The organism is Streptomyces sp. NPDC091682, assembly GCF_044756625.1.
Classification (GTDB): domain Bacteria; phylum Actinomycetota; class Actinomycetes; order Streptomycetales; family Streptomycetaceae; genus Streptomyces.
In genome coordinates, this window is the sequence record NZ_JBIVTH010000007.1 from 338,999 (window position 1) to 391,467 (window position 52,469).

The following is a 52,469-nucleotide window of genomic DNA, read 5'->3' on the forward strand; positions in this document are numbered from 1 at the left end:
CGTTCGAAGTCGTCCTTCACCGACACCAGCACCGGCTGCCACTCCGCCGTACCGAACTCCGCGTTGATCTCCGCCGCCAGATCCCGCACCGACTGCGTGTAGTCCCGGTACACCCTCAGGTCCTGCCGCGACGGGTACGCCGACGCCAGGTGGACCACTCGGCCCCGCCATTCGGGGAAGTGGGTCAGGAGCTCCCGGTAGGCCAGCAGGCCGCGCAGGATGTTCTTCGACAGTTCCGTGCGGTCCACGCGGACGATCGTCTTCAGGTCTCCGACCTCGGCCCGCAGCTGCGCCAGTTTGTCGTCGACCCCGGGCCGGTGCGCCAGTTCCCGCAGCTCGGCGTCGTCCACTCCGAGGGGATACCTGGACACCCGCGTGAACCGTTTCTCGGCGCCGCTCTTCTTGTGCCTCACACCGGCCGGCTTCTCGCCCCTCGCGATGCCGCTCGCGTCGTCGATGTCCGCGCCGTCGATGAAGCCGTTCGCCCACTTCGAGGTGTGGAAGCCCAGCAGGTCCGCCCCCAGCATCCCCCACACCAGCTCCTTGCGGACGGTGTCCGGGAGCATGTCCATGAAGGGCGCCGACGCCCACGGCGTGTGCGTGAAGTGCGCGATCTTCAGATCCGGCCGCAGCTCGCGCAACTGCCCCGGAACCAGCGCCAGGTGGTAGTCCTGCACCAGAACGCGGGCGCCCTCCGCCGCCTCGTCCGCGAGGGCTTGCGCGAAGGCCCGGTTGTAGCGCCGGTACGACCCCCACCGCCGGTGGAACTCGGCGTCGAAGACCGGTTCGCGCGGGATGTCGTAGAGGTGGTGATGTGTGAACCACAGCACAGAATTGGCGATTCCGTTGTATGCGTCGTCATACATCGTGGGATCGATATCCAACATCCGGACGCCCGGCTCGGACGCGCCCCGGCGGACCGCTTCCCGGTCCGCGTCCGACAGCGCCGCGCAGATCCACAGCGCCTCCGGCTGCTCGGCGAGGGCCGTGGAGAGTCCGGAGACGAGACCGCCCCCGCCGCGCCGGGCGCTGAGCGTCCCGTCCTCGGCGAGCGCGTAGGAGAGGGGGCCGCGGTTCGCGGCGACGAGCACCTGGGAAGCCATGCCGCCAACCTAGCCCGGCCCGCACCCGCTCAAACCGTACGTTCGCTCACGCCACGCGACGCAGTGCGTACTCCTCGATGCCCGCCATCGGCGGTCGCTCCTCCGTGTCCACCGGGTACGTCCGCGGCCGGAAGCCCTCCGGCCCGCGCTCGAACTGCGTGAGTTCCGGTCGTACGAGGTGCCCGCGCGAGAGCCGGACCTGGGCGGTGCGGTAGATCGCCGCGGCCATCCGGCCCAGCGCCTGCCCGTCCTGGTGGCGGTGGAGCCGTACGCCCACGTCCACCTGGGCCAGCGCGTCCAGCCCGACCGTGTGCAGCGCGTCGACCAGCAGGCCCAGCTCGACGCCGTAGCCGACGGGGAACGGCAGCTGCTCCAGCAGGGAGCGGCGTACGGCGTACTCGCCGCCCAGCGGCTGCACGAAGCCGGCCAGCTGCGGCCAGTGGAGGTTGAGGAGCGGGCGGGCGACCAGCTCGGTGACCCGGCCGCCCTGGCCCGGGGTGTCCCCCAGCGGCCGGTCGTACATCGCCTTGACGAACTGCACGTCGGGGTCGGTCAGCAGCGGGCCGACGATGCCGGAGACGAAGGCGGCGGAGAAGTCCCGCAGGTCGGCGTCGACGAAGCAGACGACGTCCCCGTCGGTGGCCAGCAGCGAGCGCCACAGCACCTCGCCCTTCCCGGGCAGTGCCGGCACGCGGGGCAGGATCTCGTCGCGGTGCACCACCCGGGCCCCAGCCTTCGCCGCGACCTCCGCGGTCCGGTCGGCGGAGCCCGAGTCGATGACGACCAGCTCGTCCACCAGGGGGAACGGGAGTCCCTCGATCAGCTCACGCCGGATGACCTCGACGATCGCGCCGACCGTCGCCTCTTCGTCCAGCGCGGGCAGCACCACGCTGACCGTGGTCCCGGCCGCCCGTTTCCGGTCGAGCAGCTGGTCGAGCGGTCGGTCGGCGGCGGACCAGGAGCGGTCGGCCAGCCATCGCTCCACCTCTTCCAGCACCCTCAGCACTCCCTGCGTGTCGGCGATATTCGCCCTTATGTGATCCATCTCGCGGTTCGGACGCCTGTCTCAGTCGCGCGAGCCTTCGGTTACAGTCTTGAACAACGCGAAGGACCACCGCATGCCGGGGGTCCCGCGCACAAACGCACCGGCGCGCCATAGAGCGCGTGTGCCGGTGCCATACCGCTCATCCAGAGGGGCAGAGGGACACGGCCCGTTGAAGCCCCGGCAACCCTCCAGTCGGTTCTCGCGATCGCGCGTCAGCGCTCGTCAGCGAGGTCCCCGGCTAGGGAAGGTGCCAATTCCGTCTCATGGCGAAGTGCGCCATGGGGAAGATGAGGAGAAAGGGCCTCGCCATCATGGCTGCACAGACTGTCGCCACCTCTGTTGATCTCGGACCCGCCACCGGCCTTTCCTGTCGCGAGTGCGGTACCCGTTTCGAGCTCGGCCCCATCTTCGCGTGCGCCGAATGCTTCGGACCGCTGGAAGTCGCCTACGACCTGCCGACCGGCGACCCCGAGGCCCTGCGCGCCGCGATCGAGGCCGGTCCCAACAACATCTGGCGCTACGCGCCGCTGCTGCCCGTCCCCGCGGACGTGGCGTCCAAGCCCAGCCTGAACCCCGGCTTCACCAAGCTCGTGGACGCGGCCAACCTGGCCAAGGAGCTGGGCATCACCGGCAAGCTCTACGTCAAGGACGACTCCGGCAACCCGACGCACTCCTTCAAGGACCGCGTCGTGGCCATCGCCGTCGAGGCCGCCCGCGCCTTCGGCTTCACCACCCTGTCCTGCTCCTCGACCGGCAACCTGGCCGGCGCCGTCGGCGCCGCGGCCGCCCGGGCCGGCTTCCGCTCCTGCGTGTTCATCCCGCACGACCTGGAGCAGGGCAAGGTCGTCATGGCCGGTGTGTACGGCGGTGACCTGGTCGGCATCGAGGGCAACTACGACGACGTCAACCGCTTCTGCTCCGAGCTCATCGGCGATCCGCTGGGCGAGGGCTGGGGCTTCGTCAACGTCAACCTGCGTCCGTACTACGGCGAGGGCTCCAAGACCCTCGCCTACGAGATCTGCGAGCAGCTCGGCTGGCAGCTGCCCGACCAGATCGTGATCCCGATCGCGTCCGGCTCGCAGCTGACGAAGATCGACAAGGGTCTGCAGGAGCTCATCAAGCTCGGCCTCGTCGAGGACAAGCCGTACAAGATCTTCGGCGCCCAGGCCGAGGGCTGCTCCCCGGTGTCCACCGCCTTCAAGGCCGGTCACGACGTGGTCCGCCCGCAGAAGCCGAACACCATCGCGAAGTCCCTCGCGATCGGCAACCCGGCGGACGGCCCGTACGTCCTGGACATCGCCCGCCGCACCGGCGGTTTCGTCGAGGACGTCAACGACGAGCAGGTCGTCGAGGCCATCAAGCTCCTCGCGCAGACCGAGGGCATCTTCGCCGAGACCGCGGGCGGCGTGACCGTCGGCGTGACGAAGAAGCTCATCGAGGGCGGGCAGCTCGACCCGACGCTCACCACCGTCGTCCTCAACACCGGTGACGGCCTCAAGACCCTGGAGGCGGTGGCCGCGGACAGCGGGCAGACCGCCACCATCCGCCCGAGCCTGGACGCGTTCCGCGCCGCCGGCCTCGCCTGATCCTCTTCCTCCTGCACCCGGAAAGGCAGTAGCGCCATGAGCGTCAACGTCCGCATCCCCACCATCCTGCGCACCTACACCGGCGGCGTCTCCGAGGTCCCGGCCGAGGGCGCGACCCTCGCCGAGGTCATCGAGTCCCTGGAGAAGAACCACCCGGGCATCGCCGCGCGGGTCCTGGACGACCAGGGCAAGCTGCGCCGCTTCGTGAACGTCTACGTCAACGACGACGACGTGCGCTTCGAGGGCGGGCTGCAGGCGGCGACGCCGGACGGCGCCGGCGTCTCGATCATTCCGGCCGTCGCCGGCGGTTGCTGATTCCCCGGATCCCCACCGGATCCCCCCGGTCACCGCTCCGGTGACACGCGCAAAACGAAATTGCCCCCTCCGCTAAAGCGGAGGGGGCAATTCTGCTTGATTGGGCACGGTAGGGTTGGGGAAGTCCCCTCCGCTGTTCTTGCCCCCTGCATATGAACGGGCCGCGCAAGGGTCGACATCGAGCCAACATGCGAGTGCGGTATGGGGCTTTGGCGAGATATGTCAGGCCCGAGTTGCCCGGGAGTATGGCAAATTTTCACTCTATTTCAATGTTTCTCGGTGTCTAGATTTCTCATCGGATTGACCTGTTGCAGACAGCATCCGCGCAGATACATTCAGCCTCGGTCGACGCGTTCCGACGCAAGTTCTGACCCGGGATCGTGAAGTGCGTTCCTGCGCAAGGGCCAGTAATAGGGGAGTTAGGCATGGCTCAGGGCACCGTCAAGTGGTTCAACGCGGAGAAGGGCTACGGCTTCATCGCGGTCGACGGTGGTGCGGATGTGTTCGTCCACTACAGCGCCATCCAGATGGACGGGTACCGCACCCTTGAAGAGGGTCAGCGGGTCGAGTTCGAGATCTCGCAGGGCCAGAAGGGTCCGCAGGCGGACATGGTCAAGCTCGCACTCGGCTAGTCCTGGAGCGATCGACCACCGACGCACGGTCTTCAGTGAAGACCTGGAACACACACGAGGGGCCCACATCCTGGACACGGGATGGGGGCCCCTCGTGGTGTGCCCGGTAGTGGCCCGGTAACAGCGCAAGCCGCTTGCACTCGGAGGGGTCGAGTGCTAATCATTGGCGTTAGCACTCTCCGGTTGAGAGTGCTACTGAACGAGGACCGGGTCGGTGAGGCCCGCAGGGTCCGGCGGGAAGGAACCGTCGGGCACGCAGGCCGTCCGTCGCGGGCGCGGGCGCGGTCCAGGAGCAATCCACCGCTGTCCGGGAGGACCACTTCAGATGGCCAAGATCATTGCGTTCGACGAGGAGGCCCGCCGCGGCCTCGAGCGTGGGATGAACCAGCTCGCCGACGCCGTCAAGGTCACCCTTGGCCCCAAGGGTCGCAACGTCGTCCTTGAGAAGAAGTGGGGCGCCCCCACGATCACCAACGATGGTGTTTCCATCGCCAAGGAGATCGAGCTCGAGGACCCGTACGAGAAGATCGGCGCCGAGCTGGTCAAGGAAGTCGCCAAGAAGACGGACGACGTCGCCGGCGACGGTACGACCACCGCCACCGTTCTCGCCCAGGCGCTCGTCCGCGAGGGCCTGCGCAACGTGGCCGCGGGTGCGAACCCGATGGCCCTCAAGCGCGGTATCGAGAAGGCCGTCGAGGCCGTCTCCGCCGCCCTGCTCGCCCAGGCGAAGGATGTCGAGACCAAGGAGCAGATCGCTTCTACGGCCTCCATCTCCGCCGCCGACACCCAGATCGGCGAGCTCATCGCCGAGGCCATGGACAAGGTCGGCAAGGAAGGCGTCATCACCGTCGAGGAGTCCCAGACCTTCGGTCTGGAGCTGGAGCTCACCGAGGGCATGCGCTTCGACAAGGGCTACATCTCGGCGTACTTCGCCACCGACATGGAGCGCATGGAGTCGTCCCTCGACGACCCGTACATCCTGATCGTCAACTCCAAGATCGGCTCGGTCAAGGACCTGCTGCCGCTCCTGGAGAAGGTCATGCAGTCCGGCAAGCCGCTGCTGATCATCGCCGAGGACGTCGAGGGCGAGGCGCTCTCCACCCTCGTCGTCAACAAGATCCGCGGCACCTTCAAGTCCGTCGCCGTCAAGGCCCCGGGCTTCGGTGACCGTCGCAAGGCCATGCTCGGTGACATCGCCATCCTCACGGGCGGCACGGTCATCTCCGAGGAGGTCGGCCTCAAGCTGGAGAACGCCGGTCTCGACCTGCTCGGCCGCGCCCGCAAGGTCGTCATCACCAAGGACGAGACCACCATCGTCGACGGTGCCGGTGACAGCGACCAGGTCCAGGGCCGCGTGAACCAGATCCGCGCCGAGATCGAGAACTCCGACTCGGACTACGACCGCGAGAAGCTCCAGGAGCGCCTCGCGAAGCTGGCCGGCGGCGTGGCCGTCATCAAGGCCGGTGCCGCGACCGAGGTCGAGCTCAAGGAGCGCAAGCACCGCATCGAGGACGCCGTTCGCAACGCGAAGGCGGCCGTCGAGGAGGGCATCGTCGCCGGTGGTGGCGTGGCCCTGCTGCAGGCCTCCGCGGTCTTCGAGAAGCTGGAGCTCGAGGGTGACGAGGCGACCGGCGCCAACGCCGTGAAGCTCGCCCTGGAGGCCCCGCTCAAGCAGATCGCCGTCAACGGTGGTCTCGAGGGTGGCGTCGTCGTCGAGAAGGTGCGCAACCTGCCGATCGGTCACGGCCTGAACGCCGCGTCCGGCGAGTACGTCGACATGATCGCCGAGGGCATCATCGACCCGGCGAAGGTCACGCGCTCCGCGCTGCAGAACGCCGCGTCGATCGCCGCGCTGTTCCTGACGACCGAGGCCGTCATCGCCGACAAGCCCGAGAAGGCCGGTGCCCCCGCGGGCGGCGGCATGCCGGGCGGTGACATGGACTTCTGATCGACCCCGGCTCCGGCCACTGGTTGATCGGCTGTTCTCGAACGAGGGCGGCACCCCCACGGGGGTGCCGCCCTCGGGCGTTTCCCGGACGGGGTCTCAGGCGGCGGGGTGTGCGATGAAGGTGACCTCTTCGCGGTCTTCGTCGAGGGCGATGGTCAGACCCGCGTCCAAGGCGTGAGCGAGGCGGCGCAGTAGCGGCAGCGTGGGCACCGCGTCGGCGCCCTCCACCCGGGAGACCTTCGCCTGCGTGAGCCCGGCCCGCTCGGCCAACTGGGCCTGGGACAGGCCCAGCGCCTTGCGCCGCTCGTAGACGGCCTTGGCGAACGCCATGGCCAGCCGGATCTCAGCTCGCTCGGCCCGCACCTCGGCCGACTCGACGTACCCCTGTGCGGCCGTCTTCTCGCGGGTCAGCTTCCAGCGGGTGTGGTTCATGACGGGCCCCTTTCGTCCGGGATCCGGCGTTCCGGCCGGTCAGAAGCCGGTGGTGTCGATCGCGAAGTCGAACGGTTCCGGGACGTGCAGGGGCTCGCCGAAGGACACCGTCGTACGGGAGCGGTACCCGTGCGGGGAGGGGTCCCAGAAGCAGGTGATCTCCGAGTCCTGCATGTCGACGACCAGGTAGACCGGTACGAGGCGTCCGTAGACGTCGAGCTTCTCGTTCCAGTCGGCGTCCTTGGTCGACAGGGAGGTGAACTCGGCGACCAGCGACAAGGCCGCCCCGTCCGCGTGGCGGCCCTCTTCGCCGAAAGAGGCCTCGTCCGCGACGAAGAGGTCGGGGCCGTAGGCGCGCTCCGCTGTCGGGAAGCTGAAGAGGAAGGGCGACGTCTCCGCGAAGTGCCCCTTGGGCGCGTGCGCCTCGATCTGCTTGCGAAGCGCGCGCATGGGACGCAGGTAGCGCAGCGCGGAAAACGGCGACACGACGATCTTCCCCCGGATGAGCTCGGCCTTGAAGCCGTCTGGCGTGTCCATCTCCTCGACGGTGCGCAGGAGTGTTTCGAACGTTGGCGGCGACAGAGTCCCTATGGGTGTGGCCCGTTCGATCATGGTCGTCACCGTCGTCCTCCGGGGCGTGCCGTGCCGTGGGTGTGTGCCTCGTCCCAGGCTAGCGACGGCGGGGCCGCCGTGCCCGGCCTATGGGACGTGCCACCCGTGGGTGCGGCGGGTTTGGTTGACTGGTCGCATGAGCGATCTCTTCGTCAAGATCTGCGGACTCAAGACCGCGCACGACGTCGACGTGGCCGTGGCCGCCGGGGCGGACGCCGTCGGGTTCGTCTTCGCGCCCGGGAGCCCGCGGACCGTGGACGCCGCCACCGCGCGGGAGCTCGCCGCACGGGTGCCCGCCGGGGTGCTCACCGTGGGCGTCTTCCGGGGGCAGTCGGTGGCGGAAGTGCGGCGGTTCGCCGAGGAGAGCGGTGTGCGGGGCGTGCAGCTGCACGGCGAGGAGGGGCCCGAGGACTTCGCGGCGCTGCGGGCCGAGGGCCGGACCCTGCTGCGGGCCACCGCCGAGCGCGTGGAGTGCTGCGGTGAGTACGGCGAGGACCTGCTGTTGCTGGACGCGCCCGACCCGGGCTCCGGCAAGCCGTGGAACTGGGGTGCGGCGGACTTCGCCGCGCCCGAGGGGCGCTGGCTGCTCGCCGGCGGGCTGAACCCGGGCAACGTGGGGGAGGCGCTCGCGGCCACCGGGGCGTGGGGCGTGGACGTGTCCAGCGGGGTGGAGCGCGAGCGCGGCGTGAAGGACCCCGACCTGATCCGCGCCTTCATCGCGGCGGCCCGCGCCTAGTTTTCCGTATCGATCGTTACGGAAATCGTGCCCTCCGGGCGGGGCTCGGCAGCCCCGGCTCCGCCGCCGCGCGCCGGGTGACCGGGCGCGTGGTCGACGCCACCGGGGGCTCCGCGCTCTGACCGCCTACCCGGCACCGGGTCGGCGTCACCGGGCGAACTCCTTGAGGGGTTCGGTGTCGAGGGTGATGTCCACCGGGGCGGGGACCGTGACGGAGGCCCCGTCCGGGAGGGAGGGGCTGTCGCGGTACGAGCCGTCTTCGGGATCGCTGTGGACCGTCAGCGTGCAGCTTTCCCGGTCGATGAGCAGGTGGACCGGGATCCCGGCCGCCGCGTACCCGTCCCGCTTCTCCTTCCGGTCCCGCCGGTCGGTGTCCGCGTCGTGGGAGGTCACCTCCAGGACCATCAGCACGCCCTTCGGGTCGGCCCACTCGCCTCCGTCCGGTACGAACGGGGCACAGGCTAGGGGCATATGCGCGCCCTGACGTCGTCTTTGGGGAGGCTTCCCCCGATCGGATGGGGCCCGGTCGGGAACGGCGGCGGCCGGTCGATAGGGTCCCACTCGGGGGGATCATGGAAATGGAACGACCGCGACCGGTGCGGCTCTTGGGACACCTCGCATGTGCTGCCGCCGCAGCGTTCGCGGCGGTGGCGGCCCTGTACCTGGTCCTCCTGGCGAAGCTGGTGCTCGCCGACGCCCCCGTCCGCGTGTGCGGGATCGACAGCTGCCCGCGCGGCACGGGCGTCCTCGCGCTCCTCGCCCCGCTGTGCGCCGCCGCCGCGTGGCTGCTGTGGCGCACACCGAGGAAGCGCGGCCACGGCCGCCCCCCGGTGTACGTCCGCGTGATCGCAGGCTGCGTGGCGCTGGCCGCGCTGGGGCCCGGCTGGTCGGGCTTCGAGCAGGTGCGCGGCCCGCAGCTGGACCTGTCCGGGTGGCAGCAGCCGGTGCATCCGGCGGCGGCCCCGGTCGGCGTCTGGGCGCTCGCGCCCGGAAGGCTCGTACGGGCCCGCACGGACGGGCTCGTCGCCTACAACGGGGAGGGCCGCAGGGGTTGGCGGCTGCCCGCCCCGGAGCGCACGCCGCTCTGCGCGCTCAGCCGGACGATCTCGTCGGGCACCGGCCTCCTCGCGTACGGGGAGAGCGTGGGCACGTGCGGCTCGCAGGTCGTCGCCGTGGACCTGGTCGAGGGCCGGGTCCGCTGGACCCGGGACACCGGCCGGGCCCTGGTGGCCGCGGCGGGCCCGAGCGCCGTCGTAGCGGACCGGGACACGGTGACCGGCCTCGACCTGCGCGGCGGCCAGGAGCTCTGGCGGGTCCCGGTCCCGGCCGACTGCACGGTGAAGGCCGTCGACGGCTCGGACCAACGCGCCCTCTACGTGGAGGAGTGCGGCGACGCCGCCCGGATCACGGCCGTCGACGCCCGTACGGGGACCCGCGTCTGGCAGAGCGCGCTGCCGACGGCGAGCCGGCTGCGCGAGGTGCGGGTGTTGTCCGCCGTCCCGCCGGTCCTGCGCGTCACGGAGACCGCCGAGAAGGGCATGGACGGGGTGCTGCTGCTCGACGACACGGGCCGTGTGCGGGGCTCGATACCCGCCTCGGGTCCGGACGGGGACCTGCTGTCCGAGCCGTCGCCGGTGCTGACCGGAGACCTGCTGGTCACCGCGGTGAAGCAGGGGGAGGGGAACGGCGTGTCCGCCTACTCCCTCACCGACGGCCGGCTGCTGTGGCACGCGGGCGTCGGCGACGACGAGGTCCACGGGCTGGCCCCGACCGGCCCGGGCGAGGTCGGCGTGGTGACCTCGGACCGCTGGTGGACGTACCTCACCCACCGCGGCCTGGGCGACGGCGGGCGCAGGGCGGTCCCCACGGTCCTGCGCGACCTGCCCCTGGGCGAGCGGTTCGCGTTCTATCCCGGGCCGCCCGGCTCGTACGTCTTCGTCAACCTGGACCGCAAGGGCCTGCTGCCGCCCCTCTTCGACATCGACCCGGTCTTCGGCTGGTGACGGTCGGCGCGTACCGAGCGCGGCGCGGCCGTACGCGCACGACCCGCCCCCCGGTCACGCGTCCGAGAGCCCCCACCTCCCGTACTGGCCGTTGCCGAAGGCGCCGTCCCCGGTGGCCCGGCCGTCCGCCTCGACGTACTCGACGTCGGGCATCTCGCGCAGGGCCTCGACCTGTTCGGGGCTGAGCCGGGCGGAGAAGCCGTGCAGGACGGCGCGGTAGATGTGCATCGGGGTGGCGCCGACCCGGTCCGCCACCTCGGCCGGGTCGCTGTCTTCCCGCACGGTGACGATGTACGTGGCGTGGTCGGCGGCGGGGGCCGTGTGCGGTACGGGTTCCCGCACCTCGGCGGTGGCCGCGGCGACGGGCAGGGCGGCGACGGCGGCCAGTACGGCGACGGCCACGGGCAGGGCTCGGCTCAGGCGGATGCGCATGGCCCGAGGCCATCACGGGCGGCGGGACCGGTCAACGACGCCCGCGGGTGTGGCGGGGGCACGGGCGGCGCACCGGCCGTGCGCTCCCTGGTCCGGGGGCGGGCCGTACGGGTGATCTGGCCGCGTCGACGCGCCCACCCGACGGACAACCAGGTGAGCCGGTGATTCAACCCGCCGAGAGGTGGCACCGATGGAGCTGGGGGCCGCCCTCGCAGGAGCACCCGGTGCCGTCCGTGAGGGCGGCGGCTCCCCCGTGCCTTCCCGCCACCCGTCAGGGAGTTCCTTCCATGCGCCTGCTCGCCCGCCTGGCCGCCGCCGCCCTCCTCACCGTCCCCCCGGTCGCCGCTGGTACGGCCTCCGCCGCGGCCCCGGAGCCGACCCCGGCGCCGCTGAAGACCGCCGCCAACCCGGTGCCTGGCGAGTACATCGTGACGTTGGAGAAGGGGGTGGACGCGGCCGGGGCCGCGCAGGAGCTGGGCCTGGAGCCCTCGTTCGTCTACACCTCGGCGCTCAACGGCTTCGCCGTCCCGCTGACCCCGCTCCAGCTGACGACCGTCCGCAACAGCCCGGGGGTGGCCTCGGTGGAGGAGGACGCGACGGTCCGGCCCGTCCCGCGGCCGAGCACCGTGACCGGCACCCGGGTCCCGGCGAACTCGTGGGGCCTGGACCGGATCGACCAGGAGAAGCTGCCGCTGGACAACGACTTCACCGTCGCGGGCGACGGCGCCGGCGTGACCGCCTACATCCTCGACACCGGCATCGACTACCAGCACAGCGAGTTCGGCGGGCCGGCCGGCACCCGTGCCGCCTTCGGCTTCGACGCCGTCGACGGCGGGCGCGACGGCCAGGACTGCAACGGCCACGGCACGCACGTCGCGGGCACGGTCGCCGGACAGACGTACGGAGTGGCGCGCCGGGCCAACGTGGTCAGCGTCCGCGTTCTCAGCTGCGACGGCACGGGCACCTTCTCCGGGATCATCGCGGGCCTGGACTGGGTGGCCAGGAACGCCCGGCAGCCGGCGGTCCTGAACGTCTCCTTGGGCGGGGACAGGTCCGAAGCGGTGAACAACTCCGCCAACGCGGTCACCGACGCGGGTGTGCTGCCGATCGTGGCGGCGGGCAACTCCGCGAAGGACGCCTGCCTGGTCTCCCCGGCCTCCGCGCCGAAGGCCTTCACGGTGGCGGCGAGCGACCGGTCCGACGAGGAGAGCTCCTTCTCCAACCACGGCGAGTGCGTCTCCCTCTACGCGCCGGGCGAGGACATCGTCTCCGCCCAGCTCGACGGCGGCAGCATCTCCCACAGCGGCACCTCGATGGCCGCGCCGCACGTGACCGGTGTCGCGGCCCTCTACAAGGCCGCGAACCCGACGGCGGCTCCGCAAGCCGTCGCCGATTTCCTCAAGGACAGGTCCACCAAGGACGTCCTGAGCGGTGTCAGCCCGCTCACCCCGAACCGCCTGCTCTTCACCGGCGGGCTCTGATCCGGGCCCGCGCCCGGCTCACGCCCCCGCCGCGCGGAACCGGGCGAGGAGAGCGGCGGCCTGCGGGGCGTCCGCGTCGAAGAACTGTTTGGCGAGGGCGGGCGGGACGGCCGGTCCGTGCATGCGCACCTCGTGGCAGCTGAAGCAGAACGCGGCCTCCATCAGGACCGGTTCGAGGGAGTCGTCGTAGGCGCGCACGCTCCATCCGGGTGCGAAGCCGCACCGGTGCTGCCCGCTGCCGGGCAGGGTCCCGATGAGCGCGAGGGCGTCGGTCACCTCGTCCCCCGACCAGTGGGCGACCGGCCTGCCCGGGTACGGGGCGCCCGCCTCGGTCGGGAGGGCGGATATCCGTACCACCTCGATCAACGCGGTACCGGTCACGACTTCGGTGGGCAGTTGCATGAACCCAGTCTCCCCGGCCCCCTGTCGGGCCGGGGAGTCCGGGCCTCAGAAGCCGGTGCCGGTGCCGGTGCCGAAGCCGGTGGCCCCCCTGTCCTCCTCCACGGTCTCGACGTCCGGCATCTCGCGCAGGGCCTCGACCTGGGCGGGGCTGAGCCGGGCGGAGAAGCCGTGCAGGACGGTGCGGTAGACGTGGACCGGGGTGACGCCGACGCGCTCGGCCACCTCGGCCGGGTCGACGCCCTCCCGCACGGTGACGACGTACGTGGCGTGGTCGGCGGGGGCCGTGTGCGGTACGGGTTCCGGCACGTCGGTGGTGGCCGCGGCCGCGGGCGTGGCGACGGCGGCCAGTGCGGTGACGGCCGCGGGCAGGACTCGCTTCAGGCGGTTGCGCATGGTCCGAGGCGATCACGGGCGGCGGGGCCGGTCAACGACGCCCGGGGGTGTGGCGGATGCACGGCGGGCACCGGCCGCGCGCTCCCTGATGTGGGGGGCGGACGTACGGGTGAATCTCGCACGAGTTTCCGGGGGTGGGGCGGAGCGGGCTGCGGCCCGGGCGGCGCAAGGGACTAACCCTTTCTGCAGCGTACGCGACAGGCCATGTCGACGTGGCGATCGGACGATCGGCCAGGTGGCGGCGGAGGTTCAAGCCGCGCCGAGGAGGTGCCCGATGCAAAGGGGGGCCGCACCCGCGGAGGACTCCAGATCGCGGGGGCGGCTCTTCCACGCCGACCTTCCAAGCACGTCAGGGAGCTCCTTCCATGCGTCTGCTCGCACGTCTGGCCACCGCTGTCCTCCTCACCGTCACTCCCGTCGCGGCCGGTACGGCCTCCGCCGCGGCCCCGGAGCCGACCCCGGCGCCGCTCCACACGTCCGCGAACGCCATCTCGGGCAGCTACATCGTCAGCCTCGACAAGAAGGTGGCCCCGGCGGCGTTCGCGAAGCGGCTGGGCCTGACGGCGAAGTTCACCTACACCAAGACGATCAACGGCTTCGCGGCGTCCCTCACGGCGGAGCAGCTGAAGACCGTCCGTGGGACGGCCGGTGTGGCGTCCGTGACGCAGGATGCGACGGTGACCGTGCCGCCGACCCCCGTGAAGGGGGTCGGGACCAAGTCGCCCTCCAACTCCTGGGGCCTGGACCGCATCGACCAGCGGTTCCTGCCGCTGGACGGCAACTTCAGCGCCAACCGCAGTGGGCAGGGCGTGACGGCGTACATCGTCGACAGCGGCATCGACTACCGGCACCCCGATTTCGAGGGCCGTGCACGGCCGGGCTTCGACGCGATCGGGGGCGGCCTCAACGGCGGGGACTGCAACGGCCACGGCACGCACGTCGCGGGCACGGTCGGCGGTTCGACCTTCGGCGTGGCGCGCAAGGTGACCCTGGTCAGCGTCCGGGTCCTCGGCTGTGACAACCGGGGTTCCTGGGCGGGCATCATCGCGGGCTTCGACTGGGTGGCCAACAACATCCGGCAGCCGGCCGTCCTGAACGCCTCGCTGGGCGGCGGCCGGCTCGAAGCGGTCAACGCGGCCGCGACCGCCGTGTCCGACCGGGGCGTGCTGCCGGTCATCGCGGCGGGCAACGACAACATCGACGCCTGCCGGGTCTCGCCCGCCTCCGCCGAGCGCGTGGTGACGGTCGGCGCGACGAACCGCTTCGACGAGGAGACCGACTTCTCGAACTGGGGCACCTGCCTGGACCTCTACGCCCCCGGCAAGGACATCATCTCGGCGCGTCTGGGCGGCGGCAGCGTGGCCCTGGACGGTACGTCCATGGCCGCGCCGCACGTCACCGGTGTGGCCGCGCTCTACAAGTCGGAGCACCCGAACGCGCTGCCGGCGGAGGTGACGGACTTCCTGGACGAGGTGTCCACGAAGGACATCGTCCAGAACCTTAGCGCCGACAGCCCGAACAAGCTGCTGTTCACCGACGGTCTCTGACCGCTCAGAGCGACCCGACGAACCGGGCCCAGGCCTGCGCGTGGAACACCACGTGCGGGCCTTCGGGCTGCTTGGAGTCCCTCACGGGGACGAGGTGGGGGTGGCCGTCGGCCACTTCGAGGCAGTCGCCGCCAGTGCCGTCGCTGTACGTCGACTTCCGCCAGGTGGCCATCTCCAGGCAGTCGCCGCCGCTGCCGCCGCTGTAGCTGGACTTCAGCCACGTGGCTGCTGACAGGTCGTACTCAGGCGTGCTGGTCATGTTCGTAATCCTCCGCCACGGACTCGATCAAAGCCAGCGATTCGCTGGGTGACAGCGCGCCGGCCGTGAGGAGATCGTAGGTCAGCGAATGGCGTGCCACGGTTGCCGGATCGTCCAGAAGCACCCCTATGGCGTTGCCTTGGACATATGCCAGAGGAGGAGCGTCCTCGAAGGTCATCAGCTTCAGGGTGCCGCCCATGGACGAATGTGCTCCTGCACTGAACGGCAGTACCTGCACGAAGATCCGGCGTGCACGGATCAGGGTTGTGATGTGACGTAGGACCTCGGCCATCACTGCCCGGCTGCCGACGACTCGTCGAAGAGCTGATTCGTCGAGTACACACCAGAACAACGGGGTTGTTGGATCACTGAGGACACCGGCCTGGTCCAGCCGGTTCTGCACCAGCTCGGAGATGACCTCCTCGGTGGCCGTTGGCTGGTAGGCGATGAAGACAGCCCGGGCGTATGCCTTCGTCTGGAGCATCCCGGGCAGCGCCAAGGGCGCGTACTCCCGGATCGTCTTCGCTTCCGCTTCCGCTTCAGCAGCCTCCGCGAAGTGGTTCGGGTACTTCGACTTGGCCAGTGCCCCGCAGTTGCGGGCGAAGAAGCCGTCCGTGCCGAGGATCTCGTCGATCTGTTTGGCGTATTCGAGGTGCATGCGACGCGTGCCCGATTCGAGCTGGCCGATGAACGCGCCGCTGACGAAGAGCCGTTCGCCGAGTTCGGCCTGGCTCATGCCCGCGCGTTCGCGCGCCACGCGCAGTTCCGCGCCCAGGAGGGCGCGGGGTGAGGAGGAGGGATCGAGGTTCTTTCGTGGCATGGCAACTCCCTGAGCAACATGTCCGGTTGTTGAGGGGCCCTCACTTGAAAGGCTAGTGAGCACGTCGCCACTCTGTGTGAAGAAGTTGGATACTCAGAGTGGAAAGGTGACATGTCATGGTGCTCTCCCCACAGGAGCGCATGCAGGCGGCCGAAGAGGCCGTCCAGCAGCTGCGGAACTCGCTCGCCGGGGTCGGGGTGCTGCTCCCCTCGCTGGACGTGGACCGGGTCTCCGCCGCCGGCACGTACGGCCTGCCGCTGGTCGACCTCGGCCGCTGCAACCTCGACACCGCGCTCCGGCTGGCCGCCGTATTGCACGAGCGGGCGGCGGGCGCGTGAGCGGGTCCGTGGAGGCGGTGAACTTCGCCTTCGAACTCGGCTGGAAGCTGCGCGGGTTGGAGACGGCCCTCGCCGCCGGCGCGTGGAGGCGTGGAGGCATGGGACTGTCCGTGCGCGTGGAGGGCGAAGAGTGCGGCACGCTCTGGACGGCCGTCGGGGACGACGGGGAGCGGCGGGAGGCGCGGACGGCCGCCACGGCGGACGAGGCGACCGCGCTGGTACAGGAGGCCTTCGGGCTGACCGCGTGGCGCCCCAAGCCGCCTCCGCCGCCAGGCTGGCATCGGTTCACCCTGATCCACTGCCCGGTGGGGGAGCAGCCGAGCTACGAGCGCATCGAGGCGCGGCCGCCGCAGGGGTGCGTGGTCGAGTACGTCGGCGGGTACTTCGGGCTGCGCTGCGAGCGGCCGGGGGCGCGGCTACTGGACGCCGTCGCCGAGACCTGCCGGGAGGTCCGGACGGAGCACGGGCTGCTCATGTCCGACCTCGGCATCGAGAAGCTGTGGGAGTGGTCGCAGGACGGCACGGACGGCTGGGGTGCCGAGATCGTGGGCCAGTTGCTGCTGATGGCCGCCGAGCGCGGGCCGAAGCTCGGTTACGGGGTCGATGACCTGGTGTCGTTCTTGCGTACTGCCGCGGGCTGAGCCGTATTCGCCAGCCGTATTCAGCTGGTGATGCGTTCGCCGTCGTAGGAGCCGCCCACGCAGTTGTAGACGCCAGTGGCGGAGTCGTACTCCACGGTTCCGTGGTGGGCTTCGCACGTCGGTCCGGGGACCGTCGGTACGGCGCCCTGTGCAAGGGGGGCCGAGGCGCCGAAGACGGCCAGTACGAGGGCGGCGGTGACCGCGAGAATTCGGGTGCGCATGGGATTCCTCCGGGGTCGAGCAACTTCAACGCATCGACACCAGCCTCCCTCTGCGGTGGGTCGTGCGCACCCTGGCCGGGCGCACGAGGGGGCGCACAAGGGGGCGCTCGAGGGGCGCCGCTCGCGGTCGAGCGGCAGGCTGGTGTTATGGCGAATGCGCCCGAGGTATCTGTGGGACCGCCTGGAGACCTCGGCTTGCGGCCGGTTTCGGTCGGCGGCAGGCGGGTCGGCAAGGCCGGCTCCCTCAAGGAACTCCGAAAGATCCTGGACCGTGCCGGCGTGGAACCGGGGCACGAGATCCACTGGATCGGCGGAGACCACACTGTCTGGCCGGACGTGGCGTGGGTGCGGCGAACCATTTGCTTCTTCATGGTCGTCGGCCTCCTCGCGACGGCGTGTCCGCTCTTCCGGATCGGCATGTCGGACAGCGGCGATGCCCTCTCGTACGCCGGACGGATCGCGGGACTCACCATCCTCGCCGTGTCCATGGTGGAGGTGGCGGCCGCCCTGGCCGCCATCGACTACTGGACCAAGCGTCGGTGGCGTTACTCGGGAGTGGTCGTTCTGGTCGGAGTCGTGATCTCCCTCCTCTGCAGCATCGCCCTGCTCCTGCTGCAGATCGGCGAGCGGTTCACCGGTTACACCATGGTCGGGATAGCCCTCTGTGTCTGGTCCTCGGTGGCCCTGTTCGGACTTATCAAAGCCGGGGCGTGGAAGGGGCTCCGCGTTCCCAGGAAGGTTGCGATCGGGTTGATAATTTCCACCCTCCTCGCCACCGCCAACCTTGCGTATTCGCAGATCTATGTTCCCTTCGTGACGATGCCGCTGATCCAGAGTGGGGCCGAGTTCAAGGAGTCGAACATGGAGAAGGGGTCGCAGCGGGTGTATGTGACGGTGCGTCTCTTCGTGAGGAACGCCGGCCAAGTGCCCGTCTACGTCCTCGGCAGCATCTACTGGGTCCACGGCGTGCCTGCGAACAGCAAGTTCGACGCCAAGCCTGGCGCGACCGACTTGATTTACGATGGCGAGTTCGTCTCGCCGGTCGGCCGCGTACTGCATCCAGGGGAAGAGATCGCCCAGGACGCGGTCATCGAGATAGACGGCGCGGTTCCTCACAAGTACGAAGCGGTCAGGGCCCGGACCGAGGTATACGTGATCAGGAAAGACAGAATGAGGCTGACCGCGGCATACGAGCGCTCCATGAAGACGGCGAAGGAGCTCAAGGAGGACTGCCAGCCGGGGGATCCGACCGATGCGAAGTACCGGTACCGGACCGGGATCTCGAACAGCAGCGAAGTCCTGAACGTGACCCGCGGCCCACAGCGCATCACCCTGTGGAGGACCGGCGGCAAGAATCCGCACGTCATCGTGGACGTGTCGCCACCGGATGAACGGATCCCCTTCGACCCGCGAAACCCCAGCAACAACGAAGAGAAGGCCGGTGACCGGTACGGTCTCTCGCAGGTGCGCGGCTCTACGGCGGAGACGCCCTACACGGAGCTCCTGGAAAAGGCCAGCGCCATCGAAAAGGGCGCGACCCCGCCCGCGACCGCGACCCCGACTCCGACCCCGTTCCAGCCCCCGCCCCAGCCTTGGTGACTCCCCCTCACGCCGGGGCGTCGGTGCGCAGGCGGGCGTGCAGGTGTTCGTCGTGCCAGCCGTCCGCGTGCAGGAGGGCGCCGCGCATGGTGCCCTCCAGGGGGAAGCCGGCCTTCGTCGCGATGGCGCAGGAGGCCGGGTTCGCCACGGAGTGGGTGATCCGGATCCGGTGCAGGCCGAGGTCCTCGAACGCCCAGCGGCTGACGCGTTCCGTGGCCGCCACCATGGCCCCGCGGCCGCGCCCGGCGGGCAGCAGCCAGTACAGGATCTCGCCGCTGCCGCCCGCCAGGTCGAGGTCGCCGATGCCGATGAGCCCGACGGCCGGGCCGCCGGTGGCGACGGCCCAGATCGCGGCTTCCTCGTCCTGCCAGCGGGCGTGCCAGTGGGCGATCCGCTCCTCGGCCTCGGCCGGAGTGAGGAGGGCGGGTCGGTTCCAGTGCCGGATGTCCGGGTCGAGGCAGGACTCGACGAGCGCGGGGACGTCGTGGAGCGCCCAGGGGCGCAGCAGCAGGCCGCCCGGCAGCTCGAGCTCAGGCTGCGGCAGGGCGCGCATCCGGCCGGCGGGGACCACGGGAGGTATGGAGTTGATCATCTCCGCATCATGCCCGTGCCCGCATCGCGAAGGACCCGCGGCGCGCATGCGCATGCGCAGGACGAGCGCGTAGGGCGAGTCCGGGGCGGGACCTGATGGACCGCGGGGCGATCCGGACCCCCCACCCAACGGATGCGGCGAAGCCGAGTGCTGATCCTTCGCGGTGCTCCTACCGCGACTCGAGGAAGTGAACCTCGCGGGGCCTGACCTCCAGGTCGCTCAGGCCGTCGGGCGTCGCGCCCAACCCGCGGGCAAGGCCGGCCGTCGCCCGGAAGGCGCCCTCGGACTCGAACGCGCCGGTGGTGACGACGGCGGCGCCGTCCGGGGTGACCCAGACCCCGACGGACAGGAAGCCCGGCTGTTGCCGTAGCGCCTCGGCGACCCGGTGGCACTTGGCGACGAACGCATCGACGTGCTCGGGGGCCGGGTAGTGGAAGGCAACGAAACCGAATGACATGACGGTGTCCTCTCTCGCGTTATACGATGCCGTACAACGCGAGGCTAGACCTGTTGTACGGCTTCGTACAACAGGTTCGACAGGGTGAGGTGGGCCACAGATGGGCGCATTGCGCACACCGCGCGAGAAGTGGGTCGAGGAGGGACTGCGGGCGCTGGCCGCGGGCGGTGCGGAGGCCGTGCGGGTCGAGGCGCTCGCCAAGGCGTTGGGGGTGACCAAGGGCGGCTTCTACGGGTACTTCGCCGACCGCGACGCACTACTGGCCGAGATGCTGGACACCTGGGAGCGCGAGAGCGTGGACGATGTGATCGACCAGGTCGAGCGGGAGGGCGGCGACGCGCGGGACAAGGTCCGCCTGGCGGGGCGGCTCACCTTCTCCAGCGACCGCCTGCTGCCCATCGATCTGGCCGTCCGCGACTGGGCCCGCCGCGACCACACCGTCGCGGAGCGCCTGCGCCGCGTGGACAACAAGCGCATTCAGTTGGCGCGCGACGCGATCGGCACCTTCTGCGACGACCCCGACGAGGTCGAGGCCCGCGCTCTGCTCGCCTTCTGCATGGCCATCGGTAGCCACTTCCTCGCTGCCGACCACCCCGGCACCACCCGCGACCCGGTCATCGCCCGTGCTGCCGACATCATCCTCGACCTAGGCGTCGCCACACCCGCTTAGGCGGGGACCCGTTCCTTCGGGGGCGTTCCGGTGGTGGCCGTGGCGGCGTTCGGGTCCTGGTCTGCGTCCGGGTCGGTGTCGAGGTCGGTCAGCATCTGGCGGGTGAAGCCGAAGAAGTAGGTGGCGACGAAGCCCACCAGGTAGCCGACCAGCAGGCCGCCCGCGTAGATCGCGAGGGTGGTGCCCGCACTGGACTTGCCGTCGAGCAGCGGGAACAGGGCCCAGCCCGAGGGGCCGATGGCGCTGGAGCCGAAGGCGACGCCCAGTTGGTGGAAGAGGCCGACGAAGGCGCCGCCGGCCGCGCCGCCGATGCAGGCGGTGACGAAGGGGCGGCCCAGCGGCAGGGAGACGCCGTAGATCAGCGGTTCGCCGACGCCCAGGAAACCGGCCGGGAGCGCGGACTTGATGGTGGCGCGGAGCGAGCCGTTGCGCGGGAGCCGGTAGTAGACGGCGATGGCCGCGCCGACCTGGCCCGCGCCCGCCATGGCGAGGATGGGCAGCAGGACGGTGTAGCCGTCCTGCTCGATGAGGGTGGTGTGGAGGGGGATCAGGGCCTGGTGCAGGCCGAGCATCACGAGGGGGAGGAAGAGGCCGCCCAGGACCAGGCCCGCGAAGGCGCCGCCGGTGGCGAGGAGCCAGTTCGCGAAGGTGCCGATGGCGGCGGAGGCCTCACCGGCGAGGTACATGAGGCCGAAGAGGGTCACGAGGCCCGAGATCAGCACGGTGAGCGTGGGTGTGACGAGGACGTCCAGGGTCTCCGGTACCCACCTGCGGCACCACTTCTCCACGTACACGGCGAGGAGGGCGGCGGCGAGCGCGCCGAGGACGCCGCCCTGGCCGGGCTTGAGCTCCAGGCCGAAGGCGTCGATCTTCGCGACGCCCGGGAAGACGATGATCGCGGCGACCGCGCCGCCCAGGACCGGCGTACCGCCGAACTCCTTGGCCGTGTTGTAGCCGACGAAGACCGCGATCAGGGACATGAAGCCGGAGGCGATGGCGGCGAGGGCGGGCACGACGGCGGGCACCCGGCCGAGGTTCGTCAGCAGGCCGTTCAGGCCGGCGATGATGCCGCAGCCGATCAGCGCCGGGATCAGCGGGACGAAGACGTTCGCGATCCGGCGCAGGAACAGCTTGAAGGGCGTGGCGTTGCGCGCCTTCTGGGCCTTTTTCAGTGCTGCGCCCTGAGCGGCGAGGTCGTCCGCGGTGATCGTGCGTGCGGGCGGGGCCGCCGGGGCTGCAGGGGCCGCAGGGGAAGGGGCGGTCGGGGCGGTCGGTGAGGGGGCTGCCGAGCGGGCTTCCGCTACGAGCGCCTCGAACTCCGGGGTCACGCGGGCGACGGTGCCCGGGCCCAGCACGATCTGGTAAGTGTCGTCCTCGACCACGCCGAGCACCGCGGGCAGGGCGCGCAGGGCCCCGTCCTGGACCAGCGAGCGGTCGCGCAGCGAGATGCGCAGGCGGGTCATGCAGTGCGAGATCGAGGTGATGTTGTCCGGGCCGCCGACCAGCGGAAGGATCGCGGCGGCGGTGGCGCGGTTCTTGTCAGTGGACATGTGGGATCGCCTTGGTTCGGGGGCGGGGTCAGCGGGTGTGGGCGGGGGCGAGTTCGAGGGCGGCGCGCAGGTGGCCCTGCGAGGCCGCGAGCAGGGCGGCGGCCGTGGGGCCGTCGACTCCGCCGAGGACGACGAGCACCGCGTTCTTCACCTCGCCGCCGGTGGCGGTCAGCGCGGCCTCGATCTCCGCGTCGGGTGCGCCGGTGGCCAGCGCCACGATGCGGCGGGCGCGGGCGTGCAGCTTCTCGTTCGAGGACCGCATGTCGACCATCAGGTTCCCGTACGTCTTCCCGAGGCGGATCATCGTGATGGTCGAGATGAGGTTGAGGACGAGCTTCTGCGCGGTGCCGGCCTTCAGGCGGGTGGATCCGGTGAGGAGTTCGGGGCCGACGACGACCTCGATGCCGTGGTCGGCGGCGGCGGCGAGGGCGGATCCGGCGTTGCAGGAGAGCCCGACGGTGAGCGCGCCGCGGGTACGGGCGAACTCGACGGCGCCGATCGCGTACGGGGTGCGGCCGGAGGCGGAGATGCCGACGACGGTGTCGTGCGGCCCGATCTCCAGCGCGGTGAGGTCCTCGGCGGCCAGCTCCTTCGAGTCCTCGGCCCCCTCGACGGCCTTGACCATGGCGGACGGGCCGCCCGCGATCAGACCGACGACGTCGGCCGGGTCGGTGTTGAAGGTGGGCGGGCACTCGCTGGCGTCCAGGACGCCCATCCGGCCGGCCGTGCCGGCGCCCGCGTAGACCAGCCGCCCGCCCCGGGCCATCCGCTCGGCGATCGCGTCGACGGCGGCGGCGATGTGCGGGAGCCGTGCGGCGACGGCGGCCGGGACGGTGGCGTCCTCGGCGTTCATGGTGCGGGCGATGTCGAGGGTGGACAGCCGGTCGATCTCGGCGAGGTCCTGGCGGAAGGCCTCGGTGGTGAGGGTGTCCAGCTGGGCGCGGAGTTCTTCGTAGGCGGTCATGTGACCTTCCCTGACGGGTGCGGGTCCCTGGCGGGTGCGGGTGGTGTGCGGGCTGGGCTGAAGTACCGGGGCTCCGTCCCGGACCCCGCGCCTCAAACTCCCCCAGCTACCGCTGGGAGGTGCCCCCTGACGGGGCTGGATGGGGCGGGGCCGGGTTTGCCGTTGTGGCGGTGGGCGAGGGCTTCGTAGGAGGCGGCGAGGGCGGGCGCGGCGGTTTCGTAGGTCTGCTGGGCGACGCCGACGAAGAGGCAGTCGACGACGAGCAGCTGGCTGGTCCGGCTGGACATGGCGGCCGGGCGCAACTGGGTCTCGCGGGCGGCCGAGGTGGCCAGTACGAGGTCGGCGTAGTGGGTGACGGGGCTGTTCGGGCGGCCGGTGAGGGCGAGGGTGGTGGCCCCGCGCTCGAAGGCGACGCGCAGTGGTTCGATCACGTCGCCGGTGCTGCCGGAGTGGGTGATCGCGACGGCGACGTCGCCGGGGCGGAGCTGGACGGCGCCCGTGACGGCCAGGTGGGGGTCGCTGTGGGCATGGGCGAGGAGGCCGATGCGCAGCAGCTTCTGGGCGAGGTCCTGGCCGACGAGGGCGGAGGCGCCGATGCCGTAGATGTCGATGCGGCGGGCGGTGGCGAGCGCGGTGACGGCGGCGGCGAGCTGGGTGAGGTCGAGGGCGGCGGCGGTGTCGGTGAGGGTCTGCGCCTCCTCGTGCGCCAGCTTGGCGACGACGTCCGCGAGCGGGTCGTCGACGGCTATGTCGACGGTGACGGCGGGGGCGGCGCCGGACTCCTGCTGGGCGGCGAGGGCGGCGAGCGCGAGGCGCAGGTCGCGGTAGCCGGGATAGCCGAGGAGGCGGGCGGTGCGGACGACGGTGGCCTCGCTGGTGCCCGTGCGTTCGGCGAGGGCGGAGACGGTGAGCCGGGCGCACGCGGCGGGGTCGGCGGCGACGGCGTCGGCGACGGCCTGCATGGAGCGGGTCATGGAGGGGCCGAGGCTGCGGATCCGGGCCCGGAGGGCGTGGGGCGGGGGAGCCGGGACGGCGCTTCCGGCAGGGCTTGCGGTGGCGCGTCCAGCAGGGCTTGCGGCGGGGCGTCCGGCAGGGACCGGCGGATGGCTGGCAGTTTCTTTCGCATTCTGGCTCACTTCTGAAATTTATTTTCAGGGTCGGGTCCGGTCAATACGCCATTGGGCCTGCGGAAAGAGGGCCTTCATCGCCGGGCCCTCGCGGGTCCACAATGGGCGCATGGACCACGCGACCCCCCTGGAGCAGGCGCTGCACGTCGCCCGCGCCCTCGTTCTCGCCGACCTCGCCGCCGGCGAGGTCGCCGATGCCGATGTCGTCTCCCTCGTCGAGGACTCGGTCACGCACCGCCGGTGGTGGGTGGAGCAGTGGCCGGAGGGCGTCGATTACCTTGCCGGACTCGTAGCCCAGGACGTGAAGGACTCGCTGCTGGAGAAGTACGGACGATGGCCGCTGTGCCCGGTCTGCAACCACGGTGAGCCGCACGCGCTGGACGTGGAGCCGGAGCTGGGACCCGACCCGCACTGGGTGTGTTCGGAGGCGGGCGTGAAGGTGGCCGCGATCGGCGGCCTGGGCCCGGTCTTCGGCCGCCGGTGAGCCGCCGGTGACCGTCTACATCGACCCGCCGACCTGGCCGGGCCACGGCCGCATGTGGTCGCACCTGGTCAGCGACGTCTCGTACGAGGAGCTGCACGCCTTCGCGGCGGGCATCGGCTGCCCGCCGCGCGCCTTCGAGCGGGACCACTACGACGTGCCCTCGTACCGGTACGCGGACGCGGTCGGCGCCGGCGCGGTGGAGATCGGCAGCAAGGAACTCGTGCGCCGCCTCACCGCGGCGGGCCTGCGCCGCCCGAAGGGCCGACCGGCGGCTTAGGCGCCCGTGCTCACCCGTGAGCACCTTGTCCGGCGGACCCGGCCGGCGGAGTCGTTTTCCGCACGAGGGCAGGAGCGCAGGAGCCGCCCCCGGCGATCTCGCTTTCGGTCCGGCGTCAGGCGATCCGCAAGACGCTCTTGCCGTGAGTGGCACCCTCGGCGAGCCGCCGTACGGCGGTGGCCACGTCCGCGAGGGGGTATTCGGCGGTGATGTCCACCCGTACCGTGCCGGCCGCAACGAGAGCGAGGGCGCGGCGGGCACTGTCCGCGAGGCGCTCGGGATGGGTGCGGCCGAGCAGGTTGCTGTTGTACGTCAGGAGCGATCTGCCGTGCATGAGCAGGTCACCCGCATCGGCCGGGACGGGCTCGAAACCCGCGAGGTTGCCGAAGACCACGAGTCGACCATGAGCCGCCAACTGTTCCGGAGCGGCGCGGCGAGCGGCACCGCCGACCGGGTCGAGGATCACGTCGAAGCGTTCGTCGTCGAGCCCGGCCGGGAAGTCCTCGCGCAATACGATGCGGTCGTATCCGAATCCGGCCGCGTATTCGGCCCTGGCGCGGCTACCCGCAACACCGACGATCCGGCCGGCCCCGGCCAGCCGGGCGAACTGGGCGGCCAGCGTGCCGACCGAGCCGGCCGCGGCATGGATCAACACGCTCTCACCAGGCCGAACCCGCGCGATGGTGTTGATCAGGTCATAGGCGGTCGGTGCGCCCCAACCCAGGCCCGCGGCAGTCCGCAGCGACAGGTCACCGGCCTCCAGGCTGAGCGCAGCGGGCGCCAAGACCACCTCGGCGTACGCACCTCCGGTGGTCAACGCCGCGACGGGCGCCCCGACACGGCCCGGGTCCACACCCTCACCGACCCCCACGATGTGCCCGGATGCCTCGAAGCCGGGAACGAAGGGCCGCTGCAAAGGGAAGTGACCCTCGCGAACCATGACGTCCCCCCACTGGACCCCGGCGTAGGCAACCTTGATCGCCACCTGGCCCGGACCGGGCACGGGTTCATCCACTTCAGCAGCGCAGTAACGGCCCTCGATGTCGAAGAGCACAACCTTCACAGTCACAACCCCTTGTGCTGACTCAGTATCCTTATAGTCGAGACAGTAGGTATGTAAGGTTCCTGAGTCAACCCATGAACCTGTTAGTGGAGTGGGAGCCCGTGGTGGAACCCCCGGTCGAGAAGTCCCTCTGTACCCGGATCAGAAGGTCCGAACAGGCGCTGATGGCGCATCACGAGGCGGTGCTGCGCACCTACGGGCTGACCATGACGCAGTACACCGTGCTGCTGACCCTCTCGCGCGAAGGTGGCATGTCCGGCGCCCAACTGGCCCGCTCCTGCGGGGTGACCCAGCAGAGCATGGGCAGTGTGCTGACCAATATGGAAGGCAAGGAACTCATTCACCGCGCAAGCTCCCCGGTGCACGCCAAAGTGCAGATCGCGACCTTGAGCGATGAGGGCCAGGCGCTCCTCGATCGCGCCTACAGGGAAGTGGACGTCCTTGAGCAGGCGCTCACCGATGCGTTCACACCCTCCGAACACGCCGCGCTCTGCGCACTGTTGGAACGAGCCACCACTGTCCTGATCGGGCAGACCCGCAACACGACCACCCCGCCCACCACCTGAACCGCCGGCCTACAGCCGAAACGTCTGCTCCTTCGCGGATGGCGCGACAGCGACCTCGAACCACCCATGCGCGGCGATGACATGGACTCGCGGGGCAGATTTTTTACAGCCTCTGAAGCGTTCCCCCGCCGCACAGGATGAAGATCAAGCTGCACGTCAGGAACTCGGGGTCGGGGCCGGGGTGGGGGCCGGGGCCGAGGTCGGCTCAGGGACGGTGTTGGGCTGGGCCGCGGGCGGGAGTTCCCAGACGTGGTCCGGGGTCGCGATCTTGGTGACGGTGTTGGCGATGAGGGAGCTCAGGCTGGCGAACTTCCCGTCGACGTCGGAGTTCACCACGATCACCATGGTGGCGCGGGCCTGCGGGAGGCGGACGGCGATGGTCTCGTAGCCGGGCAGCTCGCCGTTGTGGCCGATCCAGCCGTCGAGTTCGGCGATGCCGAGTCCGTAGCCCACGTCCGCGTGCCCGGTGGGCAGCATGCGCAGCCGCTGGGCCTGGGTGGCCGGTTCCAGCAGGCGGTCACCGTCGGGAAGCTTCCCGGTGACCAGGGTCGGGACCCAGGAGTGCAGGTCGTCCATGGTGGAGATCATCGCGCCGGCCGCCCAGCCCCAGGACGGGTTCCAGGTGGAGGCGTCGACGGTCGCGCCGTCCGGGGTGAAGTTCGTGTAGCCGTGCACGTACGGGGACGCGATCTCCGCGCCGGTCGGCAGCGAGGTCGAATCCAGGCCGGCCGGTTCGAAGACCTGCTGCTCCAGGTAGGTGTGCAGGGGCTGCCCGCTGACCTTCTCGACGAGCCGGCCGAGCAGCACGGTGTTGGTGTTGGAGTACTCCCAGCGCGCGCCCGGCGGGAAGTTCGCGGGGTGCCGGAAGGCGATGTCCAGCAGCTCCTGCGGGGTCCAGGCGCGGTGCGGGTCGGCCTTGAAGACGGCCGTCCAGCGCGGGTCCTCGGTGTAGTTGTAGAGGCCGCTGCGCATGTCGGCGAGCTGCCGGACGGTGATCTTCTCGCCGCCGGGCACGCCGTCGAGGTACGTCGAGATCGGCGCGTCCAGCCGTACCTTCCCGTCGTCGACGAGTTGGAGGACGCCGGTGACGGAGAAGGTCTTGGTGACGCTGCCGATGCGCGTGTGCATGTCGGTCTTGATGGGGGTGCCGGTGGCCTTGTCGGAGGTGCCGAAGGCGCGCACGTAGGGGTCCTCGCCGTCGATCCACAGGCCGACGCCCACCCCGGGGATGTCGGCCTTGCGCATGGCCGCGGTGATCGCGTCGTCGAGCTGCTCGGCGGTCGCCGGGTCGATGCCGACCCGGCCCGGCGGGGCGGCCGCGGGGGCCTGGCCCGCGCACAACGCGGTGAGCAGCAGGGAGGCGGCTGCCAAGACGGTGGGCGTCCGGTACCGGCCCATGGAGGATCACCTCTGACGCACGTCCCCGAGCGGTCCCCAGCTCCCCGAGCGGACCTTCCCATCGTAGGAAGCCGGATCCGGGGCGGCGACCGGGAACGGGCGTCCACCGGCGATCGGTCGCGGCGTTGTCGGTGGCGTCCGACATGATCGGCACCATGAACTCACCCGTGCCGCCGGTCCGCTCGTCCTGGGACCGCATCGACGGCTGGCTGCGCGAGCACGCCCCGACCTCGTACGAGAACCTCGCACGACCCGCCGACGCCGGCGCGGTCGAGGCGGCGCAGGCGGAGATGGGCCTGCGTTTCCCGGCCGACCTGGTCGACTCGCTGCTTTGCCACGACGGCCTCCTGCGCTGGGGCAGCGTCCTGCCGGGCCCGCCGCCGCAGTCGGTGGCGCAGATCGTGGCGCACTGGCGGGATGCGCAGCGAGATCGACGCTGACGACGAGGACCTCGGCGAGCCTTCCGAGCCGGGAGCCGAGCCCTGGTGGCACCCCCGGTGGATCCCGTGGGCCGAGAGCCACGGGACCGCGCAGGTGATCGACATGCGCGAGGGGCCGCAGCAGGGCCGGCTGGGTACGGCCTGCCACGACGACACCGCCCACTTCGAGGACGGGTGGCCCTCGCTGGCGGCGTACCTCGCGGAGGTGGCCGACGTACTGGACCACGGCGGCCTGGCCGACGGCTGCGCGCCCTACCTGATCGGTGACGGGGAGCTGTGGTGGGACCTGGAGGGGGAGACGGAGTTGAACGGCGAACCCCTCGTCCCGGCTCCGACCCCCGCACGTACCGCCGCACTCGCGGTCCGGGCCTCCTGGAGCCTGCCGGAACTGCTCGGGGAGCCGGTCCGTCCGGCGGGCGAGGACGCACTCGTCATCGAGGCACTGGCGCGCGACTGGTCGGTCGTCCTCCCGCCCGACTACGTGGCCGTGGCGAGCGCCTACGGAGACACGATGATCTCCGACTACCTGTACTTCTTCGGCGCCCGCGGCCTGCGCGCGTACGGGGAGCGCAACGCGCCGGGCGCGCCGTCCCCCTCGGTGCCCCATCCCGTCCTGCCCACCTCCGGCGGCGTCCTGGCCTTCGGCCACACGATCGAGGGCGACCGGCTGTTCCTGGTCCCGCACGCCGACGGCAGTTGGACGGTGTCGGCGTTCCGGCGCGGCTGGGCGGACTGGCACGACACGGGGATCGGCTTCGGCGAATGGTTCCGCGGAGCCCTCGCCGGGGTGCTCGCCACCGACTGGCTGCCGGAGTGGGAGCCGGGTCCGCACCCCCTGGAGCTCGGCCCGGACGCTCGCGCGGTGGCCTGACCACCCGTGGTGGCCGGCTGGCCGGCCAGCCGGCTGGCCGGCCACCGAAGTTCGACCCGGAGGACGACAAGGCTCGGCATGCGGTCGAGTGTGGGATCGATCGCCGCAAGAGGCATCGAGCCGGGGCCATCAACGAGTGGCTGTGACCAGCGCCTTTCCCGGTCGTGCGGGAGCGGCCTCAGCGGTGGCCCAGCACGTTGACCACCCGGCCGTTGGGGTCGCGGACGAAGAACCGCCGGACACCCCACTCCTCGTCCTGCAAGGGGTGGACGATCTCCGCACCGCTGTCCCGCACGGCCGCATAGGCCGCGTCCACGTCGTCCACTTCGACGCTCATGTCGGGCGCGATGGGAGCGGTCTTGTCGCTGGTCATAAGGCTGACTTGCGCCGCCGGACTCGACGGGGAGGCGAGCGTCATGATCCAGCCGTGGTTCATGACCTCCTCGAAGCCCAGCAGACCATAGAACTCCCGGCTCTCCTGCATGGCCTCTGACTGAATGTTGGGCACGACACGGCGAGCGGCCATCGACGACTCCAGGTGAGAACAGACACGCCATCGGACCCTCCACAAGTACTACGGCACACCCGCCGCCGCACACACTTTCGCAACAGGCCCAGGTGTGTCGTCCCTTGCGGTCCTGCCGGGCCCGCGGCGGCCCGGGGTGGCCCGGGGTGCCGGACGCCGCGGGCTCGGCCGACATGATCCGAAGGAGGCGACCCCGGTCCCGTCCCCCGGCGGACCGTACGGGCCGGAGCCGTCCCGCCGCCGCCGCACCACCTGACCTGCGGACATCGCTCGTTCACCGGAGTCCGCCCGGTGGGACTCCGGCGGGAGGGACGATCCCAGGATTCAAGACACGAGAGGGAAAGCACCACACCAAACCCCACCCCTCCCGCCCATGGCGCACGCTCACTCGCTTGGGTGAAAGATGCCAACTTGGCTGGCTTCGGGGAGGGTTGCCTGATCTACGCTCAGCGCGACACACCACATGACCGCTGACACACGTCGGCCCCCGCCGGGACTGCAATCCCAGTGCGGGGGCCTGACCACCGAGGAAGACAGACCCCTTCCTGATGGATACCCAGAACACTAGCGCGCGCCTGCACGCCCAGTCCCGGAACGACGGGGAAAACCACCCCTCCCGGCGAACCCGGCCGCTTCCCCGAGGGGAAGACCCGGATCGCCGCCGCCCTGCGCGAACTGGAGGCCCACGGCTATCTGCGCCGCACCTGCGAACGCACCAGCAGCGGCCGCGTCGTCACCCGCACGGTCTCCTGCAACCAGCCGGGCCGGACCGGCGCCCCGGACGAGCCGCGACCGGAGCCCCGGCGCCCCGCCCGCCGGGAGGGCGAGCCGCCGCGCCGCGCCCTGCCCGCGGTTCCGCAGCCCGCCTACCCTGCCCCTGACCTCCTCCGGGCCGCCATCGAGGTCCTCGTGGGCCTGCGCCGCGCAGATCCCCGCATCCTGCTCTCCGCCACCGAGGTCGAGCACCTCGCCCCCGGGGTCGCGGCCTGGCTGGAGCGCGACCTGTCCCCGAGCGCCGTTCACCACGCCCTGACCACCGACCTGCCGACGGAGCCCCTGCGCCGCCCGGCCGCCCTCCTGGCCCACCGCCTCGCGGCGCAGCTCCCGCCCGTGCCGCCGTTCCGCGCCCCGGCAGCACCTCCGCCCGTCAGACACCCGCTCCAGAACTGCGACCTCTGCGACCGCGCCTTCCGCGCGGCCGACCCCGGCCGCTGCCGCGGCTGCCTGACCGAACCGCCCGGGGTTCACCCCTCCGGGTGAACCATCGCCGCATCGGCCCGTTCCGCACGGCATCGCTTCCTACGCTCCCCGCAAGACCCATTCGTGGCATTTGCCAGAGGCACTTCCCAGAGGCACTTCCCACCTCGCCACTCCCACAGGAACCCCGATGGTCAGTTCGCCCCACGAGGCGATGCACCGCATCTTCCAGGAACACCCGGAGCTCTTCTCCCGTGCTCGGCGTCGACTTCGCCCCACCCACGTCGTTCACCGTCCTGCCCAACGACCTCACCGAGACCCAGCCCTTGGAACGCCGCGTCGACACCCTGCTGCGGTTCGACACGGAGCGCGACGGGTCCTTCCTCCTCGCCGTCGAGGCCCAAGGCAAGAAGGACCCGGACAAGCCCGCCAGTTGGGCGTACTACGCCTCCTACCTCCTCACGAAGTACCGGCTGCAGCCGATGCTGCTGGTCGTCTGCCAGGACCGCTCGACCGCGGAATGGGCCGCCCGCCCGGTCCGCTTCGGGCCTCCGCAGTGGCCCCTGCTCACCCTGTGCCCGCTGGTGGCGGGGCCGCACAACATGCCCCTGATCACCAGTCCCGCCGAAGTCCGGAAGGACCTGGCGCTGGCCACTCTGGCCGCGATCACCCACGCCACGAATCCGGACATCGGAGCCATACTCAAAGCGATGACCAACGTCCTGCGGGACACACCCGCAGCCCTCGCCAACCCGATCGTCGAATTCGTCGCACAAGGCATGGGTAAGCACCCATCCGCAGCACTCTGGAGGAAGCTGGTGGCCGTGGACCTCTCTTTCTACAAGTCGTCCCTCTCCGAGGAACTCCGAGACGAGGGCCGGGCCGAGGGCGAGGCGCGTCGGGCGGCCGAGGACGTCCTGGCTGTTCTCGCGGAACGGAGCATCGAGGTCCCCGAGGCGGTCCGTGAGCGGATCACCGGCTGCGGTGACGCCGAGACCCTGAGCCGCTGGCTCCGGCGTGCCGTCACCGCGGCCTCCGCCGATGCGATCTTCGGGGACGGGTAGCGGGCGGCGTCAGGCGTGGGTGGGCGCCGGGGTGGCGGGGGCGCTGCTGCCGGTGATCACGCGGGTGGCGCGCGGCGGCGTACGGCGGTCCAGGCGCAGGGCGGCCGCGGTGAGGGCGATCGCGGTGACGGTCATGGCGGCGCCCGCCCAGGCGGTGGCGGCGAAACCCAGGCCGGCGTCGATGACGGTGCCGCCGAGCCAGGGGCCGCCGGTGTTGCCGAGGTTGAAGGCGGCGGTGGTGGTGGCGCCGGCCAGGGTCGGGGCGGCGCCGGCCACGTTGAACATGCGGGCGTTGAGCGCCGGGGCGGTGAAGAAGGCCGAGAAGCCGAGCAGGAAGGCCAGGGCGACCGCCGCGGCGGCGGCGGAGGCCAGCAGGGCGAGCGCGACGAGGAAGACGGTCGAGGCGGTGATGCCCCAGATCATCACGCCGAACAGGTGCGCGTCGGCGACCCGGCCGCCGACGGTGGTGCCGGCCAGCGCGCCGATGCCGAAGAGGCCGAGGATCCACGGGACCCATCGCGAGTCCAGCCCGGCCACGTCCGTGAGCAGCGGCGAGAAGTAGCTGAAGGCGCAGAAGACGCCGCCCGCGGCCAGCGCGGTGATGCCGATGGAGAGCCACACCTGGCGGTCGCGGTAGATGCGCAGCTCGCGCCCGAGCGACGGCTTCTCGGCGGGCAGCGGGATCTTCGGGATCAGCGCCAGGATGCCGACGAGGGCGATCGCGGAGGCGGCGGCGACCGACCAGAACGCGGAGCGCCAGCCCAGGTGCTCGCCGAGGAAGGCGCCGGCGGGGACGCCGAGGACGTTGGCGATCGACAGGCCGCCGATCATGACGGCCATCGCGCGGGCCCGCTGGTCCATGTCGACCATGGCGATGGCGACGGCCGCGCCCACGGCCCAGAAGCCGGCGCAGGCGAACGCGGAGACCACGCGGGAGGCGAAGAGGAGCTCGTACGTGGGAGCCAGCGCCCCGGCGACTTGCCCGAGGCCGAAGAGGCTGATGAGGGCGATGAGGGTGGTGCGGCGGGGGAGCCGCAAGGTGGCCACGGCCAGCAGCGGTGCGCCGATGACCATGCCGATCGCGAAGGCGGATATGAGCAGGCCCGCCTGCGGGATGGTGACGCCCATGTCCTCGGCGATCGGTGGCAGCAGGCCGGAGAGCATGAATTCGCTGGTGCCGAGCGCGAAGACGGACAGGCCGAGGACGTAGACGGCGACGGGCATGCGGGGGCGTACGGCTGCTGCGGGCATGACTGTCACCAACCCGTGCGAACGCGATCAAATTCCCTGGTCGGTGAGGTCGGCGAGCTCCGCGGCCAGGTTGGTGCGGGCCGGGGCCTCCCAGTGCGCGGCCCCGTGGGGCGTGCGGAAGAGCCGCGGCAGGTCGAGCAGCTGGCGCAGGACGGCGGCGCGGCCGGTGCGGAAGGCGTCGTCCGGGACGAAGCCGTACTCGGCGCGGACGGCGGCCGTGTACGCGGCGTACGCGTCGGGTTCCCCGGCCAGGACGGCCAGGTCGGCGTCGCAGAGGGCCTCGCCGTCCGTGTCGCCGGGGGCGGGGTCGTGGGTGACGGTGAGCCGGACGAGGCGGGCGACCTCAGCGGTGCGCGCGGGGTCGATGCCCAGCTCGGGGAGGGCGCGCTCGGCGAGGGCGGCGCTGCGCTCCTCGTTCTCGGACCGGTCGGGGCGGTAGACGGCGTCGTGGAACCAGGCGGCGAGCTGGACGGCGGCCGGATCGGCGGCGTGCGGGGCCAGTACGTCGATCCGTGCGAGTACGTCGGCCAGGTGGGCGGTGGTGTGGTAGCGGCGCTGCGGTTCCGCCCAGGCGGCCAGGAGGCGGTCGGCGTAGGGCGCGGGGTCGCGGTCGGCGGCGGCGCCGGCGGCGGTGACGGTCGCCTGCCAGCGGGCGCGCAGGTCGGCGGTGTCCGGGTGGGTGTCGCTGCGCTGGGTGCCTGTGTCCATGGGCACATTGTGGGGTGGCGCGATTGTGCTGGTGAAGGGCGGGTGGAGGCCCGTATTCTGAATATTGGACTAGACCTCTCCTAGGGTTTTCCCTGGGCTCCCTGGTTTCCCTGGTTTTCCGAGTTTCCCGAGCTTTTCGAAGAAGGATGGGATCGAATGAGCAACCGTGCGCTCCTGGAGGTGATCGCCCTCGACGTGGAGGACGCGGTCGCGGCCCAGGCCGGTGGGGCGGACCGACTCGAACTGGTCACCGACATGGCCGCCGACGGGCTCACCCCGCCGCGCGAGACCTTCGCGGCGATCAGGGCGGCGGTCGACATCCCGCTGCGCGTGATGCTCCGCAAGACGGACGGGTTCGCGGCCGGCGACGTCTCCGTCTTGGCCCGGGCGGCACGGGAACTGCGGGCGGAGGGCGCGCAGGAGTTCGTCCTCGGCTTCCTGGACGCCGACGGTGCCCCCGACCTGGCCGCCGTCGAGGCGGTCGTCGCGGAGCTGGACGGCTGCCGCTGGACCTTCCACCGGGCGATCGACCGCGCGGCGGACCGGGACCAACTGCGCAAGGCGCTGGCCGATCTGCCGGGGCTGGACACGTACCTCACGGCGGGCTCGGCGGCCGGGGTGGAAGCCGGGCTGCCGGTGCTGCTGGCGGAGGCGGCGCGGGGCGGCGAGCCGGGGTACGGGGCGCGGATCCTGGTGGGCGGCGGGCTGACGCTCGCACACCTGCCGGTGCTGCGCGCGGGCGGGATCGACGCCTTTCACATCGGTGGCGCGGCGCGTCCCTCCGGGTGGGGCGGTCCGGTCTCCGCGGCGGCCGTCGCGGACTGGCGCACCGCCCTTTCCTGACCGGGGGTGCGGTTGTCGGGTGCGCCGCCTTCTCCTGACCGGGGGTGCGGTTGTCGGGTGCGCCGCCGTTGCCGGGGGTGCTGCCCCCGGACCCCCGCGCCTCAAACGCCGGCGGGGCTGAAATGCCGGGGGCGCCGCCCGGGGCGCTTGCGCAGCGGCGCCGCACATCACCCGCCGACCGCCGTTAGGCCAGGGCGTTCGGGAGCGGGGCCGAGTGGAGGGCCGTCAGGCCCGAGACCGCGCGGGTGAGGCAGACGTACAGGCGCCGCAGGCCCGTCCGCTCGTCCGGCTCGCCGTCCACGATCGCCGCGGGCTCGTCCAGGACCACGTAGTCGTACTCCAGGCCCTTCGCCAGGGACGCCGGGACGAGGGTCAGCCGCGACTCGGCGGTGGTCTCCTCGCCGGGCGACAAGTACGGCAGGCTCGCCGCCAGCAGGGCCTCGGCCAGTACCGGGATCCGCGCGTCCGCCGCGATCAGGCCGATCGAGCCCTCGCGCGCCAAGGAGTCACGGCAGGCGGCGATCACCGCCGCAGTGAGGTCCGGGGCCTCCTCGACCCGTAGCGATCCCGGCGCCTCGCGCACGGAGGAGACGGGGGCCAGGCCCGGGGAGATCGACGGCAGCAACCGGGAGGCGTAGGCGATCACCTCGCGCGGCACGCGGAAGCCCGCCGTCAGTTCCTCCAGCACCGCCTGCGGCTTGCCCAGGTGTGCGAGGGCCTCGTCCCAGCTGCGCGTGGCCCACGGCGTGGTGCCCTGCGCGAGGTCGCCGAGGATCGTTGCCGAGCCCGTGGTGCAGCGCCGGCCCACCGCCCGGTACTGCATCGGCGACAGGTCCTGGGCCTCGTCGAGGACCACGTGGCCCAGCGAATGCGTCCGTTCCACCAGGTCGGCCGCCTCGTCGATCAGGACCAGGTCCGCCGCCGACCACTTCGCCGACTTCACGCTCCGGAACGGCTTCGTCCACAGCAGGAGCTTCTGCTCGTTCTCGGTGAGCAGGTCCGCCGCGTGCAGGGCGAGGAACTCGGGGTCGGACAGCAGGCGCAGGACCAGCTTCGCCGGTTCGACGGCCGGCCAGATCTCCTTGACCGCCGCCTTCACCGCCGCGTTGCGGGCCACCGCGTCCTGCACCCGGTCGTCCGGGGCCTCGCCCGCCTGCTCCATCCGTACGAGCACCGCGTGCGCGATGCGCTGCGGCAGGGCCTCCCGGGCCGCGCCGTAGCGGATGGTGCGCTGCTGCAGCTCCTCGACCATCTCCGCCAGCTCGTGCGCGGGCACCCGCCAGCGGCGCGAGCCGCGGACCACCATCAGCGGCTCCGCGGGGCGCGTCACGTGCGAGCGGACGGCACGGCCCAGTACCTCCGCCATGCGGGCGTCGCCCTTGACCACGGCGGTTTCGGCGGCGTCCGTGGCGCGCACCTCCAGCCCGGGGCGGGCGACGAGGTCGTCGACGGTGGCCTGCTTGACCTCCAGCTCGCCCAGGGCCGGCAGGACCTGCTCGATGTAGTGCAGGAAGGAACGGTTCGGTCCGATGACGAGCGTGCCCGTGCGGGCGAGGCGGTCGCGGTGCGCGTAGAGCAGGTACGCGACCCGGTGCAGGCCGACGGCGGTCTTGCCGGTGCCGGGGCCGCCCTGCACGCAGACGGAACCGGTCAGGCCGGAGCGGACGATCTCGTCCTGCTCGGGCTGGATCGTCGCGACGATGTCCCGCATCGGGCCCACGCGCGGGCGCTCGATCTCCTGCTGGAGCAGTTTGCTGACCGCGGTCGCCTCGCCGGGGTCGGACAGGTGCTCGTCCTCGTACGCCGTCAGCTCGCCGCCGGTGTACCCGAAGCGCCTGCGCAGCGCGATGTCCTGCGGGTCGGTCTTGGAGGCGCGGTAGAACGGCTGGGAGACGGGCGCGCGCCAGTCGATGACCATCGGGTTGCCGTGGGCGTCGTGGACGTGGCGGCGGCCGATGTAGAACTGCTCGCCCTCCGCGCCCTCGGTGAGCTCCGTGCCGGGTGCGTGCAGGTAGTTGAGGCGGCCGAAGAACAGCGGGGTGTGGGCAAGGTCGGCGAGGGCTTTGATGCGGTCGTCGATCTGGGCCTGGAGGACGATCGCGTTGACCCAGTTCGCGGTGACGTCGCGGATGTCGAGGGACTCGACGTCCTCGCGCATGGCGCGCAGGGCGGAACGCGAGGCGGCGAGGTGGGCCCGCTCGCGACCCAGCGGGTCGGTGGGCGCGGTCGGATCGTCGTGTGTGGTCTCGGGGGCGTGCGCGGGCACGGAACTGCCTCCAGCTGCTGGATGCGGAACAGATGGCCCGCCGGTTTCCGGCCGGAGGGCGGCTCTCCCCGATGAGGCGGCGGGAGGCGGCAAGAGCGGAGATTCTAGCCACCGGTGCGGTGCGGCGCGAACGAATATCAGGAGCCGGGGATCGGATCAACGGATCAACGGATCATCAGCGGATCACGGGATCTGGAGGGTGTTGAGGAGCTGCTGGTGCATTGCGTCCAGGTCCTTCTCCTGCGCCTCGGGACCGTAGGTCAGGGCCATGACGAGATGGTCGTCGTCGGAGATGAAGCGGATGGAGCCGACCGCGGCGCCGTCGGGGCCCTCGCCGGTGAGGCTCGCGTCGAGGGCGGGGCGGCCGTCCACCGTCGTCTTGCGGACGTTTTCCGTGGTCAGGGTGCCGCCGCCGGTCAGGCCGTACGCGTCGACGAAGCCCTTGAGGGCGTCCTCCAGCGGGATCCGGTCGCCCGGCATGTCGTAGACGGCGAAGCCGGTGGCGCCGTCCGGGGTCTCCACCCCGTACACGCGGGCGTCGACGGAATCGCCCTCCATGGGGATGGCACCCATGCGGACCTTGGCCTTTCCGGGGAGCTGGGCCGTGATGCCGCTGGGGGGATCGGTGGTCTTCACCGAACTCCGGGCGGGCTGGGTGGACGTGGACGTGGGCGATGGCGTGGGGGCGGCAGCGGCGGCGGCAGTGGCCGCGGCGGCGTGTGCCGGGGCGGCGAACGCGGCGGCGGACGGCAGCAGCCCGCCCGTGACCAGGGTTGCCGATGCGGAGAGCAGCGCGAGGCGCCGCGTCCGGGAACGGTGGGTCATGCGGATCACTCCCATGGGGTGGTCGCCGGTACCGCGGACCTTCCCAGGGTCCGTCCCGACCGGCCCCCGTGCATCCGGACGGGTACCGGGCGTCGTACTGCGGAGTGTCAGACCTTGGTATCCACCCCTAGGGGTGCGCATGCGACGGGAGGAGGACCCGGGGGCCCGTGAGGTTCCCTCCCGGGAGCGATGTGCGGGACGGCTCGAAAACGCACCATGGATCCATGAGCCCCGCAACCTTCACCTCGATCCAGGGCAGCCGTCCTCGCGGCGCCGACTCCGACTCCCTTCCGCGCAACGGTCTCGGCGGCATGCTGCGCGCCGTCAAGATCTTCGCGGTGACCGCCGTGAGCGTCGTCGTGCTCGGTGACTACTCCGAGGACGCGGGCGTCATACGCCATTGACCTCGGGCCCCGCCCAGCACCTGCACTGATCCACTAGGGTCACGCGGGTGACCCGCAGTCCCGTTCCCAGCCGCTCACCGTCGTCTCTCGCCGGTGTGCTGCTGACCGGTTCGCTGCTGCTGCTCGGCGTGCTCTGCATCGCCCTGCGCATTCCGGTGGCCGACGCCCTCGTCCAGGGGTTCTCCGCCGCCGAGTGGGGGCCGTCCGCCACGTATCCGCCGTTCGCGGCGATCGTGTTCACGCCCGCAGCGTGGTTGCCGAGCAGCGTGCTGAAGGCCGTCCTCGTCCTCGGCAACGCCGGCTTGCTCGCCCTGCTGATCACCCTGTCCTGCCGGCTCGCGGGACTCCGGTCCCGGCCCGGGCCCGTGCTGGCCGCCACCATTGCCGGGCTGTGGCTGCAGCCGCTGTTCCAGGCACCGTTGGCCGGGCTGATCAACCTGGCCCTCGCCTGCCTGGTCCTGTGGGACCTCGGCCGGCCGCGCTCCGCGCTGGGCAAGGGCTTCGCGCTGGGCGTCGCCGCCGGGATCACCCTCGCCCCGGCGGCCATCGCCGCCTACCTCCTGCTGACCCGCCGCGTCCGCGCCGGGCTCACCGCGCTGGCGGCCTCGGCCGGGACCGCCCTGCTCGGGCTGCTGGTCCTGCCGGAGGCCTCAGCCGAGTTCTGGACCCGGCACCTGGCCGACGCGGCCGGGGCCCTCGTACTGGACTGGCCGCCGCTGTGGGTCTGGTGCGCTCCCTTACTGGCCGTCCTGACCGCCCGCGCGTGCCGGAGTCAGTCGCTCGCCAGCAACTCGTCGGCGTCCATGATCCGGTAGGCGTACCCCTGCTCGGCCAGGAACCGCTGGCGGTGCGCCGCGAAGTCCTGGTCGATCGTGTCGCGCGCGACGACCGAGTAGAACCGCGCCTCGTGGCCGTCCGCCTTCGGACGCAGCACGCGGCCCAGGCGCTGGGCCTCCTCCTGGCGGGAGCCGAAGGTGCCCGACACCTGGATGGCGACGGTGGCCTCCGGCAGGTCGATGGAGAAGTTCGCGACCTTCGAGACGACCAGCACGTTGATCTCGCCCTCGCGGAAGGCGTTGAAGAGCTTCTCGCGCTGCGCGTTGGAGGTCTCGCCCTTGATGACGGGGGCGTCCAGGTGCTCGCCCAGCTCGTCGAGCTGGTCGATGTACTGCCCGATGACGAGGGTCTGTTCGCCGCGGTGCTTGGCCACCAGGGCCTCGGTGACCTTGCGCTTCGTCGCCGTCGTCGCGCAGAAGCGGTACTTCTCCTCCGTCTCGGCCGTCGCGTACGCGAGCCGCTCCGATTCCGTCAGGTTGACCCGGACCTCCACGCAGTCGGCGGGCGCGATGTAGCCCTGCGCCTCGATCTCCTTCCACGGGGCGTCGAACCGCTTCGGCCCGATGAGGGAGAAGACGTCCGACTCCCGCCCGTCCTCGCGCACCAGCGTCGCGGTCAGGCCGAGTCGGCGCCGCGCCTGCAGGTCGGCGGTGAACTTGAAGACCGGCGCGGGCAGCAGGTGCACCTCGTCGTAGACGATCAGGCCCCAGTCCCGGGAGTCGAAGAGCTCCAGGTGCGGGTAGATGCCCTTCCGCTTCGTCGTCAGGACCTGGTAGGTGGCGATGGTGACGGGCCGGATCTCCTTGCGGGTGCCGGAGTACTCGCCGATCTCGTCCTCCGTCAGCGAGGTCCGCTTGACCAGCTCGTGCTTCCACTGGCGGGCCGAGACGGTGTTCGTCACCAGGATCAGCGTCGTCGCCTTGGCCATCGCCATGGCCCCGGCGCCGACCAGCGTCTTGCCGGCGCCGCAGGGCAGGACGACCACACCGGAGCCGCCGTGCCAGAAGCCCTCGACGGCCTGCTGCTGGTACGGCCGCAGCGCCCAGCCGTCCTCGGCCAGGTCGATCGGGTGCGCCTCGCCGTCCACGTAGCCGGCGAGGTCCTCGGCGGGCCATCCGAGCTTGAGCAGCGTCTGCTTGATCTGCCCGCGCTCGGAGGGGTGCACGGCGACCGTGTCGGCGTCGAGCCGCGCGCCGACGAGCGGGGCGACCTTCTTGGACCGCAGGATCTCCTCCAGCACCGGCCGGTCGGTGCTGGTCAGCACCAGCCCGTGGACGGGGTGCTTGCTGAGGGTCAGGCGGCCGTAGCGCGCCATGGTCTCGGCGACGTCGACGAGGAGCGCGTGCGGGACGGGGTAGCGGGAGAACTCGACGAGCGCGTCGACGACCTGCTCGGCGTCATGGCCGGCGGCCCGGGCGTTCCACAGGCCGAGCGGGGTGATCCGGTAGGTGTGGATGTGCTCGGGTGCCCGCTCCAGCTCGGCGAAGGGCGCGATGGCACGCCGGGCGGCTCCGGCGAGCTCGTGGTCGACTTCGAGGAGGAGGGTCTTGTCGCTCTGGACGATGAGTGGACCATTCACGCGCGGCGCCCCGTTTCATTCAGGTCAAACCTCCAGTGTGCCGTACGGCGCGGAGGCTGGGAACACGGCGCTTCGGCGGGGCGCCGGACGGGGCGCGGGGACGAGGCGCACGGACGAGGCGAGGGGCGCGGCATCCGGTGGGTCGGGCGGTCGGTCAGCGGCCGAGGCCGTTCAGCAGTAGGGCGAGGCCGCCGTGGAACTCGCGGTCCGGGGTGAGGTGGCGGGCGCCGAGCGCGGCCTCGGTCAGGTACGGGTACTCCTGGGCCGGGAGTTCGGCGATCGCGGCGGTGCCCGCGCCGGAGAGGGCGCCGAGGTGTTCCTGCTGGATCGCGCCGATCACGTAGGCGAGCAGGGCCCGCAGGGCGATGATCCGCCCCTCGGGCCCGAACCCGGCCTCGCCGAGCACGCCGAGGACGGTCTCGCCCCAGCGCAGTACGCCGGGGGAGCGGTGCCGGTGGCTCATGGTGAGCGGCAGTACGGCGGGGTGCGCGCCGACGGTGTCCCGCATCCGGTCGACGAGGAGCGTGACGCGGGCGCGCCAGGGGCCGGTGGTCAGGGGCGGCGGGGTGCTGTCGACGGAGCCGAGGACCAGTTCGACGACGAGGGCCTCCAGCTCCCCGCGGTCCTGGACGTACCGGTACAGGGCCATGGTGCTGATGCCGAGTTCGACGGCGACGGCGCGCATGGACAGCCCGGGCAGGCCCTCACGGTCGATCACGGTGAGGGCCGCGGCGGCCAGTTGGTCCGGGGTGAGTGAGCGGGGGCGCGGCATGGTGTTGACAGCGTACGGCATACGCTTACGCTGTAGGTGTACGCCATACGCTTACGAAGGAGACCTCAGTGCCCTCAGTGCCCTCAGCGCAGCTCGACACCGGTTCCCTCGTCCGTACCCGCACCCTCACCGCCGTCGCGGACGGCGCACCCGTGGCCGTCCCCGACCCCGAACACCTCGTCCACCTGCAGTTCCGCCGGTTCGCCGGCTGTCCCATCTGCCATCTGCACCTGCGCTCGGTGGTGCGGCGGCACGCCGAGATAGCAGCCGCCGGGATCCGGGAGGTCGTGGTCTTCCACTCCGGCGCCGACGAACTGCGCGAGCACGTGGCCGACCTGCCCTTCGCCGTCGTCGCGGACCCCCGCAAGCGGCTGTACGCGGAGTTCGGCGTCGAGTCGTCCTACCGCGCCCTGCTGGCCGCCCGCGCCTGGCGGGCGATCGCCGTCGGCACCCTCGACATCCTGCGCGGCCGGGCGAAGCCGCCGACGCTTCACCAGGACGGCGGGCGGCTCGGACTGCCGGCGGACTTCCTGATCGCGCCCGACGGACGCGTGCTGGCCGCCGGCTACGGGGTGCACGCGGACGACCAGTGGCCGGTGGAAAAGCTGCTGACCCTGGCGGCACGGGCACGTACCGTCCTGGCATGAATCATGATCAGCAGCCCTTCGTACCGGCCGACTTCGCGGTACCGCGGACGCTCGTCGCCGACGGCTTCCGGCTGGAGCCGCTCGGCGCCGAGCACAACGAACGCGACCTCGCCGCCTGGACCGGGAGCATCGCGCACATCAGGGCGACGCCCGGGTTCGTGGGGCGGGGCTGGCCGCCGGTGGCGGGGATGACCGCCGAGGCGAACCTGGCCGACCTGCTCCGGCACGCGCAGGAGTTCGAGGAGCGCGTCGCCTTCGCCTACAGCCTCCTGGAAGGGGAGGCCGACGGCGTCGGCGAGGTGATCGGCTGCCTGTACGTCCACGGCTCCCGAGAGGCCCCCGGCCGGGTCGCCGTCAGCCACTGGGTGCGCGCCGACCGGGCCGCGCTGGACGCGCGGGTCCACGAGAGGATCACCCGCTGGCTCCACGAGGTGTGGCCCTTCGACGCCGAGCGGATCGACTACGCCCCCAGGTGAGACCGGTGGCCGTCGGCGGCCGCTCCGGCTGGCCGCCCCGACCACGAGGGCCTGCTCCCGCGCACCGTTCCCGGCGTCGACGACGGCCCCTCGGCGGGGGTGCGTTCAGGCGTTCCGGGGCCGAACGGGTAGACGCCGGGGTCCGATGGGACGGGCGGCGACGTCGCTGCCGGGGCACCACCTGCGAGCGTTCTAGGGTGGCAGGCGGCCCCGGGCGCCCCAGACGCCCACCGGCGACGTCGGAACGGACCCCCATGACGCAAGCAAGCCGGGACCGCACGCTCTTCAGCCCCTCCCCGGCCCCCGCCACCACCGTCACCCACGACACCGGCCTGCTCCTGCTCCGGCTCGTCGTCGGCCTCAGCATGGCCGGCCACGGCACGATGAAGCTCTTCGGCTGGTTCGGCGGCCCGGGCCTCACCGCGACCGGCAAGGGCTTCACGATGGCCGGCTACCCCGCCGGGGACGCCATGGCCGTCATCGCCGGTCTCGCCGAGACCCTGGGCGGCCTCGGCCTCGCCCTCGGCCTGCTCACCCCGCTCGCCGGAGCGGCCCTGACCGGCACCTTCATCAACATCCTCGACGTCCGGGGCCTGAGCGCCTACTTCCCGCCCAAGGGCGTGGAACTCGAAGTGGTCCTGTTCGCCGCGATCGTCGCCCTCACCCTCACCGGGCCAGGCCGCTTCTCCGTCGACCACCACCTGCCGGTGCTGCGCGAGAACCGGCCCCGCTACTCCCTGCTCGCCCTGCTGCTGGGCGCCGTCGTGGGATTCGTCGTCCTGCTCATCCGGGACTGAACCGCCCGGCTACGCCCCCAGGTGCGGCAGCGGCCCCGCGGGGTAGGGGGTCTCCGCCGGCAGCAGGGCGCGCGCCGCCGCCTCGTCCCCGGCCCCGAGCAGGCCGCGGATCTCCCGGGCCAGCCCGGTCACATCGCGGATGCCGACCGTCCACTCGTCGGCGTACGCCCGCGACGCCGGACCGGACAGCCCCAACTGGAGCGAGCGGTACGGCAGCGGATTCAGCCGCAGGTCCCGCTCCGGGTCCCACTGGACCCGGGCCGGCGCACCGAGCAGCGCTTCCTTCCAGGTCGGCTGGTTCCCGTGCACACCCGGCACGTAGTGGGACAGGCAGGCGTCGCGCAGCGCCCGGTCGAAGCCCTCGCGGGTGATTTCGACGGCCAGCACCGTCTCCTGGTCGGCCTTGGTCCCCCAACCGCAGCGGTACATCATCCACAGGAACGACGGCTTGATCCACGTCATGCGCTCGCGCTTCCAGGCGGGCGGGAAGCGGCCGTCACGGGCGGCCGGCACCCCGAGCGAGGGGGAGTAGGCCTGGTACACCGTGATCGTGGTGTCGGTGTGCGCCGCGCGGATCTGGCGGTTCGGTACGTGCTCGTCGGACATGCGTTCAGGATGGCGGCCCGTCACCCGACCGGCCACCGGGTTTCCACCCCTACACCTGATCGTCCGCCAGTTCCGCGACACCGGTGATCCGGTGCAGCGCGTACGTCCGCACCTCGTCCGCCGTGTGGTCGTAGCCGGTGACGAAGCCGCCCTCCACCCGGACCGGCGCGATGACCCGCTGGCTCGCCGCACCCTCCGCGTTCACGTACCCGATCCACACCGCCGACCCGGTCAGCGCGGCCGCCTGCACCGTCGCCAGGGTCTCCGCCGCGCTCGTGCGCGGCAGTTCGCCCGGCACCCCGGCCCCGGCGGCGGAGGCCGTCGCGGGCTCCTTGCGCACCGCCGTCGCCGCCACGTCGCCCGCGCGGATCGCCCGTACCGCCGCCGCCAGCAGCGTCGCGTCCGGCACCGGCGGACCCTCCGGCACCGGTACGGGCGCCGAGCGGGCCGGGGTGCGGCGGGCGTCGGCCCGCGCCACCAGCACGTCGCCGGTACGGGACTCCGCGGCCGGCGCGTACCCCATCGCCCGCAACCCCTCCAGCAGGACGGTCGGATCCGCCTGCGCCGCCAGCACCGTCGGCGCCAGGCGGCGCAGCCCCAGCCCGGCCGAGCGCTTGTCGGCCAGGATCTCGCCCAGCATCGCGTCGTCGTCGCAGCGCACGTACGAGGAGGCGGCGCCGACCCGCAGGTGTCCGTGCCGGCGGGCCACGTCGTCGATCAGGTAGGCCAGCGGCTGCGGCACCGGGGTACGGCTGTGCTCCTTGAGGAAGGCCTGCAGGTCCGCGGCGGCATGGCCGGCGTCCAGGGCCCGGCGCACCGAGCCGGGCGTGAACCGGTACACCGTCGCCCCGCCCTTGGACTCCACGTCCGCGAGCACCGCCAGGGTGTCGCCCAGCGGGCGGAGCAGCGGGCCCGGGGCCACCGCCGTCAGGTCGGCCTGGAGCAGTACGTGGTCCACCGGCTCCGGCAGCAGCGGGGCCAGCAGCGGCGCCGGGTCGCGGTGCTCCAGCAGGGCCCGGCCGGGCCCGGACAGGGCGCCCCGGCCGGTCACGCCGAGGACCTCCGCCTCGGCCAGCGCCCAGTGCGCGAGCCGGGCCCGCAGATCGCTCGCCCCGCGTACGGGACGCTCCCAGGCGAGCCGCGCCAGCAGGGCCTCCGGGTCGGGCGAGGCGCCCTCGGGCAGTTCCCCGAGCAGTTCCAGCACGCGCCGGCGCACCTCGGGGGCGGCGGACCGGTCGAGTTCGGGGCCGAGCGCGGAGAGCGTGCGCCCCTTGGCGTCCTGCTCGCCGACCAGCGGTGCCGTGCGGGTGGCCGGCAGCCAGGCCGCCGCGAGCTGCGACCAGCGCTCGGCGGGCGGCAGTTCGAGCCAGTCGTCGAAGGCCGGGGTGGGCGCGTACCGCTCGTCCGCCTCCCCGTCGCTGGCCAGCAGACCCGTCGCGTAGGCCAGTTCGGCCCAGAAGGCCGCCTGCTGCTCGGTCGTGTCCAGCGCGGCCGCGGTCCGCTTGAGGTCCCGTACGGACAGCCCGCCCGCCCGCAGCACCGGCGGACCGGCGTGCTCCCAGGACTTCACCAGTTCCTCGACCGTGGCCAGCGCGGCCAGCGCCTGACCGGCTGCGTTCGCGTCCACGAGCTGTGGACGGTGTTCGCGGTGCGCGGGCACCGGCGGGGCCACCGGCGCGGTGTCCCGGTGCGCGAGCCCGCCGCGCAGGTGCAGCGCCACCTCGCGGGGCAGCACGACGGTCCGCGCCGTCGCGGGCAGCAGCAGCCCCCGGTCGCGCAGCCAGCGCACCGGCGGCGTCGGATTCGGGGTCACCTCCCCGTACGGCGGCCCCCACACGAGCCGCCCCAGCACCTGGTGCGCCTCCGCCGGGGCCTCGTCCAGCAGCGCCGACATCCGCTCCGGATCGGTGAACAGCCCGGTCAGCGCGGTCACCGCGGACACCGGGTCGTGGGTGGCGGGCAGCCCGACGGCCGCCACGATCTCCTGCACCCGGGTCGGCGACATCCCGGCCGTGGCCTCGGCAACGGTCGGACCCAGCCCGGTGGGCGAGGGGCGGGAGGCCGAGGGGGCCAGCAGCTCGCGCGCCGTGCGGACCAGCCGCAGCCGGTCCTCGTCGCCCCACACCAGGGCCTGGTCGCGCAGGACGGCCAGGGCGTCGGGGAGCGCGGCGCGGGCCCGTTCGTCCTCGCCGCCCGTCAGCAGCCCCTCCAGCACCGCGTACGGGCACGGGTCCGGGCCCACCGCCAGGGCCTCGGCGGTCTGCAGCGCGAACCGGTCCAGCCGGTCCAGGGCGCGCACCACCGACGCCCGGGTTCCGGCCCGGGTGGCCAGCTGCGTCACATCGCCGGGCACCGGTCCGAGCAGGTCCGGGCGGGCCCGCAACAGGGCCGCGAGCGCCGCGTCGTCACGGGCGCGCAGCGCCTCGGCGAGTGAGCGCGGGGAGCTTCCCGCCGGGCTCCCGCCGGCGGATCCCGCCGCAGTGCTTGCCTCGGGCACAGTCGCCTCCTGGTCGCGTCGGCCGGTCAGTCGGCCGGTCCCCATCCGGTCAACGGTATCCGCTGCGCCCGCAGCAGCTCCACGGGCGCACGCGCTACCTTCGGGACAGGGGGTAAGGGAGGAGCCTGGGCGTGGGGATCGAAAGCGACCACCTGGTCTACGAATATCTGAGCCGCGTCGGGGACTTGGCGCAACAACGGCAGCTGTCCTCCGGCGACCGGATGCGGTTGGTGTCGGGGCTGCGGGACGAAATCGACCGCCGGCGCGCCAAGTACGACCCGGACACCCCGGCCGCCGTACGGCGCATCCTGGAGCGGATCGGCACGCCCGAGGAGGTACTGGACACCCTCGGCGCCCGCCGGGGCGCGGCCCGTGCCCCCGCGGCCCCCGCCCCCGCCCCCGCCGACATCGGCCTGTCGGTCCCCGTCCAGCGGGGACCGGGCCGTCTGCGCCGCCAGAACGTGCCCCCGGCCCGCCCGGCGGCGGAACCCGAGAACGTGCCGCCGCACCTGGCCGGGCTGGACGAGCTCGGCCCCTCCGGCGGGGCCGAGCCCGACTGGTGGCGGATGAGCCCGGGGACGCACGGGGCGGGTCCGCAGGTCGAGGGCTTCGCGGGCGGCATCGAGATCCCGGACCTGTTCAAGGAAGGACCGGAGGACGACCCGCAGGCGAAGGAGGCGGCACCGGCCCCGCCCGGGGCGCAGGAGGGGCGGGCGCGGAGCCTCGTACGGTTCCTGCGCGAGCGGCGGCGCGCGAAGAAGGACGCGGCGGCCGGGGCCGCCGCGCCGGACGCCCCGGCGGCCCCCGCCGGCCGCCCGCGACCGAACGCCTTGCTCATGCTGGCGGCCGCCGTCCTCGTCGTCGGCGTGCTCACCGGCTACTGGCTGCTCCTCGTGGTCGGCTGGCTCCTTCCGTACGCCTCGCGCGTGCTGGGGCCGGCCGAGCGCAAGTGGGTGGTCCTCGGCCCACCCGGCGCGGTGCTCACCGGTGCGGTGCTGTGGGTGTGGGGCCGGATGAACGGCAAATGGGGCGAGGCCCTGTCCGATGACCAGCTGAGCGGGGCCCTGCACGGGATGTGGCCGTGGGTCCTGCGGGGCGCCGCACTGGCATCCGCGCTGTACCTGGTGTGGCGCGCGCGGCGGCGGTAGGCCGGTCAGCCGCCGATGACCGTGTGCGGCATCTCCTCCACCGGGTCGCGGTCGGCCGCCTTGACCAGATCGAGGAAGGCGGCCGCCCCGGCGACGTCGAGGAGCTGCTGGGCGGTGACGGGCGCTGAGGTGTTCGACGCGTCGTGCGGGCCGACCCTCAGCGAGACGTCGCTGGCTCCGTAACGGAACCAGAGCCGGGATTCGGTGACGTTGCCGTTGTTGATCGGCGAGACGGCCGCATCGGCCCGGATGCCGCCGGGCAGGGTGGCCTTCGAGCAGACCGTGCCCTTGATCTCGCGGCAGTTCCCGGGCGCCATGCCCGGTTCGGACGGCCGCACCGAGAAGGTGATGCGGAAGGTCTTGCCGTCCTTGGTGCCCTGGTACTGCTGCACGCCCAGGTCGATGCGCTGCACGGTGCCGACCGACGGGGGCAGCAGCTGCTGGAGCACACCGACGGCCCGGTTCTGGAAGTTCTCCAGGCGGGCCCGTTCGGCGGGCGGCAGGTCGGCCATCGACGATTCGCCCGGGCTGGGTTCGAGGTGGATCGGCGGCGGCGGTCCGGAGCTCGTCGGCGGCCCGGCCACGTCCACGACCCCGGTGGATCCCGTCGCCCCCCGGTCGTCGCCGTCGCCCGGCAGGACGAAGGCCCCGGCCAGGCCGAGCCCGGCCACGGCCAGTACCGCACCGCCGATCGCCGCCCGGACGCGCGCCCTGCGGCGCAGGCCCTGGGCGCGGGCCGGCCCCACCAGGTCCGCCGTGGCGGGCAGTTCCGCCAGCGCACGGTCCATCACGTCCCGGACGAGCACGGCCGTGGCCCGGTCCTCGGTGTGGTCTTCGTTGGTACCCATGGCGTCTCCTCAGCTCTCGGTCGCGTAGATGTGGGCCTCGCCGAGCCGCGCGCGCAGCTTCACCAGGGCGCGTGAGCACTGGCTCTTGACCGTGCCCTCGCTGCAGCGCAGCAGTTCGGCGACGGTCTCGACGCTCAGGTCCTCCCAGTAGCGCAGGACGACCATGGCGCGGGCCCGCGGGGGCAGTTCGGCCAGCGCGGCGAGCAGGGTGACGCGCAGGTCGGCGTGCTCGGCTCGGGGCGGCGGACCGGCGCGCCGGTGGGCCAGCAGGTCCCGCAGCCGCCGGCGCCGCTCGGCGAGGAAGGTACGGGTCAGCACGGTTCTGGCGTACGCGTCGGGATACTCGGCGGCCGACGCCCGCCGCCAGTGCTGGAACAGTTTCGCGAGCGTCGTCTGTGTCAGATCGCGTGCGCCGTCGGCGTTGCCGCACAGCAGGTACGCGGTCCGGTACAGCTTGCGCTGACTGGCCCGGGCAAAGGCCTCGAAGTCGTGCTCGGTGCCTGGTGGCATCCGCCCTCCCCTTCACATCGTGTCTCTCACCCCTGCCCTGAGCACTGCCGCCGGGAAAAGGTTGAGCACGGATGTGAAGAATTCAGGTCGGGCAGTCCTCGGCGGGCGTTCCCCCGGCGTAGGCCCGCAGTCGGCCTCCCGTACGGCCGCCTCGGCACAATGGGAGGCATGAACCTCACCGTCGGCTTCGACCTCGACATGACCCTCATCGACTCGCGCCCGGGAATCAGGGCCGCCTACCAGGCCCTCTCCGCCGAGACGGGAACCTTCATCGATGCCGACGAGGCGGTCACCCGGCTGGGCCCGCCGCTGGAGGAGGAGCTCGCGCACTGGTTCCCGGAGGCCGAGATCCCGGCCATGACGGAGCGCTACCGCGAGATCTACCCCACGTACGCCATCGGGCCGACCCCGGCGATGCCGGGCGCCCGCGAGGCGATCGAGGCCGTCCAGGCGCTCGGCGGCCGCGCGATCGTCGTCACGGCCAAGCACGAGCCCAACGCCCGCCTGCACCTGTCGCACCTCGGCATCGAGGCCGACGCTGTCGTCGGCTGGCTCTGGGCGGAGGCCAAGGCCGGTGCACTGCGCGAGTACGGGGCGCAGGTCTACGTCGGCGACCACGTCGGTGACGTACGCGGGGCCCGCACGGCCGGCGCGCTGTCCGTGGTGGTGCCCACCGGGCCGTGCCCCGAGGAGGAACTGCGCGAGGCGGGCGCGGACGTGGTCCTGCCCGACCTCACCGCGCTGCCGCAGTGGCTCGCGCAGTACGTCGCCGCACAGCCCGTCTGACCGCCGCCCGGGCCGCTACGCCTGCGAGGCCCGCGCGGCCCTGCGCTGCGCCGCGGCCGAGCGGAGCACGCCCGCCGCGGAGATGGCGAACCCGACGCCCATGAGCATGCAGACCGCCCACGCGTACGACGGGAACGGGTCCATGTCGAGGAAGAGCGGGGCCATGGTCGCCAGCGTCGCCACGGCCCCGGCGATGAACACGATGCCGCCGGCCTTGACCAGTCCGTCGCCGGGCCGCGCTTCGTCTGAATGAGGAGTAACAGTCACCTCACCAGGGTAGTTCCCTGGCCGAAGCAGCCGACCGTGAAGGACCGGGGAACGTCTTGTCACCCGGCCCCCGACCATTAGCCTTGAGGTGGCGGGTCACTCATGGCCCGCTGCGCTGTTGTCCGGAGCCGTTCGCGGCCCTTCGGACCCCCGACGAGCACAAGGACAGAGGACGGACGTGCCTACCGGCAAGGTCAAGTGGTTCAACAGTGAGAAGGGCTTCGGCTTTCTCTCCCGTGACGACGGCGGCGACGTCTTCGTCCACTCGTCGGTGCTCCCTGCCGGGGTGGACGCTCTCAAGCCCGGCCAGCGCGTCGAGTTCGGTGTCGTCGCGGGCCAGCGCGGTGACCAGGCACTTTCGGTGACGGTACTGGACCCGGCGCCCTCCGTCGCAGCGGCGCAGCGGCGCAAGCCCGACGAGCTCGCCTCGATCGTGCAGGACCTCACGACCCTGCTCGAGAACATCACCCCGATGCTCGAGCGCGGCCGCTACCCCGACAAGGTGCACGGCACGAAGATCGCCGGACTGCTGCGCGCGGTCGCCGACCAGCTCGACGTCTGAGCCCCGCGCCGTCACGCGTACGGCTGCGCCCCGCCACTCGAAAGAGCGGCGGGGCGCAGCCGCGCGTACAGGGCGGTCAGTCCTGCGGGAAGTCCAGCGAGCCGGGCGGGATGGCCGGTACCAGTCCCTCGGCCGCCGCCCGGGTGAGCAGCCCGCGCACCGCCGCGTAGCCGGACTCGCCGAGGCCGGCGGTGAACTCGTTGACGTAGAGACCGATGTGCTGGTCGGCGACGGCCGGGTCGAGCTCCTGGGCGTGCGCGCGGACGTACGGGCGGGAGGCCTCCGGGTCGTCCCAGGCCATCCGGACCGAGGTACGGGCCGACTCGGCCAGCGCGCGCAGCCGCTCCGCGCCCAGCGAGCGCCGGGCGATGATCGCGCCGAGCGGGATCGGCAGGCCGGTCGTGGACTCCCAGTGCTCACCCATGTCGGCCAGGCAGTGCAACCCGTAGTCCTGATAGGTGAACCGGGCCTCGTGGATCACCAGCCCGGCGTCCACCCGGCCGTCCCGGACCGCCGGCATGATCTCGTGGAACGGCAGGACGACGACCTTGCCGACGCCCTCCGGCAGCACGTCCGCGGCCCACAGCCGGAACAGCAGGTAGGCGGTGGAGCGTTCGCTCGGCACGGCCACCGTCCGCCCGGCCAGGTCGATCCCCGGCTCGCGGGTCAGCACCAACGGGCCGCAACCGCGTCCCAGCGCCCCGCCGCAGGGCAGCAGCGCGTACTCCTCCAGCACCCACGGCAGCACGGCGTACGACACCTTCAGCACGTCCAGCTCGCCGCGCTCGGCCATGCCGTTGGTGATGTCGATGTCCGCGAAGGTGACGTCGAGGGCGGGCGCGCCCGGCACCCGGCCGTGGGCCCACGCGTCGAAGACGAAGGTGTCGTTCGGGCAGGGCGAATAGGCGATCTTCAGCGGTTCACCGGTGGTCGTGCTCATGGCGTTCTCCCCAGTTCGCGAGTACGGGCCCCAGCACGCGGAAGCCGTCGGCGAGCGCGGTGAGCGCGTCCCCGATCCGCCAGGCGGCACGGTCACGGGGGCCCACGGCGTTGGACACGGCGCGGATCTCCAGTACGGGCAGCCCGTGTGCGGCGGCCGCCTCCGCGACCCCGAAACCCTCCATGGCCTCGGCCCCGGCCATCGGGTGCCGGGCGGCGAGCGCGGCGGCCCGGGCGGCGGTCCCGGTCACGGTGGAGACGGTCAGCACGGGCGCGAGCAGCGCCCCGGTCGCCTCGGCGGCGCGGGCGGCGAGTTCGGCGGGCGGCAGGTGCACGCTGTGCCCGAAGCCGAGCTCGCTCACGGCGAGGAAGCCGTCGGGGGTCTCGGCCCCCAGGTCGGCGGCGACGATCGCGTCGGCGACCACGAGGGAACCGAGCGGGGCGGCGGGCGCGAACCCGCCGCCGATGCCGGCGCAGACGACGAGCGAGTAGTCGGCGAGGGCCAGGGCGGTGGCGGTCCCGGCGGCGGCCGCCGCCGGACCGACGCCCCCGACGAGCACGTCGAAGGCGATGCCCGGAAGGTCCCGGCGGTGGACGAGGTAACCCCCGGGCAAGGTGCGTGGCTCAGGACCGAACGTGTCCGGATGAGGGGTCAGCCCGGTGGTGACGGAGTCTGCCTCCGCCGCCACCGCGGTCACGACGAGCGCGCGCACCGCTGCCGCCCGGCTACTTGAGCTTGAGGTTGAAGGACCAGACGGCGAGCGGCTTGCCGTCCTCGGCGATCTGCAGGAACGCGAGCTTCTTCGAGGAGGGGGCCTCGCCCTGGCCTCCGGTCGCGAAGACGTCGGCGCCCGGGAAGCTGCGGTAGGTGTTCGAGGAGGGCTCGGTGATCGGCTGCCCGTCCAGGACCGCCGACCAGCGCTTGCCGTCCTCGACGATCTCCGGCTCGACCCCGAGGCGCAGGGTGTCGCCCCGGGCGTACTCGACGGTCTTGGGGTTCTTGAGGTTGGTGAGGCACTCCTGGACCTGGTCCATGGAGAGCTCCTTGCCGTCGTTGTGGCAGGAGGCTTCGGCGGACACCGACGAGGTGCCGACCGTCACGGTCGCCAG

Annotated in this window: 59 protein-coding genes, 2 pseudogenes and 1 riboswitch (2 of these 62 running past the window's edge); of the genes and pseudogenes, 28 read left to right on the forward strand and 33 right to left on the reverse strand. The window is 72.1% G+C overall.

Annotated features, from left to right (window positions below; translation table 11 throughout):
• Together ACIQK6_RS18965 and ACIQK6_RS18970 are read right to left on the reverse strand one after the other, a co-directional pair.
• Positions 1-1,103, reverse strand: the 5' portion of a protein-coding gene (locus tag ACIQK6_RS18965) for a trehalose-6-phosphate synthase (protein WP_329100656.1). 325 nt of this gene lie to the left of the window's left edge; 1,103 of the gene's 1,428 nt are visible here — the first part of the coding sequence; the start codon lies at positions 1,101-1,103; its stop codon lies beyond the left edge, outside the window.
• 46 nt (positions 1,104-1,149) lie between these two features.
• Entirely contained in the window at positions 1,150-2,100 is a 951-nt protein-coding gene (locus tag ACIQK6_RS18970; RefSeq protein ID WP_329107817.1) for a glucosyl-3-phosphoglycerate synthase, read from the reverse strand.
• 184 nt (positions 2,101-2,284) lie between these two features.
• Positions 2,285-2,442: riboswitch (SAM riboswitch) on the forward strand.
• Positions 2,443-2,459: 17 nt separating this feature from the next.
• Here ACIQK6_RS18970 and thrC point away from each other — a divergent pair.
• From thrC to groL, 4 genes are all read left to right on the forward strand, one after another.
• Positions 2,460-3,734 (forward strand): threonine synthase, encoded by a 1,275-nt coding sequence (gene thrC, locus ACIQK6_RS18975; protein WP_329100658.1) that lies wholly within the window; start codon positions 2,460-2,462, stop codon positions 3,732-3,734.
• Between the two features lie 36 nt (positions 3,735-3,770).
• Positions 3,771-4,049 (forward strand): MoaD/ThiS family protein, encoded by a 279-nt coding sequence (locus ACIQK6_RS18980; protein WP_329100660.1) that lies wholly within the window; start codon positions 3,771-3,773, stop codon positions 4,047-4,049.
• A 425-nt stretch (positions 4,050-4,474) separates the two neighbouring features.
• Entirely contained in the window at positions 4,475-4,681 is a 207-nt protein-coding gene (locus ACIQK6_RS18985) for a cold-shock protein (RefSeq protein ID WP_030009783.1), read from the forward strand.
• A gap of 325 nt (positions 4,682-5,006) precedes the next feature.
• Entirely contained in the window at positions 5,007-6,629 is a 1,623-nt protein-coding gene (groL, locus tag ACIQK6_RS18990; protein WP_329100662.1) for a chaperonin GroEL, read from the forward strand.
• Positions 6,630-6,725: 96 nt separating this feature from the next.
• On the opposite strand, the gene ACIQK6_RS18995 is transcribed toward groL, so the two are convergent.
• Positions 6,726-7,061, reverse strand: a complete 336-nt coding sequence (locus ACIQK6_RS18995) for a helix-turn-helix domain-containing protein (protein ID WP_329100664.1) — start codon at positions 7,059-7,061, stop codon at positions 6,726-6,728.
• Between the two features lie 39 nt (positions 7,062-7,100).
• Positions 7,101-7,598 (reverse strand): Uma2 family endonuclease, encoded by a 498-nt coding sequence (locus ACIQK6_RS19000; RefSeq protein WP_402695116.1) that lies wholly within the window; start codon positions 7,596-7,598, stop codon positions 7,101-7,103.
• 211 nt (positions 7,599-7,809) lie between these two features.
• On the opposite strand from ACIQK6_RS19000, the gene ACIQK6_RS19005 reads away from it, so the two are divergent.
• Entirely contained in the window at positions 7,810-8,409 is a 600-nt protein-coding gene (locus tag ACIQK6_RS19005; RefSeq protein WP_329100668.1) for a phosphoribosylanthranilate isomerase, read from the forward strand.
• 147 nt (positions 8,410-8,556) lie between these two features.
• Here the strand turns inward: ACIQK6_RS19005 and ACIQK6_RS19010 are convergent, their stop codons facing one another.
• Complete coding sequence (locus tag ACIQK6_RS19010; protein WP_402695117.1) at positions 8,557-8,880, reverse strand: Uma2 family endonuclease; 324 nt, start codon at positions 8,878-8,880, stop codon at positions 8,557-8,559.
• A gap of 107 nt (positions 8,881-8,987) precedes the next feature.
• On the opposite strand from ACIQK6_RS19010, the gene ACIQK6_RS19015 reads away from it, so the two are divergent.
• Positions 8,988-10,412 (forward strand): PQQ-binding-like beta-propeller repeat protein, encoded by a 1,425-nt coding sequence (locus ACIQK6_RS19015; protein ID WP_329100670.1) that lies wholly within the window; start codon positions 8,988-8,990, stop codon positions 10,410-10,412.
• Positions 10,413-10,466: 54 nt separating this feature from the next.
• On the opposite strand, the gene ACIQK6_RS19020 is transcribed toward ACIQK6_RS19015, so the two are convergent.
• Positions 10,467-10,844: a protease inhibitor I9 family protein gene (locus tag ACIQK6_RS19020; RefSeq protein WP_329100672.1), complete on the reverse strand. Its 378-nt coding sequence runs from the start codon at positions 10,842-10,844 to the stop codon at positions 10,467-10,469.
• A gap of 287 nt (positions 10,845-11,131) precedes the next feature.
• Here ACIQK6_RS19020 and ACIQK6_RS19025 point away from each other — a divergent pair, with 287 nt between their 5' ends.
• The gene (locus tag ACIQK6_RS19025; RefSeq protein ID WP_329100674.1) at positions 11,132-12,325 is read left to right on the forward strand and encodes a S8 family peptidase; all 1,194 of its coding nucleotides are present in this window, start codon (positions 11,132-11,134) and stop codon (positions 12,323-12,325) included.
• A gap of 18 nt (positions 12,326-12,343) precedes the next feature.
• Here ACIQK6_RS19025 and ACIQK6_RS19030 read toward each other — a convergent pair whose 3' ends face one another.
• Both ACIQK6_RS19030 and ACIQK6_RS19035 read right to left on the reverse strand, forming a co-directional pair.
• Positions 12,344-12,727 carry a hypothetical protein gene (locus ACIQK6_RS19030; RefSeq protein ID WP_329100676.1) on the reverse strand — a complete coding sequence of 128 codons (384 nt, stop codon included), beginning with the start codon at positions 12,725-12,727 and terminating at the stop codon, positions 12,344-12,346.
• A gap of 45 nt (positions 12,728-12,772) precedes the next feature.
• A complete protein-coding gene (locus tag ACIQK6_RS19035; RefSeq protein ID WP_402695118.1) occupies positions 12,773-13,120 on the reverse strand; it encodes a protease inhibitor I9 family protein in 348 nt (115 codons plus the stop codon).
• Between the two features lie 365 nt (positions 13,121-13,485).
• Here ACIQK6_RS19035 and ACIQK6_RS19040 point away from each other — a divergent pair, with 365 nt between their 5' ends.
• Positions 13,486-14,667: a S8 family peptidase gene (locus tag ACIQK6_RS19040; protein WP_329100680.1), complete on the forward strand. Its 1,182-nt coding sequence runs from the start codon at positions 13,486-13,488 to the stop codon at positions 14,665-14,667.
• A gap of 4 nt (positions 14,668-14,671) precedes the next feature.
• On the opposite strand, the gene ACIQK6_RS19045 is transcribed toward ACIQK6_RS19040, so the two are convergent.
• Both ACIQK6_RS19045 and ACIQK6_RS19050 read right to left on the reverse strand, forming a co-directional pair.
• Positions 14,672-14,926: a DUF397 domain-containing protein gene (locus ACIQK6_RS19045; protein WP_402695119.1), complete on the reverse strand. Its 255-nt coding sequence runs from the start codon at positions 14,924-14,926 to the stop codon at positions 14,672-14,674.
• A complete protein-coding gene (locus ACIQK6_RS19050) occupies positions 14,910-15,746 on the reverse strand; it encodes a Scr1 family TA system antitoxin-like transcriptional regulator (protein WP_402695120.1) in 837 nt (278 codons plus the stop codon). Before ACIQK6_RS19050 ends, ACIQK6_RS19045 begins: the two co-directional genes overlap by 17 nt.
• 116 nt (positions 15,747-15,862) lie before the next feature.
• Here ACIQK6_RS19050 and ACIQK6_RS19055 point away from each other — a divergent pair, with 116 nt between their 5' ends.
• Positions 15,863-16,084 carry a hypothetical protein gene (locus ACIQK6_RS19055; RefSeq protein WP_402695121.1) on the forward strand — a complete coding sequence of 74 codons (222 nt, stop codon included), beginning with the start codon at positions 15,863-15,865 and terminating at the stop codon, positions 16,082-16,084.
• Positions 16,081-16,725, forward strand: a complete 645-nt coding sequence (locus ACIQK6_RS19060; protein ID WP_402695122.1) for a hypothetical protein — start codon at positions 16,081-16,083, stop codon at positions 16,723-16,725. Before ACIQK6_RS19055 ends, ACIQK6_RS19060 begins: the two co-directional genes overlap by 4 nt.
• 20 nt (positions 16,726-16,745) lie before the next feature.
• On the opposite strand, the gene ACIQK6_RS19065 is transcribed toward ACIQK6_RS19060, so the two are convergent.
• On the reverse strand, positions 16,746-16,946 hold the full coding sequence (locus ACIQK6_RS19065) for a hypothetical protein (RefSeq protein ID WP_402695123.1): 201 nt from the start codon (positions 16,944-16,946) through the stop codon (positions 16,746-16,748).
• Between the two features lie 147 nt (positions 16,947-17,093).
• Here ACIQK6_RS19065 and ACIQK6_RS19070 point away from each other — a divergent pair, with 147 nt between their 5' ends.
• Complete coding sequence (locus tag ACIQK6_RS19070) at positions 17,094-18,545, forward strand: hypothetical protein (RefSeq protein WP_329100691.1); 1,452 nt, start codon at positions 17,094-17,096, stop codon at positions 18,543-18,545.
• A gap of 7 nt (positions 18,546-18,552) precedes the next feature.
• On the opposite strand, the gene ACIQK6_RS19075 is transcribed toward ACIQK6_RS19070, so the two are convergent.
• Positions 18,553-19,137, reverse strand: coding sequence for a GNAT family N-acetyltransferase (locus ACIQK6_RS19075; RefSeq protein ID WP_329100693.1), 585 nt, complete (start codon positions 19,135-19,137; stop codon positions 18,553-18,555).
• Between the two features lie 169 nt (positions 19,138-19,306).
• Positions 19,307-19,594, reverse strand: a complete 288-nt coding sequence (locus ACIQK6_RS19080; RefSeq protein WP_329100695.1) for an antibiotic biosynthesis monooxygenase — start codon at positions 19,592-19,594, stop codon at positions 19,307-19,309.
• A 100-nt stretch (positions 19,595-19,694) separates the two neighbouring features.
• Between ACIQK6_RS19080 and ACIQK6_RS19085 the strand changes: the two genes are divergently transcribed.
• The gene (locus ACIQK6_RS19085) at positions 19,695-20,264 is read left to right on the forward strand and encodes a TetR/AcrR family transcriptional regulator (RefSeq protein WP_329100697.1); all 570 of its coding nucleotides are present in this window, start codon (positions 19,695-19,697) and stop codon (positions 20,262-20,264) included.
• Here the strand turns inward: ACIQK6_RS19085 and ACIQK6_RS19090 are convergent.
• The 3 genes from ACIQK6_RS19090 to ACIQK6_RS19100 form a co-directional block, all read right to left on the reverse strand.
• Entirely contained in the window at positions 20,261-21,814 is a 1,554-nt protein-coding gene (locus ACIQK6_RS19090; RefSeq protein WP_329100699.1) for a PTS transporter subunit EIIC, read from the reverse strand. The genes ACIQK6_RS19085 and ACIQK6_RS19090 overlap by 4 nt on opposite strands.
• A gap of 28 nt (positions 21,815-21,842) precedes the next feature.
• Positions 21,843-22,778, reverse strand: a complete 936-nt coding sequence (gene murQ, locus ACIQK6_RS19095) for an N-acetylmuramic acid 6-phosphate etherase (protein ID WP_329100701.1) — start codon at positions 22,776-22,778, stop codon at positions 21,843-21,845.
• A gap of 92 nt (positions 22,779-22,870) precedes the next feature.
• Positions 22,871-23,773 carry a MurR/RpiR family transcriptional regulator gene (locus ACIQK6_RS19100; protein ID WP_329107820.1) on the reverse strand — a complete coding sequence of 301 codons (903 nt, stop codon included), beginning with the start codon at positions 23,771-23,773 and terminating at the stop codon, positions 22,871-22,873.
• Between the two features lie 241 nt (positions 23,774-24,014).
• On the opposite strand from ACIQK6_RS19100, the gene ACIQK6_RS19105 reads away from it, so the two are divergent.
• Together ACIQK6_RS19105 and ACIQK6_RS19110 are read left to right on the forward strand one after the other, a co-directional pair.
• Positions 24,015-24,389: a hypothetical protein gene (locus ACIQK6_RS19105; RefSeq protein ID WP_329100703.1), complete on the forward strand. Its 375-nt coding sequence runs from the start codon at positions 24,015-24,017 to the stop codon at positions 24,387-24,389.
• Between the two features lie 7 nt (positions 24,390-24,396).
• A complete protein-coding gene (locus ACIQK6_RS19110; protein WP_030387344.1) occupies positions 24,397-24,666 on the forward strand; it encodes a DUF4031 domain-containing protein in 270 nt (89 codons plus the stop codon).
• Between the two features lie 115 nt (positions 24,667-24,781).
• Here ACIQK6_RS19110 and ACIQK6_RS19115 read toward each other — a convergent pair whose 3' ends face one another.
• A complete protein-coding gene (locus ACIQK6_RS19115; RefSeq protein WP_329100707.1) occupies positions 24,782-25,735 on the reverse strand; it encodes a zinc-binding alcohol dehydrogenase family protein in 954 nt (317 codons plus the stop codon).
• Positions 25,736-25,803: 68 nt separating this feature from the next.
• On the opposite strand from ACIQK6_RS19115, the gene ACIQK6_RS19120 reads away from it, so the two are divergent.
• A complete protein-coding gene (locus tag ACIQK6_RS19120; protein WP_329100710.1) occupies positions 25,804-26,295 on the forward strand; it encodes a MarR family transcriptional regulator in 492 nt (163 codons plus the stop codon).
• A gap of 156 nt (positions 26,296-26,451) precedes the next feature.
• On the opposite strand, the gene ACIQK6_RS19125 is transcribed toward ACIQK6_RS19120, so the two are convergent.
• Entirely contained in the window at positions 26,452-27,693 is a 1,242-nt protein-coding gene (locus tag ACIQK6_RS19125) for a serine hydrolase domain-containing protein (RefSeq protein WP_329100712.1), read from the reverse strand.
• Between the two features lie 155 nt (positions 27,694-27,848).
• Here ACIQK6_RS19125 and ACIQK6_RS19130 point away from each other — a divergent pair, with 155 nt between their 5' ends.
• The gene (locus ACIQK6_RS19130) at positions 27,849-28,133 is read left to right on the forward strand and encodes a hypothetical protein (protein ID WP_402695124.1); all 285 of its coding nucleotides are present in this window, start codon (positions 27,849-27,851) and stop codon (positions 28,131-28,133) included.
• Positions 28,111-29,004 (forward strand): hypothetical protein, encoded by an 894-nt coding sequence (locus tag ACIQK6_RS19135; protein WP_402695125.1) that lies wholly within the window; start codon positions 28,111-28,113, stop codon positions 29,002-29,004. The genes ACIQK6_RS19130 and ACIQK6_RS19135 overlap by 23 nt, the downstream gene beginning before the upstream one ends.
• A 178-nt stretch (positions 29,005-29,182) precedes the next feature.
• Here ACIQK6_RS19135 and ACIQK6_RS19140 read toward each other — a convergent pair whose 3' ends face one another.
• Entirely contained in the window at positions 29,183-29,530 is a 348-nt protein-coding gene (locus ACIQK6_RS19140; protein WP_329100716.1) for a VOC family protein, read from the reverse strand.
• 630 nt (positions 29,531-30,160) lie between these two features.
• Here ACIQK6_RS19140 and ACIQK6_RS19145 point away from each other — a divergent pair.
• Both ACIQK6_RS19145 and ACIQK6_RS19150 read left to right on the forward strand, forming a co-directional pair.
• Positions 30,161-30,790, forward strand: a pseudogene (locus ACIQK6_RS19145) (helix-turn-helix domain-containing protein); the annotation flags it as partial.
• A 127-nt stretch (positions 30,791-30,917) separates the two neighbouring features.
• A pseudogene (locus tag ACIQK6_RS19150) lies at positions 30,918-31,791 on the forward strand (hypothetical protein).
• Between the two features lie 9 nt (positions 31,792-31,800).
• On the opposite strand, the gene ACIQK6_RS19155 reads toward ACIQK6_RS19150, so the two are convergent.
• A complete protein-coding gene (locus ACIQK6_RS19155; RefSeq protein WP_329107822.1) occupies positions 31,801-33,015 on the reverse strand; it encodes a Cmx/CmrA family chloramphenicol efflux MFS transporter in 1,215 nt (404 codons plus the stop codon).
• Between the two features lie 54 nt (positions 33,016-33,069).
• The gene (locus ACIQK6_RS19160; protein ID WP_329100720.1) at positions 33,070-33,750 is read right to left on the reverse strand and encodes a hypothetical protein; all 681 of its coding nucleotides are present in this window, start codon (positions 33,748-33,750) and stop codon (positions 33,070-33,072) included.
• 156 nt (positions 33,751-33,906) lie between these two features.
• On the opposite strand from ACIQK6_RS19160, the gene ACIQK6_RS19165 reads away from it, so the two are divergent.
• A complete protein-coding gene (locus tag ACIQK6_RS19165; protein WP_329100721.1) occupies positions 33,907-34,593 on the forward strand; it encodes a copper homeostasis protein CutC in 687 nt (228 codons plus the stop codon).
• Positions 34,594-34,777: 184 nt separating this feature from the next.
• Here ACIQK6_RS19165 and ACIQK6_RS19170 read toward each other — a convergent pair whose 3' ends face one another.
• Positions 34,778-36,859, reverse strand: coding sequence for a HelD family protein (locus ACIQK6_RS19170; protein ID WP_402695126.1), 2,082 nt, complete (start codon positions 36,857-36,859; stop codon positions 34,778-34,780).
• A 183-nt stretch (positions 36,860-37,042) separates the two neighbouring features.
• The gene (locus tag ACIQK6_RS19175; RefSeq protein WP_402695127.1) at positions 37,043-37,684 is read right to left on the reverse strand and encodes a hypothetical protein; all 642 of its coding nucleotides are present in this window, start codon (positions 37,682-37,684) and stop codon (positions 37,043-37,045) included.
• Positions 37,685-37,908: 224 nt separating this feature from the next.
• Here ACIQK6_RS19175 and ACIQK6_RS19180 point away from each other — a divergent pair, with 224 nt between their 5' ends.
• Positions 37,909-38,088 (forward strand): hypothetical protein, encoded by a 180-nt coding sequence (locus ACIQK6_RS19180; protein ID WP_402695128.1) that lies wholly within the window; start codon positions 37,909-37,911, stop codon positions 38,086-38,088.
• A 47-nt stretch (positions 38,089-38,135) separates the two neighbouring features.
• Positions 38,136-38,903, forward strand: a complete 768-nt coding sequence (locus tag ACIQK6_RS19185) for a glycosyltransferase 87 family protein (protein ID WP_329100729.1) — start codon at positions 38,136-38,138, stop codon at positions 38,901-38,903.
• Here ACIQK6_RS19185 and ACIQK6_RS19190 read toward each other — a convergent pair.
• Entirely contained in the window at positions 38,861-40,504 is a 1,644-nt protein-coding gene (locus ACIQK6_RS19190; protein WP_329100731.1) for a DNA repair helicase XPB, read from the reverse strand. The two genes, ACIQK6_RS19185 and ACIQK6_RS19190, sit on opposite strands and share 43 nt — an antisense overlap.
• A 154-nt stretch (positions 40,505-40,658) precedes the next feature.
• Positions 40,659-41,276, reverse strand: a complete 618-nt coding sequence (locus ACIQK6_RS19195; protein ID WP_402695145.1) for a TetR/AcrR family transcriptional regulator — start codon at positions 41,274-41,276, stop codon at positions 40,659-40,661.
• 68 nt (positions 41,277-41,344) lie between these two features.
• Between ACIQK6_RS19195 and ACIQK6_RS19200 the strand changes: the two genes are divergently transcribed.
• From ACIQK6_RS19200 to ACIQK6_RS19210, 3 genes are all read left to right on the forward strand, one after another.
• A complete protein-coding gene (locus ACIQK6_RS19200) occupies positions 41,345-41,923 on the forward strand; it encodes a peroxiredoxin-like family protein (protein WP_329100733.1) in 579 nt (192 codons plus the stop codon).
• Positions 41,920-42,399, forward strand: a complete 480-nt coding sequence (locus ACIQK6_RS19205; protein ID WP_329100734.1) for an N-acetyltransferase — start codon at positions 41,920-41,922, stop codon at positions 42,397-42,399. The genes ACIQK6_RS19200 and ACIQK6_RS19205 overlap by 4 nt, the downstream gene beginning before the upstream one ends.
• A 254-nt stretch (positions 42,400-42,653) precedes the next feature.
• Complete coding sequence (locus tag ACIQK6_RS19210; protein ID WP_329100736.1) at positions 42,654-43,196, forward strand: DoxX family membrane protein; 543 nt, start codon at positions 42,654-42,656, stop codon at positions 43,194-43,196.
• 9 nt (positions 43,197-43,205) lie between these two features.
• On the opposite strand, the gene ACIQK6_RS19215 is transcribed toward ACIQK6_RS19210, so the two are convergent.
• Positions 43,206-43,802 carry a DUF4291 domain-containing protein gene (locus ACIQK6_RS19215; RefSeq protein ID WP_329100738.1) on the reverse strand — a complete coding sequence of 199 codons (597 nt, stop codon included), beginning with the start codon at positions 43,800-43,802 and terminating at the stop codon, positions 43,206-43,208.
• Positions 43,803-43,851: 49 nt separating this feature from the next.
• The gene (locus ACIQK6_RS19220) at positions 43,852-46,344 is read right to left on the reverse strand and encodes a helicase C-terminal domain-containing protein (RefSeq protein ID WP_329100740.1); all 2,493 of its coding nucleotides are present in this window, start codon (positions 46,342-46,344) and stop codon (positions 43,852-43,854) included.
• Positions 46,345-46,430: 86 nt separating this feature from the next.
• On the opposite strand from ACIQK6_RS19220, the gene ACIQK6_RS19225 reads away from it, so the two are divergent.
• Positions 46,431-47,447 (forward strand): hypothetical protein, encoded by a 1,017-nt coding sequence (locus ACIQK6_RS19225; protein ID WP_329100742.1) that lies wholly within the window; start codon positions 46,431-46,433, stop codon positions 47,445-47,447.
• A gap of 5 nt (positions 47,448-47,452) precedes the next feature.
• Here the strand turns inward: ACIQK6_RS19225 and ACIQK6_RS19230 are convergent, their stop codons facing one another.
• A complete protein-coding gene (locus ACIQK6_RS19230; protein WP_402695129.1) occupies positions 47,453-48,295 on the reverse strand; it encodes a hypothetical protein in 843 nt (280 codons plus the stop codon).
• A 9-nt stretch (positions 48,296-48,304) separates the two neighbouring features.
• Positions 48,305-48,805 carry a SigE family RNA polymerase sigma factor gene (locus ACIQK6_RS19235; protein WP_329100745.1) on the reverse strand — a complete coding sequence of 167 codons (501 nt, stop codon included), beginning with the start codon at positions 48,803-48,805 and terminating at the stop codon, positions 48,305-48,307.
• A 159-nt stretch (positions 48,806-48,964) separates the two neighbouring features.
• Here ACIQK6_RS19235 and ACIQK6_RS19240 point away from each other — a divergent pair, with 159 nt between their 5' ends.
• Positions 48,965-49,591, forward strand: a complete 627-nt coding sequence (locus ACIQK6_RS19240; protein ID WP_329100747.1) for an HAD family hydrolase — start codon at positions 48,965-48,967, stop codon at positions 49,589-49,591.
• A 15-nt stretch (positions 49,592-49,606) separates the two neighbouring features.
• Here the strand turns inward: ACIQK6_RS19240 and ACIQK6_RS19245 are convergent, their stop codons facing one another.
• Positions 49,607-49,858 carry a hypothetical protein gene (locus ACIQK6_RS19245; protein ID WP_030012938.1) on the reverse strand — a complete coding sequence of 84 codons (252 nt, stop codon included), beginning with the start codon at positions 49,856-49,858 and terminating at the stop codon, positions 49,607-49,609.
• Between the two features lie 178 nt (positions 49,859-50,036).
• On the opposite strand from ACIQK6_RS19245, the gene ACIQK6_RS19250 reads away from it, so the two are divergent.
• A complete protein-coding gene (locus ACIQK6_RS19250) occupies positions 50,037-50,420 on the forward strand; it encodes a cold-shock protein (RefSeq protein ID WP_030012939.1) in 384 nt (127 codons plus the stop codon).
• Between the two features lie 76 nt (positions 50,421-50,496).
• On the opposite strand, the gene ACIQK6_RS19255 is transcribed toward ACIQK6_RS19250, so the two are convergent.
• The 3 genes in view from ACIQK6_RS19255 to ACIQK6_RS19265 are tightly spaced (at most 13 nt apart) and all read right to left on the reverse strand, a layout consistent with a single transcriptional unit that may run on beyond the window.
• Complete coding sequence (locus ACIQK6_RS19255; protein WP_329100749.1) at positions 50,497-51,360, reverse strand: 1,4-dihydroxy-6-naphthoate synthase; 864 nt, start codon at positions 51,358-51,360, stop codon at positions 50,497-50,499.
• A complete protein-coding gene (locus ACIQK6_RS19260) occupies positions 51,341-52,072 on the reverse strand; it encodes a futalosine hydrolase (protein ID WP_329100751.1) in 732 nt (243 codons plus the stop codon). Before ACIQK6_RS19260 ends, ACIQK6_RS19255 begins: the two co-directional genes overlap by 20 nt.
• Positions 52,073-52,085: 13 nt before the next feature.
• Positions 52,086-52,469 carry the 3' portion of a DUF2771 domain-containing protein gene (locus tag ACIQK6_RS19265; RefSeq protein WP_150257960.1) on the reverse strand. The gene runs 108 nt beyond the window's last position, so only the last 384 of its 492 coding nucleotides appear in the window; the start codon falls outside the window, past its right edge; it ends in the stop codon at positions 52,086-52,088.

Coding starts and splice junctions, on each gene's coding strand:
- ACIQK6_RS19040 (WP_329100680.1), top strand. CDS start 13,486: ATGCGTCTGCTCGCACGTCTGGCCACCGCTGTCCTCCTCACCGTCACT.
- ACIQK6_RS19155 (WP_329107822.1), bottom strand. CDS start 33,015: ATGCCCGTCGCCGTCTACGTCCTCGGCCTGTCCGTCTTCGCGCTCGGC.
- ACIQK6_RS19070 (WP_329100691.1), top strand. CDS start 17,094: ATGGCGAATGCGCCCGAGGTATCTGTGGGACCGCCTGGAGACCTCGGC.
- ACIQK6_RS19255 (WP_329100749.1), bottom strand. CDS start 51,360: ATGAGCACGACCACCGGTGAACCGCTGAAGATCGCCTATTCGCCCTGC.
- ACIQK6_RS19205 (WP_329100734.1), top strand. CDS start 41,920: ATGAATCATGATCAGCAGCCCTTCGTACCGGCCGACTTCGCGGTACCG.
- ACIQK6_RS19120 (WP_329100710.1), top strand. CDS start 25,804: ATGAACCTGTTAGTGGAGTGGGAGCCCGTGGTGGAACCCCCGGTCGAG.
- ACIQK6_RS19075 (WP_329100693.1), bottom strand. CDS start 19,137: ATGATCAACTCCATACCTCCCGTGGTCCCCGCCGGCCGGATGCGCGCC.
- ACIQK6_RS19180 (WP_402695128.1), top strand. CDS start 37,909: ATGAGCCCCGCAACCTTCACCTCGATCCAGGGCAGCCGTCCTCGCGGC.
- ACIQK6_RS19065 (WP_402695123.1), bottom strand. CDS start 16,946: ATGCGCACCCGAATTCTCGCGGTCACCGCCGCCCTCGTACTGGCCGTC.
- ACIQK6_RS19210 (WP_329100736.1), top strand. CDS start 42,654: ATGACGCAAGCAAGCCGGGACCGCACGCTCTTCAGCCCCTCCCCGGCC.
- ACIQK6_RS19005 (WP_329100668.1), top strand. CDS start 7,810: ATGAGCGATCTCTTCGTCAAGATCTGCGGACTCAAGACCGCGCACGAC.
- ACIQK6_RS19220 (WP_329100740.1), bottom strand. CDS start 46,344: ATGGGGACCGGCCGACTGACCGGCCGACGCGACCAGGAGGCGACTGTG.
- ACIQK6_RS19125 (WP_329100712.1), bottom strand. CDS start 27,693: ATGGGCCGGTACCGGACGCCCACCGTCTTGGCAGCCGCCTCCCTGCTG.
- ACIQK6_RS19020 (WP_329100672.1), bottom strand. CDS start 10,844: ATGCGCATCCGCCTGAGCCGAGCCCTGCCCGTGGCCGTCGCCGTACTG.
- ACIQK6_RS19175 (WP_402695127.1), bottom strand. CDS start 37,684: ATGACCCACCGTTCCCGGACGCGGCGCCTCGCGCTGCTCTCCGCATCG.
- ACIQK6_RS18995 (WP_329100664.1), bottom strand. CDS start 7,061: ATGAACCACACCCGCTGGAAGCTGACCCGCGAGAAGACGGCCGCACAG.
- ACIQK6_RS19165 (WP_329100721.1), top strand. CDS start 33,907: ATGAGCAACCGTGCGCTCCTGGAGGTGATCGCCCTCGACGTGGAGGAC.
- ACIQK6_RS19050 (WP_402695120.1), bottom strand. CDS start 15,746: ATGCCACGAAAGAACCTCGATCCCTCCTCCTCACCCCGCGCCCTCCTG.
- ACIQK6_RS19215 (WP_329100738.1), bottom strand. CDS start 43,802: ATGTCCGACGAGCACGTACCGAACCGCCAGATCCGCGCGGCGCACACC.
- ACIQK6_RS19140 (WP_329100716.1), bottom strand. CDS start 29,530: ATGGCCGCTCGCCGTGTCGTGCCCAACATTCAGTCAGAGGCCATGCAG.
- groL (WP_329100662.1), top strand. CDS start 5,007: ATGGCCAAGATCATTGCGTTCGACGAGGAGGCCCGCCGCGGCCTCGAG.
- ACIQK6_RS19085 (WP_329100697.1), top strand. CDS start 19,695: ATGGGCGCATTGCGCACACCGCGCGAGAAGTGGGTCGAGGAGGGACTG.
- ACIQK6_RS19010 (WP_402695117.1), bottom strand. CDS start 8,880: ATGCCCCTAGCCTGTGCCCCGTTCGTACCGGACGGAGGCGAGTGGGCC.
- ACIQK6_RS19015 (WP_329100670.1), top strand. CDS start 8,988: ATGGAACGACCGCGACCGGTGCGGCTCTTGGGACACCTCGCATGTGCT.
- ACIQK6_RS19240 (WP_329100747.1), top strand. CDS start 48,965: ATGGGAGGCATGAACCTCACCGTCGGCTTCGACCTCGACATGACCCTC.
- ACIQK6_RS19235 (WP_329100745.1), bottom strand. CDS start 48,805: ATGCCACCAGGCACCGAGCACGACTTCGAGGCCTTTGCCCGGGCCAGT.
- ACIQK6_RS19000 (WP_402695116.1), bottom strand. CDS start 7,598: ATGGACACGCCAGACGGCTTCAAGGCCGAGCTCATCCGGGGGAAGATC.
- ACIQK6_RS19135 (WP_402695125.1), top strand. CDS start 28,111: ATGCGCAGCGAGATCGACGCTGACGACGAGGACCTCGGCGAGCCTTCC.
- ACIQK6_RS19195 (WP_402695145.1), bottom strand. CDS start 41,276: ATGCCGCGCCCCCGCTCACTCACCCCGGACCAACTGGCCGCCGCGGCC.
- ACIQK6_RS19030 (WP_329100676.1), bottom strand. CDS start 12,727: ATGCAACTGCCCACCGAAGTCGTGACCGGTACCGCGTTGATCGAGGTG.
- murQ (WP_329100701.1), bottom strand. CDS start 22,778: ATGACCGCCTACGAAGAACTCCGCGCCCAGCTGGACACCCTCACCACC.
- ACIQK6_RS19160 (WP_329100720.1), bottom strand. CDS start 33,750: ATGGACACAGGCACCCAGCGCAGCGACACCCACCCGGACACCGCCGAC.
- ACIQK6_RS19080 (WP_329100695.1), bottom strand. CDS start 19,594: ATGTCATTCGGTTTCGTTGCCTTCCACTACCCGGCCCCCGAGCACGTC.
- ACIQK6_RS19130 (WP_402695124.1), top strand. CDS start 27,849: ATGAACTCACCCGTGCCGCCGGTCCGCTCGTCCTGGGACCGCATCGAC.
- ACIQK6_RS18980 (WP_329100660.1), top strand. CDS start 3,771: ATGAGCGTCAACGTCCGCATCCCCACCATCCTGCGCACCTACACCGGC.
- ACIQK6_RS19045 (WP_402695119.1), bottom strand. CDS start 14,926: ATGACCAGCACGCCTGAGTACGACCTGTCAGCAGCCACGTGGCTGAAG.
- ACIQK6_RS18985 (WP_030009783.1), top strand. CDS start 4,475: ATGGCTCAGGGCACCGTCAAGTGGTTCAACGCGGAGAAGGGCTACGGC.
- ACIQK6_RS19105 (WP_329100703.1), top strand. CDS start 24,015: ATGGACCACGCGACCCCCCTGGAGCAGGCGCTGCACGTCGCCCGCGCC.
- ACIQK6_RS19025 (WP_329100674.1), top strand. CDS start 11,132: ATGCGCCTGCTCGCCCGCCTGGCCGCCGCCGCCCTCCTCACCGTCCCC.
- thrC (WP_329100658.1), top strand. CDS start 2,460: ATGGCTGCACAGACTGTCGCCACCTCTGTTGATCTCGGACCCGCCACC.
- ACIQK6_RS19090 (WP_329100699.1), bottom strand. CDS start 21,814: ATGTCCACTGACAAGAACCGCGCCACCGCCGCCGCGATCCTTCCGCTG.
- ACIQK6_RS19055 (WP_402695121.1), top strand. CDS start 15,863: ATGGTGCTCTCCCCACAGGAGCGCATGCAGGCGGCCGAAGAGGCCGTC.
- ACIQK6_RS19230 (WP_402695129.1), bottom strand. CDS start 48,295: ATGGGTACCAACGAAGACCACACCGAGGACCGGGCCACGGCCGTGCTC.
- ACIQK6_RS19035 (WP_402695118.1), bottom strand. CDS start 13,120: ATGCGCAACCGCCTGAAGCGAGTCCTGCCCGCGGCCGTCACCGCACTG.